The following is a 57671-nucleotide window of genomic DNA, read 5'->3' as shown; positions in this document are numbered from 1 at the left end:
CGATCACGATGGTCGTTTCTATCATATCCGTCAGGCGCAGAGTTCCATTCATCCGCAAAACCTGCCGGTTTTCTTTGGAGGAACGTCTGCGGAAGCGCTCGACGTCGCAGGGAAGCACGCAGATGTTTATGCGACGTGGGGGGAGACGCTGGACGCAACCCGCGAAATCGTCAGTCGGGTGAGATCCTCCGCAGCACGTCATGGCCGGAAGATCGGTTTTTCCCTGTCTCTGCGGCCGGTTATTGCGGATACTGAAGAGGCGGCCTGGCAGCGGGCTGAGGAAATTGAAAACCTTGTTCGTGCGGCTCGTGAGCAGGCGGGATTGCCTGTGACAGGGCACCAGCCGCCGAATGATGGGTCTCGCCGTCTGCTTGAGACCGCAACGTCCCGCAGGCAGGATGAACGTCTCTGGACGGGTGTGGCCAGTCTAACCGGGGCTGCCGGAAATTCAACAGGGCTGGTTGGGACGCCGGAACAGGTCGCAGATGCTCTGGTGGAATATTACAAACTGGGCATCGACAATTTCCTGATCCGTGGATTTGAGCCACTGGAAGATGCCCGCGTTTATGGCCGGGACCTTATTCCGCTGGTTCGGGAAAAAGTTGCAGCCCTTGAGGCGCAGTCGTCACGCATTGCTGGATAAAAACAAAAAGGGGAGAGATACGAAGATCTCTTCCCTTGTCCAGTTTTCAGGACGATCTGGCGCGTCTAAAAACATCTTCCATACGCCAATGCTGGTTTTGCAGGTCTTTATGCTCTGCCCACTCGTCCCAGCCGGAATTTCGACGGTATTCTCCGAGCAGACCTGAGGCTTCTAGGGTAGCCTTGTCCTGAGGGTGGGTGTGGCCAGCGTCTGGATGAACGTAAATGGCATCTGCCCTGCAATACAGTTCGCACAGGAAGCAGGTCTGACAGTCTGATTGATAGGCAATAATCGGAACGCCACCTTCGTCGGGGATTAAAACATCTCTCGGGCAAACCTCCACGCAGGTATTGCAGGCCGTGCAACGGCTCTCAACGATCAGCTCAATCATGAAAATGCTTTCACTGGCACTGAGCGCGCCCACGGGTTTGCAATGCCGCCGCTCAGGATATGAGTGGGTGTCTCAACGGTCTCAGAGTCAGTCCGATAATGAATGCCACGGCTTTCCTTGCGGGCAAGAGCGCTGACGGTACACCAGCGGGAAGCAGCCGCAAGGGCTTTCAGCTCGTGCTGCCGAAGCTGTGCGCGTGCATTTGTATTCTGTACGGTGTCACCAGATAGCTGTTGCCATGCTGCTTCCAGAGCCTGGGAAGATTTTTCTAAAGAAAAAGCCGTTCGAAAATACTGCTTATGAGGGGAGAGCATCTCATCCTGAACAGCCCGTTCGACAGCCTTGTGGTCTCGGGTGACAGTTTCATACTCGGGGGATGGAATAATAGGTTCCTTCAGGGAACGTCGTTGTTTGCGTGTGTAGGCGACGGCGGATTCTGCTGCGATGCATCCAGAGGATAGTGCCCAGGCAGCATTAACCGCCCCACCGCCAGATATTGCGCCTGTTACGGGCTCCCGCGAAGCAACATCGCCAGCCACATAAAGCCCAGGAACATCACAGCCTGCGTGCCTGTTTGTGACCCGGATACCACCGACGCCGCGAATTGTTCCTTCGCCGACAAGAGAAATGGGAAATCGTTGTGTAAAAGGATCAATCCCGAGGCGCTGAAACGTCAGAGGGACGTTAGGGGAAATTTGCGGCAGTTGGCTACGGATGTCATCAGGAACACGTGACAGGTCACAGAAAACAGGCCCCGTCCTGAGCACTTCTGCAAGAAAGTGGTTATTGTGTGGGCTTGCCGGGCGCTCAAGTTCATGGCCAGCCACGTCATAATATCTGGCGAAACTGTAGATCATGGTCCGTGCCATTGTCGTTGTGGCCGGGACAATTGTGAAAAACGCCGAGAATTCCATTCCGGAAAAGCAGGCTCCCGCCTCGGCAGCCATCAGAAGTCCGTCGCCAGTGTTGTTTGAACTCCCCAGCAAGTGAGAGCGGAATGCACATCCGCCTGTTGCCAGAATAGTTGCGCCTGCGCGGATACTCCATCGATCCAGCTCTGATTTCAGGGACACGCCTGTTGCACCGGCTACACTGCCATCGTCATGACGGAGAAGTTTCAGGGCAGGGCTATGATCCAGAATAATAACACCGCTATCCAGTGCTTTCTGGCGAAGGGCGCGGAGGTATTCTGGTCCACGCAAAGCGTGGTATCTGATTTTCCCATTATCATCCTGAGTGTAGCGATAATGGCTGGCAATTGTGGGCAGCGTCCGGAATGTCCGGTCTATAATGGTTTCCATCCAGTCTGCATCCCCAAGTCCTTCTGCCATTTCCAACCGACGTGCAATGGCGTCACGCCGGAGTGTGCCTTCGGGGGGAATGAACCAGTGTCCTGGCCCTGCAGACGCGGCTACGCCAGATGTGCCGCAATATCCTTTTTCCACAATCACGACTTTCGCGCCCGCCTGAGCAGCTGTGATTGCGGCCCAGCACCCTGCCAGCCCTCCGCCGATAATCAAAACATCCGTTTCCAGACGGCGAGATGGGGCGTGTCTCACAGACCAGATCTCTGATGGTCCAATGCATCTGAAAGAGCCGGCGAAAAAATGGGCTCCAGTTCTGTTCCTTCTGGAAGAAAGCCGTTTTGGGTAAACGTATTTGCGATGTCCTGTGCAGAGGTAATGTCGGCTTTACGCCATGCGCGCAGGTGATAGGAGCGGTTCTGGTTCTGAAGGTAATTCAGCACCAGAGGTTCGGGTACCTGAATGACGGGGGAAACGGCATGTGCCCAGCGCGGTTTGTCGTTGCTGAGGATGGAATAGGCTTTGTTGACCCGCCTGAGATAATCCGCAGCAACGGCGCAAAACGATGGGTCCGTCAGACGGAGAGGGTTAGCGCCGATAAAATAATGGCCGGAAAGAATATGTTCTGCGCTTTGGAGGATGCGAGCCGTTTTATCGGCTTCCAGCATCTGGATGGCATATCCATACGTTGCCCATCCATCGAGGCTCCCTGATTTCATGGCGGTCAGTCCTTCGCTCATCCCAAGCGCGACAGGGGTGATGTCGTGCCAGGAGAGACCTTGCTGCTCCAGCATTTTGATCAGGAAATAATGCGCCGTCGTAGCCTTGATATAGCCTATTCTTTTTCCTTTGAGATCTTTGACGGATGTTGCTGTTGAGTGCTCTGGCACCAGAAGAACCTGATCTGTGGTCGGTCCTTCCAGCGTTGCGACAATGGAGATGCGGGCACCGGATGTTGCCGCAAAGACCATTGGAATTTCGCTCCAGCCGCCAATGTCCACAGCATCCGCATTGATGGCCTGAGCGATGATGTTTCCTGAGTTGAACTCACTGAAGCTGACTTTATAGGGGAAATCGTCCAGCCCGGTTTCTTTAAGAAGGGTTTGATCTGCGCCTCTAAAAGTGGCTGCTCTGAGTGTGATCTGGGAAAAATCTTTTGTCTGTGCTGCCAGTGGGCGTGGCAGAAAGGAGGCTCCTGCAACGGCGGATGTCAGACCCAGAAAGTGGCGCCGTTTGAGGGGAGGCGAAGACAGAAGCATGAAATTGCTCCTCATGCTTATAAAGTGAATGTTTATTCAATCATCAGAAGGTCATTTTTCGAAAAATTCTAATGATTAAGACTAATGGGTTTATTTTGTTATTATGGATAATCAGTTCCCTTGTTATTTTGAAGACACAAGGGAACTGGCTGGTCTCAGAGTGTAAATTTCAACGTCACGAAAATTGTTCGCGGGTCCGCAAACTGTGCGGACTCATAAACCGGGACGCCCCCGCCCTGCACAAAGGTTGTGCTTTGCAGATAGCGCCGATCCAGAAGATTTCGGGCAGTTGCCTGTAGGAACCAGCGGCTGTCGGGGCTGGTCCAGCTTGCCATGGCGTTAATATAGGTTTGTGGAGGCAACCGGTTTTGCGGATTGGTTTGTGAACTGGTGTAAAGCGCGGATTGAAAAGACACATCCGCTCCCACGCGAAAGGTTCCAGGCAGCCGGATGGGGAGCGTGTAGGTGAGAGATCCCATGGTTTGGAAACGTGGCGAGTAGGGGAGGGGCGCCCCTGCATAGGGTGTATTGTTATAGACTTGGCCACTGGCAAGTGTGGTTCGGCTCACGCGGCCGCGGAAATTATCCAGGACAGAGTAGAGATAAGAGGCTGTATAATGCAGATCCAGATCGCGAGTAATTTTCACGAAAGTTTCGATTTCAGCGCCGGCAGAGTGCCCTTTTCCTGCGTTGAAACGTCGTGAGAGTCCGTTTGAAGGGTCTGTTGTCGTGAGCTGAATATCGTCGAACTGGTTCCAGAAAAGTGCGCCATTAAAGTGAATGCGGCCAGGTACGGGATCACTTTTGAGGCCGACTTCATAGGTCGTGACGATTTCCGGATTATAGGGGGTTGAAGCCTGAAGACTGCCGGAAGCAGACGGGTTTTGGGCTCTGAAGTCATATCCTGCCGATTTTCCTCCTTGGGAAATGGACGCATATGTCATCAAATTCGGACGAATTTGATAGGTCAGCGTGCCTTTCGGAAGAAGCTGAACCCAGCTTTTGCGTTCTGAGACCTGCCATGCCTGATCCCCCGGCGCGCCCCAGAGAATATAGGACAGCTGGTTGGCTGGAGTGGACTGATGCGATGGGCCGGGTGCCAGATAATTCAGAGTTTCAGAATTGGAGTGGTTCTCCCAGTTGAAACGAAGTCCGCCTGTGAAGGTCAGCGCGCGCGTGATGTGATAACTGGCCTCTCCATAAAGAGCCCAGTTGCGAGTGACCTGATCAATGACAGCATAAACCGGGGTATACCGGATTTTTGCTGGGTCATTCGTTGCGGTTCCTGAAGAGTTATTCGCCCACCTTTGTGTGAACCAGTCCTCATACATGAAGTATGCGCCGACATTGAAGTCGAGCTTCCCGTAGTCCCCATGGAGTTTAAATTCCTGAGAATACATCCTCTCTTTATAGTAAAGAGGCTGGGAGGTTCGGGAATAATAATCACCGGTGTTGTCATAAACGCCTTTGTCATCGTAGCCTCGGATGCCAGTGACGGAATAAAGCTTCAGATGAGGGGAAAGCGTGTATCGCACGTTTCCGATGAAACCCGTTTCACTATAATTATTTTTTGGGAAAAGCTGGTTGTAATTTCCATAGATATACGGGTTCAGAAGGTTGCCTGAGCCCTTGTTCGTACTTCCGTCTATTGTGCCGTCAAAGGCAAGGGTAATATCCCAGTTTTCATTGGGAGTGAAACGCAGTTTGCCGCGTGCCTGCGTATAGTCGATGTTGTTCGTGTCTTTCCCAACAGTATAGTTATGATCAATTCCACCACGGGCATGGCGACCAAAGGCGATGCTGCCGTAAACCTTGTTTTTGATGAGAGCGCCGCTCGCTACAACACCAATCTGATATTCGTTATAGGTTCCGTAGCCTGTCTGCGCGACAAAGCGTCTCTGATTGGTGGGGGAAAGCGTGTTGATCCTGACTGCACCACCTTCGGATTGATGCCCGGAGAAGACGACGGGACCGCGGTCTACTTCGATGTCTGCTACATCAAGGAGTTCCTGCATGTTTCCCATGTTTCTGGGAAGATAAACTCCATCGAGATAGGTGCCGACTGAAGGTTCGCCTTGTGGATCAATTTCTCCAATCCCACGAATGAAATAATTCAGAACCGAATATCCCGGCATGTTGTTCGGAATATAAAGATTAGGCGTTAGCCTTGCGAGTTGCTTGGTATTCTGAACACCAAGCCGTTCAAGTTGTGAGGCGGTCAGCAGGCTGGCGGACTGTGGTGTTTTCTGGAGCGCCGCCGCTCGGCGCGCAGCATGGGATTGCCCGTGGATAGAAAAGGATTCCCCTGTTCCCTTGGCCTGAACTGCATTCGGAAGACTGGGCGCATGTCCTGGATTTTTTTGAGGAAACAGCGGGCGTGTTGCCGGGTGTGGTGTAGATTTGGGTGAGGAATAGTGTAGCGGAGCGCCATCAACCGGATCGAGCATTGCGCCCATGATGGCTGCAATGCTGCATGTCGTCCCCAAGAGCGAACGGAATAGAGGTCTGTTTTCCATAAAAAGAGAATGTCTTTTGGGGAAGGAAGGCATGATGTCAGGCATCCTTGGATGGGCGTCGTGTTTTTTGATTCCAAGGTTGTTTTCTCTGGAAAACTGTTTCCAGGATATGGAGTTATTCAAAAGTATTCCTTTTGATTGATTAATAATTTTTGTTTCAATTCCTTAATTGTATCCTTTGAGAAACTTCAATTTACCAAAGAAATTCAATAAAAAATTCCTGAAGGATGAAACATTTCATATCTTCAGGAGTAAGGTTGTCATTTTTAAAATGTATAAGAAAATAAAGTAATTAAAATAAAGCCACTGGAAAATGGAGTGGTTTATGCCTGTTGAATTCATCGGTTATGTCAGCGCGTGTGAACAGACAGAAATTCTTGATCCTTCAGGCCTCGCAGTTGATCCGGAGTATATTTCTGCAACCGCGTTGATCCATGAGCGCGGCGGTTTTGACAGGGCGCTTGTTGCGTTCCATTCCTCCTCTCCAGAGAGTATTCTGATCGCACAGCATGCTGCTTTCGTTACATCCAGGATGGGTTTGCTGATTGCGCACCGTCCGGGCTTCACTGCGCCTACGCTTGCGGCAAGACAGTTTGCCACCCTGGACCAGATCAGTCGTGGGCGAGTAGCCGTACATATTATTACGGGTGGAAATGACCGCGAACTTGAGGCTGATGGCGATCATCTGTCAAAAGTGAAGCGGTATCGGCGTACAGCGGAATATCTGAAAATTCTTCGCCGGGAATGGGCGGGCGGCGCTCCTTTTGATCATGATGGTGAGTTCTATCGCTTGCGCAGAGCTTCTTCCACTGTGCTGCCATATAATCCGAATGGTATTCCGCTTTATTTTGGTGGAGCTTCGGAAGACGCCATAAATGTCGCAGGTGAACTGGCGGATGGATATGCCCTGTGGGGCGAGCCATTGGCAAATGCTGCGGAACTGGTTGGAAAGGTGCGGGCTTCTAGCCAAAAGCATAACCGTGCTTTGAAATTTTCCATCTCCTTTCGTCCAATTATTGCGGATACGGAGGAAGAGGCGTGGGAGCGTGCGGCAAGTATTCAGGCTCAGATTGAAGAAAGACAGTCTGTCATTTTGCCGACAAAAAATGGAATAGCTCTTGATCATGCGGGCGCGCCTCCAGTCGCGGAAAATCTTCCAACCAATGAAGGTTCGAGAAGGCTTCAGGCCATCGCTGCAAAATCTGCGCGACATGATGAACGTCTCTGGACAGGCGTTGCGCAGGCTACAGGAGGGCGCTGGAATTCCACGTCTCTGGTGGGAACGGCAGAACAGGTCGCACAGAGTCTGCTTGAATATTACCGTCTCGGGATCAGCACGTTTCTGATCCGGGGTTTTGATCCGCTTACGGATGCAACGCGATATGGGCGAGATCTTATTCCCCGTGTTCGCGCTTTGGTGGAGCGGGAAGACCGGCTTCAGCGGCTTGCAAGCTGACCCCATCCCATGTTTCTCAAGGATATATTTATTATGAGGCGTCTCAGCCTGCGCGCTCTTCTGCTTGTTACGTTACCGGGTGTTTCTTCAGCAGCGTCTCTTCATCACGGCGCATTAAAATCGAGTCTGGCGCATACTCATTCGACTACCCCGAAAGTCGTTGATGCGCCGCTCAGGCGAGCTATCCCTCATGATATTCGAAGCCAGACGGCAGAATCCGTGACAGTGCATGTGGCAAGACATGCACCTCGTTTGGCCCGTAAAGTGCCTTTGGGGGCTTTTGGAACACGGTCGGAATTCGATACGCCGTTTTCTGTCAGTACGATTTCGGCTGATCGGATTGAACAGATGCAGGCGAGTGATATCAATGATGTCATGCGCTATGAGCCGGGAGTTCAGGCGAACTCGAACGGGTCTTCCACAGCATCTGGATCAAGCGTCAGGGTACGTGGTCTGAATCTGGATTGGACGAACGGGTACAAGATTGACGGTCTGGCCATTCCGTACTGGTACATTGATTTGCCATTAGCCAATTTTGATCACGTGCAGGTGGTCAAAGGCGCATCTGCTTTCATGTATGGGTTTGGCTCACCGGGAGGGGTGCTGGATTACCAGCTAAAAGCACCTGTTGAAGAAAGAAAACTGACGTTGGAAGCTGGATATCGTTCCGATGCGGTCTTTAGGCAAATGCTGGATGTGGGAGGTTCACTGGATAAAGCCCATCGGGTGCAGACGCGTTTTGTCTTTGCCAGTGAGGTGGGCAATCAGGTGAACGAGAGTTTCCTGCGTAATCTTTCTCTGTCGTTCACAACGAATGTTCGGATCACAAATAATCTGCATTGGCATTTCAACACATTTTATCTGAACACGCTTCAAAAAGGCATGGTCAACACGATTGCTTCTGCCAATGGAGTGGGAGCAGTACAAACCATGAGCGGTCGTGAGGCTTTTGGTGCCAAGGGGTCTTGGAAAACCAATGATATGAAGCGTTTCAGTACAGGTTTTGACTGGGATTTTTCAAAAAACTGGAGTGCCCATCTGACATATGGCTACACACATCTTGATGAAAAATTTCCGTCTAACCAGCTGACTTTTACCAGCACGAATGGCGATTATATGAGCCGTCCGTTCGAGATGGTGCGTGTTCTGACGTATCATCAGGTTGATGCGACGACACAGGGACATTTTGAGACTGGTCCATTGCATCATGATGTTATTATCGGCGTGACATGGCTGCGACAGATGTTTGATGCGGATGCAAATTCCGGTGCCAAAAACCCTGTTGAATACGGAAATATTTTCCGGGATCGTCCAACATTAACAAGCGCAAGCAGCTTTAATCCCCGGATGTATCGCTATATTGATTACCAACAGGTGGCCCCGTTCTGGAGTGACACAGTCACTTATCACCGTTGGTCTCTTATGGCGGGCGCCCGTTATACTGATTATCTGGAAAATGACTTCTCAACGTCCGGGAAGCAGACGGCCGCGCATAGGAATAATCCTGTGACACCGCTTGTATCCCTGAGCTATAAAATTACACCGGAAATTAATACCTATTTCAGTTGGGTCCAGGCGATGCAGTCTGGAGGGCAGGCTGGTTCATCCAACGTGAATTACATGCAGGTCTTCGGACCTATCCGGAGCGATGAATACGAATTGGGAATGAAAATCCAGAAGAAAACATGGAACGGAACTCTTGCCGTTTTCCGTATGGACACCGGGTCTGCTTATACCAATGCCCAGAATGTCTATGTGCAGGACGGCCTTTCCCGGTATCAGGGCGTTGAGGCGGCAGGAGCGTGGATGGTTACGCGAAACTTGAATATCAACGGCAGTTTGGCTTACCTGGATGCACGATATGTTCAGGCCGCAGCCGGGTATCAGAATCATAAGCTGGAAGCGGTTGCTCCTTTCCAGGCAGCCTTCAATGCAGACTACCGGCTGGAGTCCGTGCGGGGTTTGAGTGTCAACGCCGGATTTAATTATGTTTCACGCAGTTGGCTGGATGCAAGCAATACGGTGCGGTTGCCATCTTATATCGTGGGCAATGTAGGGGCAGCCTATAGTACCAAAATTGCTAGCCACCATGTTGTATTGCGGGCTGCTGTCGAAAATATTGGTAATGTTCGTTATTGGATGAGTCGCGGAAATAGAAACCTGTTTCCAGGCGCTCCTCGTACAGTTTCCCTTAATGCCCGGTTTGATCTTTAGACTGAGAAGTCATCGGCATAATGTGATGATTGCAGCGCAGCAGGTGGCCGATCCACTGCATTTCGGATATCTGCCACAGTGTGCTGCAATCCGCTTTCAGTTCTTAAGCTGACTTGTACGTTTTTCGTTGGAAAAAGGGACGTAAAATAATCCGTCTTCTCTTTCGTCAGGCCATTAAAGACCTTCTGTCTTCAGTCTCCCTCTGGGTGCTGATTTAATGGCACCCACCAGATTTTCCGCTACAGGCAGAGCAATTGTCACAGCCTTTGGCTGGTGAGGGGGACGGAACACTGGTTGCAAGACCCATGGACATTTTGAGCCTTCTCCATCCTGTAGGAAAGAGGCGTGTGTACCAGTAAAGCGCTGCAAGGGAGACAAGCAGCACGGCAATGATCGTTTCAATCATCATGCTTCTCCTGTGATGGCCTTGGTCAGGTGGTAAACGATAAACGCAGCCAGATATGCCAGCCCGAAAAGGTAGGTGGTTGCACCTATAACGACCTTCATGGATCGGGTTTCCCTGCGCATCACAGCTAATGTGGAAATGCACTGGGGCGCATAAACATACCATGCCAGCAGAGATAAAGCAGTTGCAATGCTCCATTGGCTCGACAGGAGGGGGAGCAGTTTTTCTGGGGCTGCTTCTTCGCTGACGCCGAGCGCATATACTGTCGCCAGTGCACTGACTGCGACTTCGCGCGCGGCGAGACCAGGAATAAGCGAGACACAGATCTGCCAGTTGAACCCGATCGGGGCGAAAACTGGCAACATGAGATGGCCAATGCGTCCTGCCAGGCTGTAATCAATGGCTGCGCCTGTGGCTCCCTGCGGAGGAAGCGGGAAGCTTGAGAGACCCCAAAGCAGGACGTTCAGAGACACGATGATCGTCCCGACACGCGACAGGAACATGACCGCACGTTGCCAAAGCCCTAGTGCGAGGCTTTTGAGGTTGGGACGGCGATAGGGGGGCAGTTCCAGAAGCAGTGGATGCTCTTCGGACTTTACGCCACGCGTCATGATGCGTGCGGCGACAACGCCACTGACAATGGCGACCGCATACAGTGCGAACAGGACGAGGCCCTGAAGCCCGAAAATCCCCAGAACTGTTTTGTGCGGAATGAACGCGCCAATCAGAAGCGTGTAGACCGGAAGACGTGCTGAACACGTCATCAGCGGAGCAATCAGGATTGTGACCAGCCGGTCCCGGGGATTCTGAATGGTCCGTGCGGCCATGATGCCGGGAATCGCGCAGGCGAAACTCGATAGCAGGGGAATGAAAGACCGGCCGCTCAGTCCGGCAAGAGCCATCAAACGGTCCAGCAGGAATGCGGCGCGGGGCAGATAGCCGGATTCCTCCAGAGCAAGAATCCAGAGGAAAAGAATCAGGATTTGCGGGAGGAAGACGATGACCGTGCCAGCACCGGCAATGACGCCATCAGCCAGAAGGCTTTTCAGAACGCCATCAGGCAATGGCCTGAGGATCAGTTCGCCAAGCAGGGTAATGCCACTTTCCAGAGCGTCCATGAGGGGCTGAGCCCACGCAAAGACGGTCTGGAACATGACGAACAGAACAATGAGCAGGATGACCGGTCCCCAGACAGGGTGCAGGAACCAGCGGTCAAGACGATCGACTAGTCTTTCCTGCCCTGCGGAGCGGTCTGTGACATAGGTCTGAATCAGCCTGCGTACTTCTGCGTGAATATCCAAGCCGTTCTGCAAGGGGACGGGAGGGGCCGGGACCGGATGATCCAGAACTTCCAGAAGAGGCTGTACACCCTGCCGGTGCAGGCTGATGACCGGGACAATGGTCAGCCCCAGATCGCGCTCAAGCCCCGCAATATCGATGGTCATGCCATTGCGTTTGGCCTCGTCCATCATGCTGAGGGCGACAATGATCGGCACGCCAAGCTCACGGAGTTCCAGCAGGAAGCGGAGATGCAGGCGGAGATTTGTTGCGGACACCACGCCGATCAGGAGTTGCGGGCGAGGCTCCGTACGATGTCGTCCAAGGCAGACATCGCGTGTGACATCTTCGTCTGGGCTGGTTGAGGAAAGGCTGTAAGCACCGGGAAGGTCCAGGACCCGGATGGATTTGCCTTGCGGTGTAGAAAAGAAGCCTTCTTTCCGCTCAACCGTGACGCCTGCGTAGTTCGCGACTTTCTGGCGGCTTCCGGTCAACTGGTTGAAGAGAGAAGTCTTGCCGCAGTTGGGATTTCCGACCAGTGCAATATGTAGTGTGGAATCTGCGCGTAACGCTTGTGCTGGAGAGGCCATGGAACGTGTCAGACGGCACGTCGAAGCATGATTCGGGCAGCTTCCCCTTTCCGAAGAGCAAAACGGGAGGTCCCGAGGGAGACAGCAATGGGATCTGCGCCAACCGGTCCAGTTGCAACGATTTTAACGCTTTCCCCGGGAACAAAACCGAGCTCACACAGGCGCGCACTGATCGGATCGGCAGCGGTCCGCTCTTCAACACGATCAATAATGGCGTAATTCCCTTTGGGAAGCGTATCCAGAGACCACATCAACTTCATATCCTAATGCGTCCCAGCGTTCTTTTCGAAAGGCTGGCTGAACACTAGATAAGCCCATCTGGCAGAAGCGGAAAGGGAGAGATGAGAATTAATTGCATCCACATCTTTCTTTTTAAGATCCGGGTTCTTTTTCTTGTGTCTTTTCAAAAGGGAGGGAGCCAGCCGGATTTGAGATTACGGCATGTCGCTTTTCCGGCATGGCCGGAAGGAGCAAGGGAGTGCTATGCACCTTCTGGCCCGAGTGTATAGGAAATGTGCCCCATGAGTGCTTTGACAGCAAACGAAGACGAATTTCCGGCAGAAGGGTGCATCCACTGTGCCACTTCTGAGACATCCGGCGAAAAGCGCGTTGAGCAGCCTCAGAAAAAAGCACTCCTGAACCGTATTCGTCGGATTGAGGGGCAGGTTGGTGGTGTTCTGAATATGATACAGGAAGACCGTTATTGCGTTGATATTCTGACGCAGATCTCGGCCATCAAGTCTGCGCTGGACGGCGTATCCATTCAGATTTTGTCCACTCACGCCAATGGGTGCGTCAGGAAGGCCGTACAGGCGGATGGGGGCGAAGAGGCCATCGACGAACTGTTGCAGGTCGTGCGCCGGATGATGCGATGACGCCTCTTCGGGTCTGGAGGGCTTAGCGGTCCTGTGTGGCGTCTGGCGCCGTGTCGGGTACGGACTCCATGGTCATGGCCTGACATGCTTTGAGCTGTTGCTGCATCTTCGGCGAAAGCGGTTTGTTCTGCTTTTTCAGCGTCTCAAGATGATCACAGAGTTCCATCTGTTGATCCATGTTCATGCCTGCCAGTGGGTCAACTGACGGTGTGGAAGGCTGCTTGGGCGTCGGCGCTGTTGTTGCATGGGCGGCAGTTGCAAAGAGTAGGGTTGCCAGAACAGATAGGGTTTTTGTCATGATGAAAACTCCACAAAAATATGAAAATCAAAACCAGCTTCGGATGCCGAGGCTGAAGCGGAGCGAACCGGGTTTTTCGCCCTGATCCCGCACAATTCTGCGGGCCTGCGTCAGGTGGCCGGAATAAGTGACGCCCACATAGGGGGCGAATTTGCGCCAGAGTTCGTACCGAAGCCGCAGACCGGCATCCACGTCCGACAGGCCAGCGCCTGCCTGTCGGGACGGGTCTGACTTCGTGTAAAGATTGAACTCGGCCTGAGGCTGGAGGATGAGGCGGTTGGTCAGCAGAAAGTCATAAGACCCCTCGACGCGTGCGCCAAACCGTCCCCGATCGCTGACATAGCCTGTGGCCTGAAACTCGAACTGATACAGGGCCAGCCCCTGAATACCGAAGGCGCCCCAGGTCCGTGTCGGGCCATCATCCAGATCGACGCGTACGCCGCCCTGAAGGTTCCAGTATGTCGAAATGGCACGGCTATAGAGAACGTCCTGCTGGCCGTCGCTCAGGCGTCCTTTTTCGAGGGTGCCTTCGGACTTGATCCAGAGCCTGTCATAATCCGTGCCGTACCAGACTTCACCATCCCATCGGAAATTGGTTCCGGATGGTGCGTAACGTCCCTCCGCCTGCTCCAGAATACCGTGGAACCAACTGCTTTGATCCATCATGACGGGTATGATGTTGCCAAGATGCGTGACGGAGCCTGGAACGGGAGCGTCTGCGGCGTGATACTGCATGGTGTCTTCCGCGCCTGCTGTCCCCGCAGCCATCAGGAACAGTGCGGTTGTCAACGCGGCCTTCATGACACCACCACAGTGCGGAACATCCCAAGATCCATGTGGTACAGTAGGTGGCAGTGATAGGCCCACATGCCGGGGACATCTGCCGTCACGAGATAGCTCATGCGAGAGCCGGGCTGAGAAATGATGGTGTGTTTGTAGGGACGATAGTCTCCCTGACCATTCTCCAGCTCGCTCCACAGACCATGCAGATGGATCGGGTGCTCCATCATCGTGTCATTGATGAGCGTGAAACGGACGCGCTCGCCTTTCTTCAGCTTGATCGGGCCAGATTCTGAGAACTTTCGTCCGTTGAAGCCCCAGATATAGCGCTCCATATTCCCCGTCAGATGCAGGATGATTTCCCGTGAGGGTGGGCGCGGGTCTGCGCCGGGCCGTGTGGCACGAAGCTGTTTATAGTTCAGGACACGACGGCCGTTATCTTCCAACCCGTCCCCGGGGTTACCCGTCCGATCCATGGGCATCATGGCGACGTTCTGGTTTTCCACGTTGATGGGAGGCGGGCCGGGATCGTCCACTTCCATTTTCGGCATGGCCATGTGCCCCATATGGCTCATGTCCATGCCGGACATGGACATATGATCCATGCTTTCCCCGGGCTTCATGTTTCCCATGCCCATATCCACCATGGTGCGGACAGGGCGGGGGTCCATGGGCGGGATCAGACCACTCATGCCGGCACGAGGGGCCAGCGTTCCGCGGGCAAAGCCTGTCCGATCCTCGCTCTGGGCAAAAATTGTGTAAGCGCGATCTTCCTTTGGCTGCACAATGACGTCGTAGGTTTCGGCTACCCCGATCCGGAACTCATCGACCGGAACCGGCTCGACGTCATTTCCATCAGCCTGAACAACCAGCATTTCAAGACCCGGAATACGGACGTCAAACAGCGTCATGGTGGCGCCATTGATGAACCGCAGACGCACCCGCTCGCCGGGCCGGAACAAACCGTTCCAGTTCATGTCCGGGGCATGGCCGTTGAGCGTGTAGGTGTAGATGATGCCGGACACGTCCGCGATATCGGTTGCGGCCATGTTCATCCGGGACCAGGCGAGCCGGTCTTTCAGCGCAGCCATGACACTTCCGGCTTCACGGGCTTCCTTGGGGAAGGACGCAGCCGTACGCTGACGAAAGACGTAATAGTCATCCTGCATTTTCAGATTGTTCACGATGTCATGGGGCATGACATCGGTCCATTCACCTAGGAAGATGACGTAATCTCGATCAGAGGCATTTGGATCAGGCCGGATCGGGTCAATGACGATTGCGCCATACAGGCCCAGCGCTTCCTGCATGTTGGAATGGCTGTGATACCAGTATGTGCCACTCTGATGCAGGCGAAAGCGATATGTGAAGGTTTCGCCGGGCGGGATTCCTGCAAAGCTGAGACCGGGTACGCCGTCCATATCCGCTGGGACACGAATGCCGTGCCAGTGGATGGATGTTGTTTCATCCAGCGTATTCCGGACGTTCAGAGTGACCGTCTCGCCCTGTTTCCAGCGCAGGATGGGGCCGGGGACACTGCCTCCTATGCTGGGCGCATGCATGGACTTTCCATCCAGAGAGACATGCGTTCGGCTGACCTTCAGGTCCCATGTATTGGACGGCATTGCGGGCAGGCAGCCGGAAGAGGGGCGACCTTCTGCTTTGGCCTGTTGAGGCAGGGTGCTCAGGCAGACCCCGGCACCAAGACTTGTGACGAAGCGACGACGCGTTAGGCCGCGTGCGAGGCTGGAAAAACTGTGCATATGCTGAAAACCGGGAAACGGTGCAGGAAAACCGTGGCGTCTTCAGACCTATGACAGATCAGAACGCTTACGGATCGGGACGTTTCAGGACAGCAGGAGTTTGGGAGGCGGGGGTGTCGGAATCCAGTCTGTACCAGACAGGGATGGATGCCCGATCTGGACGAAATGTCCGGAAATGGCGATCTGAGCGGGAAGCGGTGTCAGATGCGCGAGCGTCAGAGCAGGCTCTGCCGACGCCGCATGGATATGGCAGCAGCCTTGCCCGTGACTGTCATTATGATGGGACGGCGCTTCTGACATCATGGCCTGCATATCATGCTGGTCACAATGTACAGTGGCGTGCTGTGTCATGGATGCGCAGTGCGTCATGGTCATGACGTGGGCTCTGGTTGCGGCATGTGCCGGGAATGCGCCCGCCATCAGCCCGAGCTGCATCAGCAGACAGGCGATCAGGCCAAGCCATTTCCGGGTATGCGTTCCGAGCATTTCAGATCCCTGCTCCAGACAGACAGGAGAACTTGTCTGTCTTCTTTATGGCCTGATCCTATACCGGGGCGGGGAATAAATGAAAGAGAGATTTCGGGTGAGGGGTGTTTTTGATGGATACCCACCCAGAGTATAGAAATTTTAATCCGTCCTATTAACGATTTTAATTTCAAAACTTTCTCTGAAATCCCTAATGGAAAAAATATACCCAAAGGGGGTATGATGGAATTGAGGAATTCCAGGAATATTTAAATCCGGGAGAACAAGGTCATGACGCAGACGGCACATCTGACAGTTGATGGAATGTCCTGTGAAGGATGTGCAAAGCGTCTGCGCGAGGCGCTGGAAAGTGTCGAGGGAGTTTCTGCTGTGACTGTCGTTCTGGACGGTGGGCAGGTGACGATCGCTTATGATCCAGCCGCTACAACCGTGGCAGATTTGCGGGAAGCTGTTGAAGCGACGGGCTTTGACGCAATTCCATAGTGTGCGTCTGCCTTCTCATTTCTGAGGGCGAGCGATAAACAGGCATACGGTTCAACAGGTGAAACCAGTACCAGATGTCATGTCGCAAAATAATATTCTTAAAGTGAAACAGAACATGTGGCAGTCTTATAATTTCTGGGCGGGTTTCCTCGGATATCATAATGTAAATACGCTGCGGCGGTCCGCTCTTTTCTCGGTCTCCAGCTCGGCTCTGATTTGCGGAACCCTGGTGATGGGAGCTGTTCCCGATGCGCGGGCATCAGAGATCGGTGAAAAAAGCCATCAGAAAGTATCTCGCTGCCATGATGCTCAAAGAATAGATTCCAAAATTGCGCAGACATGCCTGAAAGACACGTCTTCCAAGTCGTTGGGGGCGAGTGCGTCAGTGAACAACGGCGAGACGTCCGCTGTGGACGGCGGCACAGAAAATCTGCGTGTTTATGGCACATCTCATTCCTATACAGCTCCGGCTGTAGAAGCCTGGGGAAAAACACCTGTTGCCCTGAAGGATATTCCACACTCGATTTCCGCAATCACACAGCAGCGTATGGAAGATTCCAACATGCTGACGATGACGGACGCCATGCGCCAGATCAACGGGATCCGTGTGCTGCCGGGATCAACGGCCAATAGTAATTTTTATTCGCGAGGCTATCAGCTCACAACGTCGGTTGATGGAACGCCCAATGCGGCGGGAACGCTGAACAATGCGAGTTTTGACCTCTCTATGTATGACAGGATTGAAGTCATGCGTGGGTCTGCCGGTCTGCTGCAAGGCGCGGGTGGCGCTGGCGGCGTGGTCAATCAGGTTACAAAGAAGCCCGGAAAGGATTTCGCCGCGAGTGGAAATGCTACTGTGGGCAGCTTCAATAACTACCGTGCGGATATGGACCTGACCGTTCCGCTCAACCGCTCCAAAACACTACGGTTCCGAACGGCTGATCTCTTTCAGGATAATGATTACTTCTACAAATATGCCCATAACCGAAGCTGGCAGGCTTATGGCGTGCTGGAATGGGATATCACGCCGTCCACTACGTTTCTGGTGTCTCATGCGGCGCAGAAGCAGAATATTGATGCGCCTTATTACGGATTGCCTGTCACAACCACTCGGACGCTCTGGTATGGCGGGCGTGATGCGAACCCGACCCAGCCGTGGGGATACAGCAATTACATGACTCAGCAGACCATTGCGTCTCTGACGCAGAAACTCTGGGGGGATTGGACGGTCACTGCCCGTGGGACTTTTTACGACCAGAGTTACAACACGCTCTATAATGAGCCATGGACCCCGATCAATGCGCAGACGGGTAAACTGACCTACGAGGATATCGGAAACTTTCCATCGCGCGGAACGAATACGTCCCGCTCGGCTGATATTTACACAACAGGCAGCTTCCGGCTTCTACACCGGACGCATCATGTACTTCTGGGCTTTAACTACAATTCGTATGATACGCATGTTGCCTATGGCGCAGTTACGTCCGACGCGGTGTATTCCGATGTTAGCATCAACAACACGGCAGTGGTGAAGAAGCCAGCTGCTGGCAGCATTACCTACAATGCGGCCGATGGTGCAGAAGGGACAGACGACAATGCCTATCAGTGGGGTTTTTACGGACAGCTCCGGCTTGAAGTGATCCGCCACCTGTCCTTGATCCTTGGCGGGCGTGTGTCGCGGTTTTCCGAAAAGACGCGGGACGCCAGTCCTTCCCCGGAAGGGCCATGGAAGACGACGGCCAATATTCACGGTCAGCTCACGCCCTATCTGGGAACGGTCTATCAGATCACGCCCAACCTTTCCTGGTATGCCAGCTACGCCAGTATTTTTACGCCTTCTGTCGGACGGCTGACTTACAATAGAGAGGGTCTGACGCCTCAGCAGGGCAATCAGGTCGAGACAGGTTTCAAGGGCGAGTATTTCCACGGTCGTCTGAATTTTTCGACAGCGCTTTTCCGTATGGAAAGTGTCAACCAACCCGTTCAGGACCCCGATCACACAAGCTTTTACATCACGACAGGGCCCATCCGTCGACAGGGCTGGGAAGCGCAGGTTGACGGACAGATCATGCCTGGGCTCGATGTGTCTATTGGATACACATATCTTGATACCAAGGTTTCCAATCCGAAAGTGTCTGATTTCGGAGGGGTTTTCTCACCGCGTCACATGTTCAAATCCTGGGTGCATTACAATGCGCAGCAAGGGCGCTTGAAAGGACTGAGCTTTGGTGTCGGGCTGGATGCTTACAGCAATCTTCGTGGCAGTTATGCAACGACGGTTCAGGGGGGGTATATGACGCTCGACAGCGTGATCGGATATCGCTTCAACAAACATCTGAAACTCCAGCTCAACACCTATAACCTGACCAACCGCTATTATTACGAGCGTGCCAGCGGCGTCTGGCAGTTCAATTTCCCAGCCGCCCCCCGCAGTTTCATGGCAACGCTTCGTGGCACATACTGAAGACCTTACACCCGCGCATTCTCTTTCAGACTGGAAAGTTCTCCTGCCTTACTGGCGGTCGGAAGATCGCTGGAAGGCTTTGGGCCTTCTGATCGGAATTATTGGCCTGTCGTTTCTGGATGTGCAGGTCGCGGTCTGGTTCGGAAAATGGGACCAGACATTTTTCGATACGATGTTCGCGTACAAAGTTGCAGCCTGTATTGCGCTTATCCCGATCTATGTCGTCATGATGGGCTTGAGTGCAGGAATGCGCGTCATCCAGCAGTACATGACGCAGGTGCTTTCCATGCGCTGGCGTTTGTGGAACACGCGGGTTTATTTGCGAAAATACCTGTCCGAGAATGCGTATTATCATCTGGAGCATGGAGAAAACCGGGCCGACAACCCCGACCAACGTATCGCGGATGATCTGGCGCAGATGTCGGTTTGGACGCTGCGACTGGGTCTGGACGCCATTCAGGCTGTGACGACTTTCCTGTCCTTTGCGATCGTTCTCTGGACCATCGGTGGCACGTTATCCTTTGTCTGGCAGGGCTGGCATATCGTCATTCCGGGCTACATGTTTTTCGGGACGACGATTTCCATTCTTCTCATTTCTCTGGTTCTGGAAAAAGCGGGTGGCCCGCTCGTCAGCGCCAATTATCGCCAGCAGCATTATGATGCTGATCTGCGTGCGGCTCTGCTGGATGTGCGGCGTAATTCGGAACAGATTGCTTTTTATGGGGGTGAAGGCGCGGAGCACTTCCGACTTTCGGAATGTTTGCACCGCATTGCCACCAACTGGCGCAGCGTGATGGCCTATACATGGCGTGCCAATACCGTGGTCGAGCTTTATACGGGCGGGATCAATATCGTCCTTTGGGCTTTGCTCATTCCGAAACTGTTGGCCCATACGCTGACGTTTGGTCTATATTCCCGGATCAATTCGGCGTTCATGAATGTGCGTCGAAGCCTGCAATGGTTCATAGAGAACTATACGGACCTCGCGACGCTCCGTTCTATTTTGCAACGTCTCAGTGAGTTCGAGCGCGTTGTAACGGATCGTCCTGAAGATAGCATTGTTCGCGTGCCGACAGAGCAGGGACAGATCGAAATCCGGGATCTGGTGCTTGATCGGGCCGATGGATCGCGACTTGCCAGCATTGGGGATCTGACAATTCCAGCGGGAAGTCGCTGGGTCATTGGCGGGGCGTCCGGAGTGGGGAAAAGTACGCTTCTGCGGGCGTTGGCAGGACTTTGGGCTTATGGAACAGGAAGTGTCTCGTTCAACATGCGGGACGCCATGTTCCTGCCACAGCAAAGCTATGTTCCCACGGGTACGCTTCGACAGGCCCTCAGTTATCCGGCGACACCAGATCGGTATGACCGGGCTGCATGCGAGGTTGCTCTCGAAGCCGCTAATTTGGATGGGCTCGTGTCAAAGCTGGATCAGAATACCGTCTGGGGGGATGTGCTTTCCCCCGGAGAGCAGCAGCGCCTGGCCTTTGCCCGCGTTTTTCTGGCAAGGCCCACGGTGATTTTTCTGGATGAAGCGACATCGGCTTTAGATACAGAGAATGAGACGCTTCTTTATACCCGCCTCCTTGCGTTTCTGCCGGAGGTGACCCTCATAAGTGTGGCGCATCATTCAGATCTGAAGCGATTTCATGATCGGGAAGCTGTTCTTTCCCAACAGGGCATGACGATTCAGCTTCTTTCATAATACCATATGGGGGTATACTCCTCTTTCGTTTTCCGGAGCCGCCAGTGTCGCGACTCTCGCCCGCTCAGGAGATGTTCAGATGGCCCAGACAATCAGTTTTCCAGTTGGTGGAATGACTTGCGCAGCCTGTGCGGCCCGGATCGAAAAAGTGCTGAACCGGCAGAGCGGCGTGCATGCAACCGTCAATTTCGCGTCCGAACGGGCTCAGGTTGATCTGGACGGACCGGAGGCCAGCGTTGGGACTGTTGTCGCTGCTGTCCGTAAAGCCGGGTTCTCGGTTGATGAACAGAGCGTGGATTTCGCGATTACCGGCATGACCTGTGCGGCGTGTGCCGCCCGGATTGAAAAAGTGCTGAACCGCATGCCCTCCGTTCAGGGGAGCGTGAATTATGCGGCGGAACGCGCCCACGTCACCTATATTCCTGGCATTGTGACACCAGAAGATCTGGCGTCCAAAATTACGAAAGCGGGTTTCGGTGCGACCCGCCTTGATGAAGGTCAGCGCGAAGATCCGAAAGCAAAACGTGCGGCCGTCTGGCGGAAAGAGCGTAACCGCTTCCTGCTGACGTTCGTGCTGGCTCTGCCGCTCTTCGTTGAAATGTTCGGGATGCTGCTGGGGCGGATGGAAACCGTGCCGGTGGCCGTGCAGTTTGTCAGTGCCACACTGGTGCAGTTCGTCTGCGGTGCGCATCTGTATCGCCGGGCTTGGAACGCTGTGCGGGGCGGGTCGGCCAATATGGACGTGCTGGTCGTTTTGGGAACAAGCATTGCGTATCTGTTCAGCGCGATCGTTGTTCTGTTCCGTCTGGATCAGCCGGTTTATTTTGAAGCGAGTGGCGCGATCATTACCCTGATTTCTCTGGGTAAGCTGATGGAAACACGCGCCAAGGTGCGCACGAGTGCTGGAATTGAAAGCTTGCTGCAGCTTCAGCCGCAGACTGCTCATGTGGAGCGTGATGGCGTTCTGGTTGATCGGGCGGTCGCGGACATGCATGTCGGAGATATCTTTGTCGTCCGGCCCGGTGAGAGCATTCCGGTGGATGGAACCGTTCTGGACGGCTCTTCGGACGTTAACGAAGCCATGCTGACTGGTGAAAGCGTGCCAGTTCTGAAGCAGACCGGAAGTGACGTCTTTGGTGGCACAATCAACGCGAATGGTGTGCTGAAGGTTAAAGCGACAGGTGTTGGGTCTGATACGGCACTCGCGCGTATTGTCTGCATGGTGGAGCAGGCGCAGGGGTCGAAAGCTAATGTGCAGCGGCTTGCGGATCGGGTGTCCGGTATCTTTGTTCCGGCCGTCGTGGCGTTTGCTGTTGTGACATTCCTGATCGGCTGGGCTGTGACGGGGTCTGCGACGTGGAGTCTGGTTTCAGCAGTGTCCGTGTTGGTCATTGCCTGTCCTTGCTCTTTGGGGCTTGCGACCCCGACCGCCATTATGGTGGGCACTGGTCGTGGGGCACAGAACGGGATTTTGTTCCGGAATGCTGATGCACTCGAGCGTGCGGAAAAACTGTCGACGATCATTCTCGATAAGACAGGGACCCTGACGCAGGGACGGCCCAGCGTGACATGCCTGCATCCGGTCGCGGGCGTTTCCATGGATCGACTTCTTGCCGTGGCAACGTCCCTGGAGCAGAACTCGGAACATCCGCTTGCCCGCGCGATTGTTGATTATGGAATAGTACATCATGCGACCGTTCTGAGCGTGGATGAGTTCAAGGCTATCCCGGGGCTTGGCGTCGAAGCCCAGCTTGAAGGCGAGCCTGCGCTTCTTGGATCGCCTCGCTATCTCACTGATGCCGGATATGACCTGACGATGCTGCCAGTGAATGATCTGGAAAGCGAAGGACAGACAGTCATTGCAGTTGCGACGGGTGGTCAGCTTCTGGGGATTATTGCTCTGGGCGACACTCTCCGCCCCGACGCTGTTTCGACGGTTGCGGCTCTCAAGGCGCGTGGCATCAAGGTTGTCATGCTGACGGGCGATAATGAGCGGGCTGCCGCAGTTGTGGCGCGGCAGGTCGGTGTGGATGATTATCTGGCTGGTGTCCTGCCGCAGCATAAAGCGGAAGGCGTAGCGCGCTACCGCGCTGAGGGGCGAATTGTCGGGATGGTGGGGGATGGCGTTAATGACGCGCCCGCGCTGGCTGCTGCGGATGTTGGTTTTGCCATTGGTGCCGGATCAGCCGTCGCGCTGGACACAGCGGATGTCGTGCTGATGAAGAGCGAACTGACGAGCGTTCTGGATGCGATTTCCCTGTCTCGGGCGACCCTTTCCAAGATCCGTCAGAACCTCTTCTTCGCGTTCATCTATAATCTTCTCGGTCTGCCTCTGGCGGCTTTGGGGATGTTGAACCCGATAGTCGCAGGAGCCGCCATGGCGATGAGCTCGGTTTCGGTTGTGAGTAATTCGCTTCTCCTCAACCGATGGAAACCGGAAGAAAAGCGCTCTTAAAACGTCTGAAGGCGGCCGTGAACGAAGGAGACAAGGGTCTTCGCGCCGTGGCTCCAGAGACCCAGAAAATCGTCGCTACCGACATGTCCGGTGAGGCCGGCATCCGTGAACTCTGCATGCCAGTGTTTGGCAAGGATCCGGGCACGTTCGCTTGAGAGCCACGGATCATTCCGGCTCGCCATTAAGGCCGTGGGAACAGGCGAAGGCATTTCAGGTAAAGGCGCAAAAGCGCGGATGCGGGCGGCTTCCGGGTGTGTCGTGTGTTCGATATCCGCTGGCGCGACAAGAAAGGCGCCCGCGACTTGGGATGTCTCATGGCACGCAAGCCAACGGGTCGTCAGAACGGCTCCCAGGCTGTGTGCAATCAGAAGGACGGGTTTCTCGGCCTGCTGAATTGCGTTCGTCAGGGATGCGTCCCAATCTTCGGGTGTCGGGTTTTCCCAATCCGTCTGGTACAGGCGTGTGAGGCCAAAGGCGCTTTCCCACCGGGTCTGCCAGTGATGTGGGCCGGAATTGAAAAGTCCGGGCACGAGAAGCGGCGTGAAATGTTCTTTGATGCGGTGAAATTCAGCGGCCAGAACTGTTTCTTCGGAAGAACGCTGGAAAGAGAGCGCGCGAGCACTTGCCGTAAGGTCCAGAGCGGTAGCGCGGCCGGAAAAAAGATTCATGCCCGTGATCTCCAGAAACCTGACCGGGGACGATTCCCGATCAGGATTGAATGTCTGGATTAATAACGAACATAGATCAGTATTAAATAAAACAACTATATAATAATGTGATTATGCAAGGCCGTCAAAAAGCTGTGTGGAGAGATATCGCTCCGCAAAGGATGGCGCGATCACGACAATGGTTTTGCCACGACTGGACGCCTTCTTGGCCAGAGACATGCCCGCATAAAGGGCTGCACCGGATGAAATCCCGATGGGAATGCCTTCTACGGCAGCGCAGAGCCGGGCTGTTGTCAGAGCCTCCTGCTCAGAAACTTCAATGACGCTATCAAGTGCACGCAGATCCAGTGTGTCGGGCTGGAACCCGGGGCCGATGCCCTGAATGCCATGTGGGCCCGGTTCGTCGCCATGTAGAACCGCACTTTCCCGCGGCTCCACACCAATGACCTTGATGGCCTTGCTGAATTTCTTCAGCCCGTGCGCAATCCCGGACGCCGTGCCCCCTGTGCCAAGACCGGCAACAACCATGTCCACCTGTCCGGCGGTATCATTCCAGATTTCGAGCGCTGTGGTCTGCTCATGAACGGCCGGGTTGGCGTCATTCTCAAACTGGCTCGGCATCCAGGCGTCTGGAAGCGTTTCCATCAACTCTTCCGCGCGGCGGATGGCGCCAGCCATGCCATCATTGGCGGGAGTGAGTTCGGTGGTCGCGCCCATCAGACGCAGCATTTTCCGACGCTCGGTGGAAGCGCTCTCTGGCATGGTGACGATCAGGCGGTAGCCCAGCGCCACGGCTGCAAAAGCTAGAGAAATGCCTGTGTTGCCGGAGGTCGGTTCAATAAGAACGGTCCGACCCGGTGTAATAAGGCCGCGTGTTTCCGCGTCCCGGAGCATAGCAACGCCGATACGGTCTTTGACAGAACCGAGCGGGTTGAAAAATTCCAGTTTGAGGAGAAGACGCCCATGCAGTTTTTCCTGCTCTGTCAGGCGGGGGAGGGCGACGAGTGGCGTGCCCCCGACAGTTTCCAGAAAGGAGTTGTAAACTCTGCCACGTGGCGCGGCATAACCTTCAAACGGAGCGGGGGAAGACACGACCTTTTTGTTCATACTGTTTTTGTATCACAGGAGTTGGAAAAGGGCAGATGGGAATTTCCCGACAAAACAACGATAACAATTTGTTGTATAAAACATTTCTGGCGCAAATATTCATTATTAAAAGTTGTATATTGACGCTCAGAGACTTTCCCGCCTAAGAGGGATCGTCATCGACCTCCATAAGAAGGGCATCTCCATGATGTGTCGAATGTGTAGCTGGCAGCCGTCGTGCTGCCATGGTTCCGCCGCCCGGAAACCTCTTTCCCTTTTTCCGTAATTTCCCGACAGCACAGACATGTCGGGCACCTGAAGGTTCGACATCATGCTTGGTTCTACGGTTATCGAAATCAACGGTATTTTTCTTGGCGTTGCTATCCTCGTCAGCACGACGGGCGCACGTCGGTTCTATGCAGCCCATGAAAGCGTTCGTGCGCTGCATAACGAAACAGTGGCGGATCTTTCTGCCCTGCGGCGGCGTGTGGCCCAGCACGCCCGGACTGTTTTGAAGCCGATCTGAAATACAGACATCACGTTTCTTTCCTCACGGCTCTTCTCTTCCCTGAACTGTCAGCTAGAACGGAATGCTGAACAGTTCATGGGGTGAGAGTGCGCGTGGGAGAAAGCGGTTTTTTGCGAATGGTCCGCGCCCTTGTGGTGAAGAGGGACGTTCTCTTTGCCATAGCGGCACTGGGGTTCGTTGTTCTGGCCAGCCTGAGCGCGCCACTTTATGCGCGCATGGTGGGTGTGGACCCGTTTTCTTCCAATGTCGCCGGGACGACCATGCGTCACGGGCAGACGCTTGACCTCATGCAGCCTAATGACAATCCGCTTCATCTTGGTCTGACTCCACTGGGGCCGGACTTGTCTGCGGGTGCCTATAGTCTTGGTGCGGATTCTCAAGGACGGGATGTGGCGTCCCGTCTTCTTTATGGAGGGCGAAGTTCGCTTCTGATCGCGTCCGCGGCGGCATTTTTGTGCCTGTGTATGTCGAGCAGTATCGGGATCTGTGCAGGATATTTTGGGGGGTGGGTAGATATTCTGCTGTCTCGCCTTTTGGATATTCTTTGGGCGATCCCGGTTTACCTGTTTGCCATTTCTCTTTCTGTCGTCACGGTCGGGCATGGACTTCATCTTGGGTTCGTGACGCTTGGGGCTGACAGCTTCCTGATTCCTATCGGCATTATTGCGTTGGTCTATGTGCCTTATGCCGCCCGCCCGCTGCGGGCTCGTGTCCTAAGCCTGTCACAGGCGGAGTTCGTGATGGCAGCGCGGGGTATGGGCGCCTCTGATTTTCGCATTCTCCGACGTGAAATCCTACCCAATTTGGCACCGTCCATGGTTGTTCTGGCGCCTCTGGTCATGGCGCTCTGTCTGCTGGCGGAATCGGCGTTGTCGTTTCTGTCTCTTGGCGTGCAGGCTCCTGCTGCCTCCTGGGGAACGCTGATTCAGGATGGCGAAGGGTTGCTCTATACGCGCCCGATTGTGGCGATTGCGCCGGGCGTTGCCATTGTCATTACCGTGCTGGCTCTGAACGTTCTGGGAAATACCCTGCGCGATTACCTGGACCCGAAGGGAGCCGGCCGATGATCGCAGCGCTCCTGTCCCGTATCGGCCAGATGGCTCTCGTTATTTTCGGTATTTCTGTTCTGGTATTCTGCATCTTCTTCGCCACGCCGGGGGCAGATCCGACGGCGCGGATCGCCGGGCGTGGCGCCAGCCCGCAGGTCATGGAACGCGTGCGGGCGGAATACGGGTTCGATCGACCGTTGCCCGTTCAGTATGGACGCATGATGGAGAAGTTGTTCGTCAGCCGGGATCTGACGTCTTTCGTCAACCATGGTCAGAAAGTCGTGCCGGAAGTGGCCTCTGCGGCTCCCGTGACCTTATCGCTCGTGCTTTGGGCCGCGTTCTTCTGGGTCGCAGGGTCGCTGGGGATTGGAATTGTCTCCGCCGTATTGCGTGATAGCTGGGTGGATCGGTTTCTGATGGTGCTGGGGCTGATTGGCTTGTCCATGCCGGTCTTCTGGCTTGGCGAAGTCGTGAACCTGTTTACGCAGAGCCGCTGGCATGACACCTGGATGTTCCGCTGGGTGCCGCCATTGGGATATATGCCGCTTACGGAAAATCCGCTCGGCTGGGCGCGCTCCCTGTTGCTGCCGTCACTGACGCTTGCTGTGTCTTTTATGGGATTATACGCGCGCATCCTTCGTTCGGAACTACTGTCCGCCATGGGGGAGGACTCCATTCGTACCGCCCGTGCCAAGGGCGCAGGACCCGTGCGTGTCTGGCTCTGGCACGGTCTGCGCTTGTCATGGCTAAGCTATGTGTCGCTCTTCGGGCTGGATTTCGCACAGCTTCTTGGCGGTGGCGCATTGCTGACCGAAGTTGTGTTTGCCCTGCCGGGCGTGGGGCGGCTGACCTATCAGGCCCTTGCTACACTCGATCTGCCGCTCATCATGGCAACGGTCATGTACGCCGCGATCTTTGTTGTGATTGCGAACGCGCTGGTGGACGGGATTTATGCGTTGCTGGATCCCCGTATTCGGGAGGGGCAACATGGGGGCTGATTCCTTGCTCGATATTCAGAACCTGAAGCTGGATCTGCCAGATGGCCGACGTCTTCTGGAAGGCGTGTCCTTTCAGGTGCAGGCCGGAGAAGCGCTGGGTGTGGTCGGGGAATCCGGTTCCGGGAAAAGCCTGACGGCAATGAGTGTCATGGGGCTTTTGCGTGGCCTGCGAGCATCTGGTCAGATCGTGTTTGCCGGACAGGATCTCGTCGGTCTGCCGGACAAATCCATGCGCAAGCTGCGTGGCGCCCGGATTGCCATGATCTTTCAGGACCCCATGACGGCTTTTCTGCCTGTTCGTTCCATCGGGGCGCAGATTGATGAGCAGATCCGATTGCATCAGCCTCTGAGTCGACGGGAAGCACGCGCCCGGACAGTGCAGCTTCTGGGACGGATGGGCGTGCCCGACCCGGCTATGGCGGCAAAGCGCTATCCCCATCAGCTTTCAGGCGGTCTGCGGCAACGTGCGATGATTGCCATGGCGTTGTCCTGCTCGCCCGATCTGCTGATTGCGGACGAGCCGACGACGGCGCTCGATGTGACGGTGCAGGCTCAGATTTTGACGCTGCTGCGGGAAATTCGGGATGAGGGCGCGGGCGTGATGCTGATTACCCATGACATGGGCGTGGTCGCGCAGGCCTGCACGCATGTGGCGGTGATGTATTCCGGATTGGTGGTGGAGCGTGGTCCGGTGCGGGATGTTCTCGACCGTCCGCTACACCCTTATACTCAGGCCCTTCTGGCTGCCATTCCCCCCCTGGAAGGGCCACGACCCGAGCAGCTTCCAACTATCCCCGGACAGCCACCTACCCCGGAAAACCGACCCTCCGGCTGTGTGTTTGCCCCGCGATGTGGCTTTGTGCGGCCGGATTGTGCAGTCCGGCCGGCTTTGATCGAAACAGAGGAAGGGCGGCGCGTGGCGTGTGTCCTGTACGCAGCATGAATGTTTTTCTTGAAGCCCGGAGGCTGGAGAAACAGTACAGGCTGGGCAGTGGCCGTGTGCTGCACGCTGTTTCGGATGTGTCGCTTCAGGTGCACCGGGGAGAGGCTCTGGCGCTGGTTGGGGAATCTGGCTGTGGCAAGTCGTCTTTGGGACGTACGCTGATTGGTCTGACCCAGCCGACATCGGGTGAGGTGCTGTTTGAAGGACACCGGATTTCCGGCCTGTCAGACCATGCGCTGCGGCCGTGGCGTGCACGGATGCAGATGGTCTTTCAGGACTCCTCTGCGGCCTTTAATCCGCGCAGAACGGTAGGGGAGTCTCTCGCCGAACCTCTGCGGATTCATGGTCGCAAGAACATTCGCGCCCGCGTTGACGACTTGCTGGATCAGGTGGGTCTGGCCCGTTCGGTGGCTGATCGATACCCGCATGAATTTTCCGGTGGCCAACGCCAGCGGTTGAACATCGCCCGTGCGCTCGTACTGGGGCCGGATCTTCTGGTGGCGGACGAGCCTGTCTCCGCGCTTGATGTGTCCGTTCAGGCGCAGATCGTGAATCTGTTCCGGGATCTGCGTGTATCGCTGGGCGTAGCGTGCGTGTTTATTTCCCATGACCTCTCTGTCGTCCGACAGATGGCAGACCGGATTGCGGTCATGTACTTGGGCAGTATCGTGGAGGAAGGGGACGGCCTGGAGGTCCTGGATCGTCCGGCGCACCCTTATACAAAGGCTCTTCTGGATGCCGTTCCGCGCCCGGACCGTCCGTTGCCGCCACCGTTAAAAGGCGATGTTCCCAGCCCGGTCAATCCGCCGTCAGGGTGTCGCTTCCATACACGATGCCCCATTGCGCAGCCGAAATGTGCGACGGACCGCCCCAGTCTCCAGCCTTGTGGAGAGGGGCGGCGCGTAGCGTGCCATTATCCGTTGGTGGCCTGAGTGTCAGTGTGACGCTGTTTCGAACGCCAGCGGATAGAGGGACGCGACCAGAAGCAGGGCCATCGTATAGTTGAAGCTTTTCAGCAGCAGGGGACGATGCAGCCAGCGTCTCATGCCTGCGCCAAACCCGGCCCAGAGCGCCACGGATGGAAAGTTCACGATGCCGCAGATTAGGCTCGCGATGGCAAGGTTGAAGAAGAATCCCTCTTTGGGAACGTAAGCTGCAATGATCCCTACCGCCATGACCCACGCCTTTGGATTAATCCACTGAAAGCCGGCCGCCTGTAGAAAGGTGATCGGCTGACCCTTGCTCTTGGCTTCTGGTGCGGAAGATGACGTGGCAATCTTCCAGGCCAGCCAGAGCAGGTAGGCTGCGCTGGCATATTTCAAAGCCACATAAAACCATGGTGCATGTTCAAACAGGCTTCCCAGACCCAGCCCGAGCAGAACCACCATCACGACGAAGCCGAGTGCCACGCCGAGCATGTGCGGAATGGTTTTCCGAAAGCCATGTGTCAGCCCTGATGAGGCCAGCATCATGTTGTTCGGTCCGGGCGTTACGGAGGCGACAAACGTGAAGAGAACGAGCGGCGCGAAAGCCTGCCAGTAAGTCGGCATGACGGAATTTCCTGTTGCAGACGGGAGCGTCCTGCAGACTATGACAGTTGCTACCGGAACAGTACCGGTACAATCTGGCAATATTCTTTCAGACTGTACCGGAGGTTTAACCATGCCAGTTTCCATCGCTTCATCCGGAATGCTGCCTGTGTGGCAGCCTGTTCGTGGGGCGGACAGAACTCTGGTTGAACAGCTTGAAACCGAATTGGTCGGGCGGATCGAAGCGCATATGCTCAGGCCGGGCAGTCGTCTGCCGTCTGTCCGTAAAATGGCAGAAAGCGCAGGGCTGAGCCGTTATACGGTGATGGAAGCTTATGAACGTCTTCAGGCACGGGGGCTGATCCTGTCCCGGCCGGGAGCAGGATATTTCGTCCGGCCACCCGTGGACCTGCCCGTGGTGGCGGAAGCCGTCATGCAGGAACACTCCGAACCTTCCCGGCTGGATGTGGCATGGCTCCTGCGTGAAATGTTCGGGACCGGAACGTCCGTAAGGTTGACGGCGGCGTCAGGCGTTTTGCCGCCGCACTGGCTGGATGCTGATCTTGTGGCGGGTGCCATCCGGGCCAGTGCCCGTTCGGATGTTGAGGGGCTTTTGCATTACGGTCATCCGCAGGGAAGCCCGCACTTGCGTAAACACATCGCTGCGATGTTGGGTGCACAAGGCATAGCGGCACATCCGGATCATCATCTGATGACAACTTCGGGTGTGACCCATGCGATAGATCTTGTGCTTCGGTTGATGGTTCAGCCCGGCGATACGGTTCTGGTCGAAGACCCCGGATGGCCTCTGATTTTTGGACGTCTTGCAGCTTATGGCGCCCGGATCATCAGTGTTCCGAGACGGCGGGAAGGGCCAGATCTGGAGGTGCTGGAGCGACTGGCTGCGGAGCATCGTCCCAAGCTCTTTCTCATCAACAGTGTGGTCCATAACCCGACGGGTTACACGCTCGGAGCCGCCGCTGCGCATGACGTGCTTCGTCTCGCTGAGAAGCATGATTTCATGATTCTGGAAGACGACACTTATGCGGATTTCCATGATGGCACAGCCATCCGTCTTGCCTCCATGGACCGTCTGCAACGCGTCATTCTCGTTACGGGGTATGCCAAGACACTGGCCGCCGGGTTGAGGGTGGGCGTTCTGGCCGCGAGGCCGGATCTGGTGGTCCGTCTGATTGATCTCAAGCTTCTGGCGGGCCTCTCTACGCCACAACTTGGGGAAAATGTCATGACGCGACTACTGAGAGAGGGGCATTACGGACGGCATCTGCTGAGGCTGCGACAAAAGGTCAATCAGGCTCGGCAGCAATGCGTTGATGTCCTGACGACTTGTGGTTTGAACGTGCCATACCTGCCGCCGGCTGGCATTTTTGTCTGGGCGGATTGTGGGCAGGATTCAGAAACCGTTGCGCGGGCAGCATCTGAAGCAGGGATGCTACTGGCTCCTGGAACGCTTTTCTCATCTACGCAGGCACCGTCTACCATGCTGCGCTTTACAGTGAGCGCTGTGGAGCAAGCAGAACTCTGGCCAGCTTTGGCATCGCTGCTTGGACGGCCATGATCCTTTATGTTGCGAAATTGCAACGGGTGATAGTTTAGAGTCAGAAATTATATGATATGAAATTGACACACTAAGAATAAAAACTTTCCAATGTGGGGTCTGATATCCAATGAAACGGACTCCTAATGCCCCGAGCATCTCGGCTTCTTCTTTCTGGCGTTGCGCTGGCTGGTCTGATTGCTGGCTCTGCCAGCGCAGCGTCCCATAAAACCCGGCATCATCACGCGCCGTCTGCTCCCAAAACTGTTGCTCCTGTGAGAGCGGCTGGGGTTCGGTCTAAGCTTTCTGTCAAATCCGGCTCGGAAGCTATGACTGTTCATGCGCATCGGAGTGGTCCTCATAGTGCCGTGGAAGTTGTCAGCCGTCAGACGCTTGATCATTTCGTGGCCGGGACAAGCCCGATGCAGGTTCTGGCCCTGACGACGCCGGGCGCGAATTTTGCATCGGATGATGCGTTTGGTCTCGATACTGTAGCGAATACACTCTATGTGCGTGGTTTCAATCAGACCCAGCTTGGTGTCTCTCTGGATGGTATTCCAATGGGCGGGCAAGGTTTCCATAACTGGAATGGCCTTGGCGTTGACCAGATGGAAATCCAGGAAAATATTGAGAGCCTGACCATGTCTCAGGGAGCCGGGGCCTTGGATACCCCATCCGCACAGACCCTGGGTGGGGCCATTACGTTCACGTCTAGTGATCCGGAAAACAAAGCTGGCGGGCGTATCAGCCAGCTTTTTGGCAGTAATCACGGCTTCAGAACATTCGCCAGAGCTGATAGTGGCGTTCTGAACGCAAGCGGGACGAAATTTTACGCTGCTTATGCCCGGACAGCACAGGATCTATGGAAGGGCTATGGAGACCAGCAGGAACAGCAGGCCAATTTCAAGCTGGTGCAGCCTGTGGGAGATCGCGGTAAGATTACGGCCATTTTCGATTATTCAAATTTCGAGCAGTACAATTATCTCAGCGTGACAAAAAACATGTGGCAGAAGATGGGGCGCAAAACGACCTATCTGAAACCAAATTACGAACTGGCCAAAGAATACGCGATGTACGCCCAGAATGGGGGGGTGCCGAGTAATCTGGAAGGCGTATTGTCCAACGATGAAATTGGCGATTACGCTTATGACGGAACCCAGACGCAGCGCAATTACATGTCTGCCATTACCGGGGATTTTAAGCTTTTCCCGAATGTGGATTCCAAGACGATTGCGTACGCACATGTTTCAAATGGCGATTACAGCGCAACCAATCCCTTCCTGACCTCTCCGACCTCACAGGTTCCAATGGCCATGGAAACGGGTCATCCGGATGTACGACGTCTTGGGTTTGTGCAGAGTTTCGATATTCATGCCGGACATCATAACGATATCAAGACGGGTATCTGGTATGAGAACAACCGGTTTAATTACCCGATGGAGATGTATGAAGATGGAGTGGACAAACCACATTCTTCCATTTCCAATTTCAAGAACGGGACGAAATGGTGGGAAGACTCTTTCAACACCAATACCTTTCAGTTCTACTTACAGGATACCTACCATATTCTGCCGGAAATGACGGTGACGGCCGGGTTCAAATCCCTGCTGCAAACGACGCATGGTGGTACCAGCGTTGATAATACAGACACGCTGTCACAATGGGGCGTTTATTACAGCCATCCGGCGTCTGGTAGTCTGACGGCAGCGAATGCTTTCCTACCGCATTTCAACTTCGATTATCATTTCCTGAACCAGCATGAAGTCTATTTCGACATTGCTGAAAACATGCGTGCCTATGATTACGGGGCCCAGAGTGGCAGTGGAAACCCATGGGGTGGCCTGGGGAGTTCTGCAAACCCGGCCCAGTCGGTATTCAATGCGAACAAGCAGACCTTACGGCCGGAACGGACATGGAATTATGTCGTCGGCTATCGCTTCAATTCGCATTTCTTTTCCGGCAGCGCCGACTTCTACCACACGGACTACTATAACCGCCTTGCCGCCATCACGAGTGGATCGACGGGTAATACCTACAGCGCTTTCATGAATGTTGGTCGTGAAACGATGAATGGTGCGGATGTGGCTGGAACGATCCGTCCTCTGCCGGGGCTGGCGATCACCAACAGTTTTAGCTGGAATGATGCGACCTATCAGGACTCACATCTGCCTTATAATGGTGCTTACATCAGCATCAAAGGTAAGCAGCAGGTCTACTATCCGAAGTTTATGTACAAGGCGAATGTGACCTATACATGGAAGCGCGCGACCTTCAACTTCAACACGACCTATACCAGTGCGCGTTACATGACATATACGAACGACGAAAAGATCCCCGCATACTGGACCTCCAACCTCAACGCGACATACGATTTCGGCAAGATTGGATTTGTTCAGAACTTCCAGACGTCGTTTGGTGTCACGAACCTGTTCAATCAGGTTTATATCGGGGGTGTTTACGGCGCTGCCTCTGTTTCGGGGGATGATAACGCCAATCTGTTCATCGCTGCCCCCCGACAGTTTTTTGGAACGGTTTCCGCGAAATTCTGATATCGGGTTCCAGAACCTCTCCATGCACCCGGCCTTCGTGCCGGGTGTTTTTGTATGAGAGGTTTTGAGGAAATGTGCTCTCGAAAAAGCAACGCGCTATGCGTATCTTGGTACTGGACGGCAACACCCCAGATAGTGCAGGAGTCTGCTAATCTTCCCCTTTCCGTGTGCGGGGTTTCTCGCTTTTTCAGGGTCGCATTTTGCCAGTCCAGCCAGAATTTCTTCTTTTTTCAGTACAGACTTCTTGTTCAGGGGGGCAGGTGTGATGAGACAGGCCGTTCAGTTTTATCTCGGCGATGACCGCATCGTACTTGGGGATGTCTCTCCGACACTGACCCTGCTGGACTGGCTGCGTGAGCGTGGCCGGACTGGAACGAAAGAGGGCTGTAATGAAGGGGATTGTGGTGCCTGCACGGTTCTGGTCGTTCGGCTGGAACAGGACCGGCTTGTCTGGCGCGCGGTCAATGCGTGCATCCAGTTTGTAAGTATGCTGGACGGGGCGCAGGTTTATACGATTGAAGACCTTGGCACACCGGACGCTCCGCACCCGGTTCAGGCGGCAATGGTTGAGCAGCATGGTTCCCAGTGCGGCTTCTGTACGCCGGGCTTTGTCATGTCCATGGCCGCCTATCGCAAAACACCGGGTGCTACGGATGACGATGCGAAGATTGATGACGCGCTGGCGGGAAACCTCTGCCGTTGTACGGGGTACGCACCCATCGTTCGGGCGATGAAACAGTCCATGACCGCGGGGCCTGATCGTTTTGATGCACAGGTTCAGACCATTACAGAGCGTCTGGTGGCTCTGAATGATGGTGAAACCGTGCAGCTTTCCGGCCCGGAAGGGACGCTGACAGTTCCGGGGAATGTGGATGTCCTGGCGGAAGTGCTGGAACAGAACCCCGATGCGACCATTGTGGCAGGGGCTACGGATGTTGGCCTGTGGGTCACGAAAGGGATGCGGCAGCTTCGGCATGTTGTCGCCATCGGCCGCGTGCCAGAACTTCGCCGGATGGAACGAACAGCGGAAGGCCTCACAATCGGGGCTGCCGTGACCTATCAGGAAGCCCAGTCCCGCATTGCAGAACTATTGCCGGATGCAGGGGAGATGATCCGTCGTCTGGGTTCAACGCAAGTCCGCAATAGCGCGACGGTGTGTGGGAATATCGCGAACGGCTCTCCGATCGGGGACGGGCCGCCGATGTTCATTGCGGCTGGAGCCACGCTTCATCTGCGTTTGGGCAATGAGCGTCGCTCTTTGCCGCTGGAAGCCTATTTCATTGCCTATGGAAAGCAGGATCGTAGTCCTGGCGAGTTCGTGGAAGGTGTAACTATTCCGGTTCCCCCGCAGAGTGCACAGTTTCGGGCGTACAAGATTTCCAAACGCTTCGATCAGGATATTTCCGCCGTTCTGGGGGCTTTCATGATGGAGCGGAATGCTGAGAGCGTGATTACGTCCGTGCGTCTGGCTTATGGCGGTATGGCTGCAACCCCGAAGAGGGCTGAGCAGGCGGAAGCTGCGCTACTGGGACGTGTTTGGGATGAAGAGGCACTTGAAGCGGCACGTGCTGCCATCGCACAGGACTTCACACCGCTGACCGACATGCGGGCTACAGACTGGTACCGTCGCACAGTGGCCGCCAATCTGCTGACGCGTTTCTTTGAGGAAACGACGGGCGGCCCACAGGCGCGTCTGGCCCGCACCGGAGGGTTGGCGCATGTCTGAGGCTCGCAAGATGCTGGTTCAGGGCGCTGCCTCGACCAGTATGAAGCATGAAAGCGCGATCCTGCATGTGACAGGGCGCGCAAACTACATTGACGATATGCCTGAACCGAAAGGCATGTTGCATGTCGTTCCGGGGCTGAGCACCAAGGCTCATGCGCGGATCGTTTCCATGGATCTGAGTGCGGTGCGGTCTGCGCCCGGTGTGGTGCGGGTTTTGACGGCCGAAGATGTTCCGGGCGAGAACGAGATCAGCCCGGTGCATGCGCATGATGAGCCGCTACTGGCCACGGATCATGTCTATTACTGGGGCCAGCCGATGTTTGCCGTGGTGGCGACGTCCCGTCAGGCTGCCCGTCAGGCCGTCCGGCTTGCGAAGATCGAGTATGAAGAGAAGCCCGCTATCCTGAACGTCGCTCAGGCGCGGGAAGCTGGCGGCGATCTGGTCTGGCGTCCGCTCGTCATGAAGCGCGGTGATGTGGAGGCCGGACTGGCTGCCGCACCGCGTCGTTTGTCTGGCAGTATCACGATGGGCGGGCAGGAGCATTTCTACCTTGAAGGGCAGGCCGCTCTGGCTCAGCCAGGTGAGGCCGGGGAAATGCGTGTCTGGTCTTCCACGCAGCATCCGTCTGAAACGCAGCATCTGGTGGCGTGTGTTCTGGGCCGGCCGCATCATCTGGTCACGACGGAAGTGCGCCGGATGGGTGGGGGGTTTGGTGGCAAAGAAACGCAGGCCAATGCTGCGGCCTGTCTGGCGGCCATTGCGGCTGATCTGACCGGCCAAGCTGCCAAGATGCGTCTGGACCGTGACGACGACATGATGATGACCGGCAAGCGGCATGATTTCGTCGTAGATTATGATGTCGGCTTCACGGATGACGGGGACATTCTGGCGGTTGATATGGTTCTGGCTGCCCGTTGTGGCTGGTCTGCCGATCTGTCCGGCCCTGTCGTAGATCGTGCGCTGTTTCATGCTGACAACGCGTATTTCTATCCGGACGTACGGTTTCGTTCTGAACCATTGAGGACCAATACGCAGTCCAACACGGCCTATCGAGGGTTTGGTGGCCCGCAGGGTATTGTCGCGGCGGAGCGGGTGATTGAGGAAGTTGCGTTTGCGACGGGACTTGATCCGGTCACGGTGCGGTTGCGCAATTTTTATGGAACGACAGACCGGAACGTCACGCCGTATCATATGACGGTGGAAGATTCGATCAGTCGGGAAATCGTTACGGAATTGGTACGGCGCTGTGATTATGCAAAGCGCAAGGAAGAGATCCGCGCTTTCAATAAAACCAGTCGATACATCAAGCGCGGGATTGCCCTGACGCCGGTAAAATTCGGCATTTCTTTCACGGCGACACATTACAATCAGGCTGGTGCGCTAGTTCATGTCTACACGGATGGCTCCGTGCAGGTGAACCATGGCGGGACAGAAATGGGGCAGGGTCTGCACACGAAAATGGTGCAGATTGCCATGCGTGAGTTCGGGCTGACGTCCGATCGGGTGCGTATTACGGCTACCACAACGGGCAAAGTTCCCAACACGTCTGCAACGGCTGCGTCTTCCGGGGCAGATCTGAACGGCATGGCAGTTCTGGATGCCATTACGAAGATCAAGCGCCGCATGATCGCGTTTGCCGCTGAAAAGTGGAATGTCGCGGAAGAAGACGTGCAGTTCCTGCCAGATGGCGTGCATGTCGGGTCAGATGTCATGACTTTCCAGCAACTGGCCTGGCAGGTTTATTTTGCACGTATTTCCCTCTCGTCCAATGGGTTTTACAAAACGCCCAAGATTTCCTGGGACCCTGCAACAGGGCGGGGACGTCCATTCTTTTATTTCGCCTATGGTGCAGCCTGTGCGGAAGTATCCGTTGATCTGCTGACGGGTGAAAACACCATGGACCGCGTGGATATTCTCCATGACGCCGGGCAGTCTCTGAATCCGGATATTGATGTCGGGCAGATCGAAGGTGGCTTCGTGCAGGGCGCAGGCTGGCTGACGATGGAAGAGCTGGTCTGGGATCCTGCGGGTCGTCTGCGGACACATGCCCCCAGCACCTACAAGATCCCGGCCTGTTCCGATCGGCCACGGATTTTCAATGTGGCACTGCTGGAAAATGCTCCGAACCAGGAGGAGACGATTTTCCGGTCCAAGGCCGTTGGGGAGCCTCCTTTTGTGCACGGTGTGGCCGTCCTTCAGGCCATTTCGGACGCTCTCGCCAGCCTGAATGACTACAAGACCTGCCCTCAGCTTGATGCGCCCGCCACGCCGGAACGGGTTCTGCGTACTGCCATGAGCCTGCGTGGCGAGATCGACTGATCATGCTGGAAGCCATCCGTCGCTGGCGTGATGCGGGGGAGGCAGTCTCCAGGATTACGGTTCTGGTCGCTAAAGGGTCTACTCCGCGTGAAGCCGGGGCCTACATGCTGGTGACGTCGCGCGAGCAGGTTGGGACGATTGGCGGCGGCCGTCTGGAGTGGGACTGCATGGCAGAGGCCCGTACTCTTTTGATAGAGGGCGGGGAGCGTCTTGAGCGACATATTCCGTTGGGCCCGGCTATCAATCAGTGTTGTGGGGGCGCAGTCACCGTCAGTATCGAGCGCGTCGTAGATATGGAGGCGCTTGAACGTGAGGCGTGGAAAGAGCGGGAGGGGCTGCCTCAGCTGATCCTGTTCGGGGCAGGACATGTTGGCAGGGCTCTGGCCAAATCGCTCGCACTACTGCCTTTGCAACTCATCTGGGTGGATGCCCGGGAGGATGAATTCGGACCGGTTCCGCCAGCCGTTGACGCGCAGGTGACGTCTGACTGGGAGAGCGTTCTTGATGCCGTGCCAGCTGGATCTGGCGTTCTGGTTCTGACGCAGAGCCATACGCTGGATGCTCTGATCACGGGTGCTGCGCTGGCCCGGAACGATCTGAGATATGTTGGCATGATTGGCTCCCGGACGAAGCGCAAGCGTTTTGAAAGTGCATTCCGAGCGATCGATATTCCGCAGGAGCAGATCGATAAACTGGTCTGCCCGATCGGGGATTTTGGCGTTCGGGACAAAAGACCTGAAATGATTGCTGCTTTTGTTACGGCAGAAATTGCGGCCCGGTTTCTGGGAGAGGGAGTTTCCCCCGTCGAGCGGGAATCGGGCGTGTAACGGAAGCTTGCAAAATAGTATTGGTTCTTGAATTTTGGAGCCAATCGTATTCGTTAATATCGGCAGTTTTCTGCGGGTAAAAATCATCACGATGTTGTGATGTAACTCCACGTTCAAGTGATGCATTGTCTACGCTTATGCTGAGCGCATGAGCACTGACTTTCGAATGCAGCCTGCGCCGGGCAACAGGTTTCTCTCGACAGCACGACGTGCAGGACAAAAGTTCTGTGCCTCCTCTTCCCGTCTTCTCAGAACCGGGGCGGCGGCAGGGGTTGTGTATCTGGCACTCTCTTCAGGAGCAGCTCTCGCAGCGAACACGGTGGTGGCGCAGCTTAATAAGCCAGCGTCACTGACGAAGGCCGATCAGGCCTTCGTGGAAGATCTGGAGCACCGGACATTTCGGTGGTTCTGGGATACAGCCAACCCGAAAAACGGGCTGGTGCCGGATCGTTCGCCGCTTCCCAATGGTGCAGCCAGTATCGCCAGTGTCGGGTTCGGGCTGACGGCCTACGGGATCGGTGCGGAGCGCGGTTATGTTACCCGCGATCAGGCGGTGGACCGCACGCTGACGACGCTACGGTTTCTCATCAGTCTGCCACAGAATGACAGGGTGTCCGGCGCATCCGGGTACAAGGGTTTTTTCTACCATTTCCTCGATCCGAACACGGGTTTGCGCGTCGCGGACTGGTCCGAACTTTCAAGCGTAGACACAACACTTCTGATGGGCGGCGTTCTGTTTGCACAGTCCTACTATGATCAGGACAATGCGAAGGAAAAGGAAATCCGCGACATTGCGGATCGTCTGTATCGCCGGATTGACTGGACATGGATGAAAGCCCATGGCCCTTGGCTCAGCATGGGTTGGTCTCCGCCTAACAACTTCATCACGACGGACTGGAAGGGCTATAACGAAGGTCTGATCATCTACCTTCTGGCCATCGCTTCCCCGACGCATCCATTGCCTGCCGACACATGGAAGACGTGGACTGCGACTTATGATGGGCAGTGGGGGGATTTTCAGGGGCATCAGCTTCTGAATTTCGCGCCGATGTTTGGTCATCAGTACAGTGAATCCTGGATTGACTTCCGTGGCATTCAGGATGACTTCAATCGCAAGCATAATGATGATTATTTCCAGAACGGACGTGAAGCCGTGTATGCGCAACGCGCCTATGCACAGGCCAATCCAGGCGACTGGAAAGATTATGGCGCGAATATCTGGGGCCTGACGGCGTGCGATGGACCGGGTGACGCGCATCAGGATTATGACGGTAAGCCGCGTCATTATCTGGCGTACAGTGCGCGTGGGGCCGGACGCGATTACATTCTGGATGATGGAACGATTGCGCCGACTGCGGCCGGCGGATCCATTGCTTTTGCACCGGAAATTGCACTTCCTGCTCTTGAAGAAATGCAAAAGCGCTATGGAAACCGGATCTATAACCAGTATGGCTTCCTGGATTCCTTCAATCCGTCCTTCAAGGACAAGAACGATTATTGGGTAGATGGGCAGCAGCTTGGCATTGATCAGGGGCCAATCCTGCTGATGCTCGAAAACTGGCGCAGCGGTTTCGTATGGGACGTGATGAAGAAGAACCCTTACCTGCGTGATGGTTTGCAACGCGCAGGCTTTCAGGGAGGCTGGTTGAGTGAGAAGACTGCGTCCAGCAGGAGCGATCGTCCCCTTTAAAGAGGACGATCCAGTCCTGCGACTAAACTTTCAGCAGGAAGCGTGCCGGGACGGCGATCGGAAGCGGTGTCGTAGAAAACCGTTTCCGGGTCTGTGAAAGAGGCATTCTCTTTTCCAAGATTAACGGCAATCGTCAGCAGACTGCCATTTGCCAGCGTCCAGCGCGCCACGACAGCCTTATCTCCCAGAATGTCGGCGCCTGCACTATAAGCGCCTTTCAGATAGGGCGTAATTTTCGAGTGTCGGAGCGACAGGAGTTCCCTTGTCATGGCCAGCCAGGCCTGTCCCGCTGGGGAATCTCGCTGGCTTCTGTCCGGTTTGGAAAGCCTGAAGGTTTTCGGGTCTATGGGATTGGGAAGTGTCTTGAGGATCTCCGGATCCGTCAGGTTACAGTATTCCGCAAACTGTTCCTCACGACCGAGAATGACTTTTTTGCCAATTTCTCCATGGAAATCCGAGAAAAAGTAGAAGGGTGTTGTGGAACCCCATTCCTCGCCCAGAAACAGCATGGGTGTCATGGGGCATAACAGCAACAGAGCGTAAGCGGCCTGAAAGGCATCAGGGTTTGAGAGAGTAATCAGGCGCTCCCCAAGCGGACGATTGCCGATCTGATCGTGGTTCTGGAGAAACGTGACGAACTTGGTGGGAGGAAGGTCACTGCTGGGTGTGCCGCGTGCCTTTTTCCGGGGTGGAAAATATTCTCCCTGCCAGGCAAAGCCTTCCGTCAGGACGCGTTTGAGAAGAGCGGTTGTCTCTGTATGGAAAGGCTGGAAAAAACCTTTGTCCTCGCCGCTCAACATGACGGTCAGGGTATGGTGCCAGTCTTCGCACCACTGCCCGGAATAGCCATCCCTCAACAGGCCTGAATCATTGTTCTCGTTTTCAAGAATGAGATGGACGTGGCGTCCTTTTTCGACGGTCTTATGAATTCTGCTCTGGAGCTTATAGAACCATTTTCGATCCGTAATGGCCCATGCAGCATCAATGCGCAGACCATCAAAACGATACTCCATCAGCCAGTACAGCGCATTGTCGATGAAGAAATCCGCCACGATGGGATTGTGGAAATCAATGCCGTCGCCCCATGGTGTATCATACCGGGGGTCGAAGAAGCCTTTGGCATATTCCAGAAGGTAATTTCCGTCCGGCCCGAAGTGATTATAAACGACATCCAGAAAGACCATCAGTCCCAGTGAATGGGCATGATCGATCAGGTCTTTGAGATCATCCGGGCGTCCGTAGGCCGGAGTGGGTGCGTAGACAAGCACGCCATCATAACCCCAGTTCCAATGCCCGCTGAAACTGTTGACAGGCATGAACTGAACAGTCGTGATGCCAAGATCGGCCAGTTCCTGAAGGCGCGCTTTCATGCCTTCGTAATTGCCTTCAAGGCCCAGATGCGTCTCGTAAATGATCGTTTCTTCCCACGGACGTCCCTTCCAGTCCGGATGCTTCCAGTCGTAAGTGTCCGGGTCCAGAACTTCGCTGCGGCCATGCACACCATCGGGTTGAAAGCGGCTTGCAGGATCTGGAACCGTTATTTCGTCCCGAACCCTGTAGAAATAGCGTGCTCCGGCTCCACAGGGCGCCTCGGCAGTGAACGTTCCGTCTGAATGGCGGCGCATGGTGATGGGAGCAAGGTCTTCCACCTCGACTACGACCCTATCACAGGAGGGTGCCCAGAGTGTGAAACGCGTCTTGTCCGGAGCAATAAGTTCTGCACCAAAGCAGTTCCTGAACCTGAATGAAGACATGGAATGACCCCTTGTTTTTCAGGAGGCGGGAGAAAGATAGAGAACAGACAGAGGAGGGAGCGTCAGGCTGACAGAATGGTCCAGTCCATGAGAAGGAATATCCTGCGCATAAACCTGACCCTGATTGCCCAGATGGCTACCGCCAAAAATATCAGCGTCCGTATTCAGCAGTTCCTGCCATGGGCCACCCCATGGAACGCCAATGCGATAATCCCAACGTGGAACGGGCGTCATGTTTCCTACAATGAGCACTGGAGGGGCATTGGGGGTGTATCGGACCCAGGCAAACACACTGTTCTGTGTATCGTCCGCGATCAGCCACTGGAAACCCTCGGGGCGATCATCAAGCGTATGAAGTGCTGGAAGATGCCGATAGAGCCAGTTGAGGGAACGGATCAAGGCATGAACACCGCGTCCGAGCGGGTCTGAAAGACGATGCCAGGCGAGTTCCCCGTCGTGATTCCATTCCTGTGGTTGGGCCATTTCTCCGCCCATAAACAGGAGTTTGCGACCTGGATAAGCCCACATCAAGGCATAAAGTACGCGAAGATTGGCATGTTTCTGCCAGTCGTCTCCCGGCATTTTGCCCAGCAGAGAGCCTTTTCCGTGAACGACTTCATCATGCGACAGTGGCAGGATAAAACGCTCAGAATAGGCATAGATCATCCCGAAGGTGAGGTCCGACGGGTGGTAGCCGCGCCAGAGTGGATCGCGCTGCATGTAGCGCAGCGTGTCATGCATCCAGCCCATGTTCCATTTATAATCGAAACCGAGACCACCAGTTCGGGCTGGTGCAGTCACTCCAGGCCATGATGTTGACTCCTCTGCAATCAGGAGTGTGCCTGGATGCAGCTCATGGAGTGTTTCCGAAAGATGATGCAGGAAATTGACGGCCTCAAGATTTTCGCGGCCGCCATGAATGTTGGGGCGCCATTCCCCATCTTTGCGGCTGTAGTCCCGGTAGAGCATGGATGCGACGGCATCTACACGCAGACCGTCAATGTGGAACTGTTCCAGCCAGTGCAAAGCGCTTCCTGCCAGAAAGCCACAGACCTCGTTGCGTCCGTAATTGTAAATGAGCGTATGCCAGTCCTGATGGTAGCCTTCCTGCGGGTCAGCATGCTCGTAGAGATGCGTTCCATCAAACTGGGTGAGACCGTGCTGATCGGCTGGGAAATGCGCGGGAACCCAGTCCAGAATAATCCCCAGGCCTGCCTGGTGGCAGCGGTCAACGAACCTGGCAAACTGTGCACGGGATCCATGACGGACTGTTGGGGCATACAGGCTGAGAGGTTGGTATCCCCAGGAGCCGGAAAATGGATATTCCGCAATAGGCAGGAGTTCCAGGTGGGTAAAGCCGAGATCCTGAAGATACGGAATGAGGGTATCCCCCAGTTCGTCCCAACTGATGATCTCACGACCATGCTGAGGGTGCCGCCAGGAGGGCGCATGAATTTCATAGATTGAAAGGGGGGCAGTATTGGATTGTCGAGAAGGGCGAGCAGCCATCCATTCCTCATCGTGCCACTCAAATGCATCTGGAGGAGCAATAACGGAGGCATTGGCCGGCGGGAGTTCCGCCGCCTTGGCATATGGGTCCGCCTTTGCAGGAAGTACTTTTCCGCTATGGGATACTATTTCGTATTTGTATCGTTCTCCGGCCTGGACGCCAGGAATGAACAGTTCCCAGATGCCTGATCCATGGCGAAGGCGCATGCAGTGTCTGCGGCCATCCCAGATATTGAAATCACCGACAACCGAGACGCGCCGGGCATTGGGTGCCCAGACGGCAAAACGCACGCCTTCTATACCGTTCACCGTCATGGGAATGGCGCCCATCATACGATCGATCTGCTGATGCTTTCCTTCCGAGAACAGGTAAAGATCAATATCCCCTAACAGCAGACCGAAACTGTAAGGATCATGTGTTTCCTGCCAGGCATCGGCCCAGCGGATACGCAGGAAATAGTGTGCCGAGCGTGGTAATGTCGCTGAATAAAGTCCCCGATCATCAATTCGGCGCATGATTTTTTCAACAGTTTGGCCAGAAGCTTGCTGGATCATCAAATGCACTTCTACGGCATCAGGGTAGAAGACTCTGACGATATCCTGTCGATGATCCCGATGACGCCCCAGCACTGCGAAAGGATCGCCGCACTGACCCGTCATCAGGGTGTCAATCATGTTTTGCAGTGCTGGATCGACCGTACGAGCGTGCATAGGGGAAAACTTTCAGGGGCCGGTGCCCGTACGGGGTGAAAAGGGAATAAGAGAAGATATGGTCGTTCCACCGGATGTTCGGGGCATGCGGGCGACCTGGCGAGACAGACGGGGGCGTGCTGAAGCAGGATCTGCGCGCCGGGGGGCGATATCGGTACCCGTATCAGTGGTTTTTGTTTCGTATCCGGACATTTCGTGTAGTACCTGAGCGTACTGAGCAGCCTTCCCATTCCACGAGACATCATGGAGGGCTCCATTGCGCTGCATCCGTGCCCAAACGGCTTTCTGGCGGAACAGGGTTTGAGCCCGACGGATAGCCAGATACAGCATGTCTTCCGTGGTGGGAGAGAACAGGATGCCGTTTGCGACGCCTTCCGAAACCGCAGCGGAGTTGGCGTCAATGATCGTATCGCTTAGTCCCCCAACACGTGCGGCAATGGGAATTGATCCGTAGCGGAGTGCATGAAACTGGGTCAGGCCACAGGGTTCAAACCGCGATGGAATCAGGGAAGCATCTACGGCAGAATGCAGTCTGTGTCCCAGCACTTCGCTGTACCGAAGGTGGCAGACGAAATTGTCAGGGTAGCGGCTCCGAAGTGCTGCAAATTCCTGCATGATGGCCTCGTCACCTGTGCCAACCACAGCAAGCTGGATATTCTCCTGAAACAGACGCGGAGCCAGCCGGGCCAGAAGATCAGCACCTTTCTGTGTAGTCAGGCGGCTGACCATTCCGAGCAGGAGGGCGTCCGCTTTCTGCGGGAGACCAAATTCTGCCTGGAAGACACGTTTGTTGGCGCGGCGCGCGATAATGTCGCCTACGGCATACGGGAAGAATACAGACGGGTCCGTCATGGGGTTCCATTCCCGAAGGTCCACACCATTCAGGATGCCTGTCAGAACATTTGAACGCGCCCGTAGAACGCCATCCAGCCCCATGCCTTCTTCCGGTGTCTGGATTTCTTCGACATAGGTTGGAGAGACGCTGATCAGTCGGTCGGAGAGCTGAAGCGCTCCTTTCATGAAGCTGATCTGCCCGTAATATTCAAGTTTGTCAGGCATGAAGGCATCGTCAGGCAGGCCAAAGGTCTGGAGCATGTCATAAGGATAGAGCCCCTGAAACGCGAGATTATGAATGACATGCGCGACCGGGGGTGTCGTGTGTTCCATGTAATGGAGGTAGGGAGCCACAAGACCGGCGTGCCAGTCATGTGTCAGAACCACATCAGGTTTCCAGTCTGGGAGCAGTCCCGCGGCGATCAAAGCTCCAACGCGGCTCAGAACGGCATAGCGGATGCCATTGTCGCTCCAGGGTTGTCCGGAAGGTTCAAGGTAGGGATTGCCCGGCCGATCATAGAGTGCAGGGACATCCAGAGTATAAACGGTATTGCCCTCTGTTCTTCCGCACAGGATCGTCACTGTATGTCCAAGAACATTATCAATCCGGATTATTTCTTCTCTGTTGGAGAGAGCGCGAAGAACAGCCGGATAACCTGGTAACAGGGTTCGTGTGCTGACGCCCTGCTTCTCAAGAGCATCGGGCAAAGAGCCAACAACGTCTCCCAGTCCGCCCGTTTTGATGAAAGGATACATCTCGGCAGCGACCGATAGGAGCTGTAACTCCCGTTTTGTCGAGGTGGGCGTATTCTGGAGCATGGCACACACCCTTTTTGCTGTCGGCCCAGTTATTCAGGGACGTTTGTTGATTTTTGGCTTTCTGATGGCACAACGCCTGACAGGGGGTGTTGGAAACGGTATCACGGATAAGTTATCGCCTCTTTCAGAGGCTCTTGCCGCGTTACGGATCTGAAGGCTGCGCGGCTCTGCCATGGGGCAGGAAAACCGGCGCGCGTCTTTTCTGGAACAATGACTATGAGCAGTTCGCGCCAGAAGGGATTACAGGAAGGTTCTCCCAATCGTCTGGGAGCCATGTTTGAAAATGACGGGGTCAATTTCGCAGTTTTTTCGGCCCACGCGAAATCGGTCGAAGTGTGTCTCTTTGATGACGATGGCAAGCGGGAAACAGACCGGATCAAGCTTCCGGAATATACGGATCACGTCTTTCATGGTTGGGTTCCTGATCTGAAGCCAGGGCAGCTTTATGGCTATCGTGTTCATGGACCGTATGAGCCGGATGAAGGGCACAGATTTAATCCGAATAAATTACTGTTTGATCCGTATGCCCGTGCATTTCATGGAGATCTCACATGGGATCCGGCACTTTTCGGTTATGTGCTTGACCATGCTGACAAGGATCTGAGCTTCAATTCAGAAGACAGTGCGCCTTTCGTCCCTAAAAGCATTATTATTGATCCGACGCCGCAGCATTTTGAGAGGCCGCAAACGTCCTGGACGGATACGGTCATCTACGAAATGCATGTGAAGGGTTATACGAAACTTCATCCGCAGGTTCCTGAAAAAATTCGCGGAACTTATGCAGGTTTGTCTGATCCGACATTGCTGAAAAATATTCGAGATCTGGGCGTGACGGCAGTTGAATTCCTGCCAGTTCAGAGTTTTGTGAACAGCAAATTTCTCGCGGACAAGGGACTGAGCAATTATTGGGGCTATAATACGATCGGATTCTTTTCTCCCGAAAGTCATTATGCATCCGAACCAGACAATGCGGCTCAGGAATTCAGAGCGCTTGTTCGGGCCTGTCACGAGGCAGGTCTCGAGGTTATTCTGGATGTTGTTTATAACCACACGGCAGAAGGCAATGAACTGGGGCCAACGCTCTCTTTCCGTGGTCTGGACAATGCGTCCTATTACCGTCTTATGCCGGATAGTAAAAGACATTACATTAACGAAACGGGTACGGGAAATACGTTCAGTCTGACGCATCTGAACTGCATCCGGTTTGTTGCAGATAGTCTGCGGTATTGGGTGGAGGAAATGGGTGTTGATGGATTTCGGTTTGACCTTGCAACGATACTTGCGCGTGAAGATGATGGTTTCCATAAGGACTCGAGTTTCCTGCGTGTTTGCCAGCAGGACCCGATCCTCTCTCATGTCAAACTGATTGCAGAACCCTGGGATGTGGGACCAGGGGGATATCAGGTTGGGAATTTTCCCCCGGGTTGGGCTGAGTGGAATGATGTTTTCCGTGACACAACACGTGATTTCTGGCGAGGCGAGGCAAAATCCGGTGCGTTAGCCCCTCGGCTGCTAGCCAGTCCAGACCGTTTCAATCATAGCGGCCGTCGGACATGGGCCTGCGTGAATTTCGTCACGGCGCATGATGGTTTTACGCTGATGGACTGCATGTCCTATAATGAACGCCACAACGAAGTGAATGGCGAAGACGGGAAGGACGGCTCACCGGACAACCGCTCTTACAATTATGGGGTTGAGGGTCCGACAGACGATCCGGACATCAATGCCGTTCGCTGGCGTCAATGCCGGAATATGCTGTCTACCCTGCTTTTGTCTCAGGGAACGCCAATGATTGTCGCGGGAGACGAGTTTGGCCGGACACAGCAGGGTAACAACAACGCGTATTGCCAGGATAATGAAATTTCCTGGCTGCACTGGGACATTAGCGATGAAGGCAAGAGGCTTCAGTCTTTTGTGCAGCGTCTGACAGAACTGCGTCATCGGTATCCGATCCTGCATCGCAGCCGGTTTCTGACGGAAGCCTACAACAAGGAACTGGATGTTCAGGAACTGAGTTGGGTTACGGCAACGGGAGGGCTGATGATGCCGGAAGACTGGCAGCATGATCAGTGTTTCGGGCTTATGATCGACGGTCGGAGCCAACGCAGTGGTATCATGCGGCGCGGTTCTGATGCGACGGTTCTGGTCGTGCTCAATGGATGGAAAGACTCTGTTTCTTTCATTCTGCCGGAAACAGGTGAGGGGCGCTGGAAGCTTCTGCTGGATACCAATCAACCAGATGCAGGCGCTGCTGTGGAACAGGAAGTTTTTGAACAGAAGTTTGAATATGTCGTCACGGGGCGTTCCGTGCTTCTGCTGGAACTGATCTGCCGGGACGGGGGAGACTGCAAAGAGGGGAAGACCAGTTGAGCCAGTGTTGCATCTGAGGCGTTCCTCGCGAACAATGGTTCACCCCGTCAAAAGGAAAGGAACATTTCATGCGTCTTATTCTGGCACTTCTTCTGCCCTGGCTTCAGTTTTTTACCATTGGTCGCCCCTTTGCGGGAATCATCTGCCTGTTCCTTCAGGTAACGGTTATTGGCTGGATTCCGGCAGCCATCTGGTCTGTCTATGCACTCAGTCAGTATCGCACTGATCAGAAAATTGCCGCTGCCCGACGCGGTTGAAGCCAAAAAAAAACCGGGTCCTGAAAGGCCCGGTTTTTTTATGCGCTGTTTGAGAACGTCAGATCGTATCGATTGTACCACCATCTACGCGCAAGGCGGCTCCCGTTGTTGCTGATGCAAGAGGCGAGGCTGCATAAACGACCATATTGGCCACTTCATCCACAGTAGCCATCCGCTGAAGGATGTTGCTGGGGCGATGTTTTTTGACAAAGTCGGCACCCAGTTCAGCAACAGGCTGGCTGCTCTCCGGATTTTGAGCTTTCAGCATGGCTTCAACGCCTTCTGACAGTGTCGGGCCGGGCAGGATCGAATTCACCGTTACATTTGTGCCTGCCATGTCCTTGGCCAGTCCACGCGCCAATCCCACCATGGCTGTTTTGCTGACGCCATAGTCAATCATTTCAACGGGGATATTGAACGCGGATTCAGAGGCAATGAATAGAACGCGTCCCCAGTTCCGCTCTTTCATTCCTGGCATGTACGCACGGGCGAGGCGTACTCCAGAAAAGAGATTGACCTCAAACAGCTTCTGCCAGCTTTCGTCGGTCGTTTTGAAAAAGTCGCTCGGGTCGAAAATGCCCGCATTGTTGATAAGAATATCCACCTGGCTTTCTGCTGCGATCAGGGCATCACAGCCTTCCGCCGTACCAACATCCGCAACCACACTGCGAAAGTTCCCGCCGGGAACATGCGTGCGCAGGGTCTCGAGAGCGCCGTCGAGCGTATCCTGTTTGCGGCCATTGAGAATAACTGTGGCATCGGCTTCTGCCAGTCGACGGGCAATGGCCAGACCAATCCCGCCGGTAGAGCCGGTCACAAGGGCTGTTCTGCCGCTCAGATCAAGACCCAGCATGATGAAATCTCCTGTTAATGAAATGTTCGTGACGGCAGAAACGTCTTACCCCCGGCAAAGTCGCATGGGATTTGTGCCAAAGGACGCATACGGTCACAGGACGTCCCGACCTAGATCTGTTAGACTGAAGGGCAGTACTGTCTTGTCCATGGACAGGACTTGACTGAGGAAATGCATGATGAGCAGCGAAGAGGGACAACTGGCCAACGAAGAAAGACTTCTGTCTTCGGAAATGCGTCAGACCCGCGCGGCTTTTCAGACGTCCTCTATCAATCATTGCCTCGCGCTCGCCGCCACTCTTGGGGGTGGTGCGGCTCTTCTTCTGGCGCAGGCCCGTGGGCAGGAATGGCTTCTGGCTTCTGCGGGGGATGAGACCCGTCTGGAAGTTCTGAAATCTTCTCTAAAATCCTCCTCGACCTGTCGTTTGTCTGTTCATACGGGCTCTCCGGAAGTGTGGCTGTGTGTCAGCCAGGCCGGTTCAGGTCTGGAGAATGTTCGTGCCTTGTGTGAGCAGTATGCGCAGGACATTTTCAGACCTGAACCGGACCGGACCCCGGTCGTCATGGCGGATCAGCTCAGAAGGCTGGAGCGTCGCGTCAAACGCATGGCCGAAGCCGCAGAAATGGGCTTTTTCCGGGCCAATCTTGTGAAGCGTACCGTTTCCGGGGATGAGCGTTTTGCAATGATCTGGGGTGTGCCTTCCGCGCAGATGGCGCATGGTTTGTCTCTGGAGACTTTCTACAGTTGCCTTCATCCCGAGGACCGGAAAGCCTACGAAACCGTCGCGGAGGAAGAGCTCCTTCAGGAAGGAAGCTGCGAACTCCGTTTTCGGATCATTGTTTCACATGAGCATGGCCCGACCATGGTTCGGCATCTGCTCATGCGTGCCTGGATGGATGATGAGAAGACAGCCGGAGAGGAGCTGTCCTGCGTCGGTGTCATTGTCGACCTGTCGAATGCCACCATGACTGCTGAAGCCTTGCGATCCAGCGAGGCATTTACCCGGCTGCTTCTGTCCAGCTCTCCAGACTGCATTCATATTCTTGATCGTGAAGGCTGTATTCGTTTTGTCAACGAAGGCGGGATACGCGCCATGGAACTGGACAGTCCGATTATCCTGCACGGTATTCCATGGGTTGATCTTTGGCGGGCACAGGCACGGGCGCGGGCGGTGCAGGCCGTCAATGCTGCGATTGCGGGTGAGACCGGCCGTTTCCAGGGGTATGCAACCACGATGCGGGGCAATCGCCGCTTCTGGGATGTGGCTATCACGCCGGTCTTTGATGAAGACGGAGCTGTCCAGAAACTGCTGGCGATCGGGCGCGACCTGACGGAAGTGAACCAGTCCGCAGTGCGACTCAAGCTTGCGCTTGATGCTGGAGCCATCGCTGGGACCTGGGTCTGGGACGATAACTCGGGTCTGGTGATTGGGGATGCCCGACTGGCAGAAACCCTGGGTCTGGATACTCAGGCCCTTCAGCAGGGTGTACCGGTTACCGCGTTCTATGATGCGATCGATCAGGATGATCGCGCCTCTGTTGCCGAGGCCATAACACAAGCCGTGCGGATGGGAGGGAAATGTGATTTTGAATTCCGAGTTCAGACGCCGAGCGGTCTTCGCTGGTTTGAGGGTAACGGGCGTTGTGATCTGAATGATGAGCGGCGAGCGATCCGGTTTACGGGTATCGTTTTCGATATTGATCAGAGCAAACGGCAGTCGCTTCGACAGATCGCGCTTGTGGAGCTTGGTGATCGTCTGCGTGCGCTGGAAACTGCAGATGAAATGGAAGGCGTTGCCGCACAAATTCTGTGTCGGGAGCTTGCTGTGTCCTGTGCGGCTTATGGCGCTGTTGATGAAGCGGGCACCGGTCTGCTGATCGGTCCTGCTGGAACAGCGGGTCTGGGCAAAGGCATCAATCTCCAGCAGCGTGTGTCTGTTCGGGGTTTCCATAGTTTTCGGGATTATGGAGATTATGGGCCGTTATTGGCCCAGGGCCGGACAATTGCCATTGCCGACGTGCAGCAGGACCCGATGACGGCAGGGCGGTCGGAGCGGTTCGGGCCTTTGGGTATTCGTGCCATCCTGAATGTCCCGCTTTTCAAATTCGGACGTCTTGTTGGTGTGATGTGCGTTTATGCGTCCGTTCCCCATGTCTGGACTGAAGAGGAAATTGTTTTCACCCGCGCTGTTGCGGACCGCACCCATGCTGCCATGCGTCAGGCTAAGACGCAGCAGCAGCTTCGGGAAATGAATGTGATGCTGGAGGAACGTATCCGCCAGCGCACGCGGGAACGTGATCGCCTCTGGACGATCGCCAAGGATCTGTTTGTTATCATCAGCCGGAGTGGGCACTACCTTGCTGTCAGTCCATCCTGGTTGCGGGCCTTGGGTTATGCGCAGGAAGGGCTGATTGGTCTGCGGATTGATGCGTTGTGTCATCCCGACGATCAGGCTGCGGTTTGTGAGGCTTTTGACCGGTCGCATCAAAGTTCATCCTGGTCTGATCTTGGGCTGGATGTCCGGATGCTGCATCGCAACGGGACGTGGCGGATCTACAACTGGAACTTCAATAATGAAGGCGACAGTATCTATGGTGTAGGGCGCGACATTACCGAGCGTAATGATCTGGAGGAACAACTGCGCCAGTCCCAGAAAATGGAAGCTGTTGGTCAGCTGACAGGCGGTCTGGCGCATGATTTCAACAATCTTCTGGCCGGGATCGGCGGGAGTCTTGAACTTCTGGAGATGCGCCTGTCGCAGGGTCGGACAGGCGGTCTGGAACGTTATCTCACGGCTTCGCAGGACGCCGTTCGTCGCGCTTCATCCCTGACGCATCGCCTGTTGGCATTTTCGCGCCGTCAGCCACTTGATCCAGTGCCGACAGATGTCAATGAACTGGTCAGTGGTCTGGAAACCCTGTTGCAGGGCAGTGTCGGGCCAGCCATTTCGCTCGGTTTTACGTTGGCTCCGCAAATCTGGACAACACGGATTGACGCTAATCAGCTTGAAAATGCCATTCTGAATATCTGCATTAATGCGCGCGACGCCATGCAGGAGAAAGGTAATCTGCTTCGAATTTCAACCAGCAATGCCTCTTTGGGAAGTATGGCTGCGTATGAAGTCGGTGTGTCACCCGGAGATTACGTCCGTCTTCGGGTGGAAGACGATGGCTGTGGCATGACTGAAGAAACAGCGAAACGGGCTTTCGATCCTTTTTTTACCACCAAGCCGCAGGGTAAGGGGACAGGATTGGGATTGAGTATGATTTATGGGTTTGTCCGCCAGTCTGGCGGCGGTGTGTCTCTATTGTCCCGGCTTGGTGAGGGGACGTCCGTCAGTCTCTTTCTGCCACGATATGATGGCCCGGTTGGACGGGTTTCTGCTGTGGAGGCCGCTTCCGCGTTGTCACTGGACAGCCCATCGTGGATGTCCGGGAAGCTGGTCATGATCGTGGATGACGAAGAAGCTGTCCGGCTGATTGTCAGTGATGTCGTCGGAGATCTGGGGGCGAGGATTCTGACCGCAGAGGATGCAATTTCTGCTATGGAACTGGCGGATCGTCTTCCTGCGCTTCAGCCGGATGTGTTGATTACGGATATTGGTATGCCTGGCGGATTGAATGGTCGACAGCTTGCAGTCCGGATGAGAGAAAAATTTCCTGGTCTGAAAGTTCTGTTCATTACTGGATACGCCGAGCAGAACATCCTTGATGAAGGGCTGCTGGAGCCTGGATGTGCGTTGTTGGTCAAACCTTTCAGTACGGATGCGCTTCTTCGCAAGCTCCATCATCTGCTCGAACAGGTCTGAACCGGGATCGACAAAAAGGCGTTCGATAAAAAGCATTGATACTCGGCAGGGAGTTTTTTTCATGACTGATGCGGTTTCTTACATGGACAACCAGACACGCATTACCCTCAACGACGGGTGCGTGATTCCGCAGCTTGGTCTTGGTGTCTGGAAGACACCTCCCGAAGAAACTGCTCATATTGTTCGTGAGGCGATAAAGCTTGGATATCGTTCTGTTGATACGGCCCGGCTTTATCGGAATGAAGCCGGTGTTGGCGAAGGTCTGGCTGGTTCTCCGGACGTTTTTGTCACGACGAAAGTCTGGAATGACGAGCAGGGATATGACAGGACGATCCGTGCCTACGAGGAAAGTTGCCGCCTGCTGGGTCGTCCGGTTCTCGACCTCTATCTGATCCACTGGCCCATGCCTGAGCAGGGACAGTATGTTGAGACCTGGAAGGCGCTTGTGGCCTTGCAGAAAGACGGACGCGTCAAATCCATTGGCGTATCAAATTTCGAGCCTGAGCATCTGGAGCGGATTATGGATGCTACGGGAGTGGTGCCAGCCGTCAATCAGATTGAACTTCATCCGTTCTTTCAACAGAAGGCGGTTCGCGCCTTTAATGAACAGCATAACATTCGCACAGAGGCGTGGCGTCCGCTGGGGCAGGGGCAGTTTCTGGAGAATGCGACCATTGGTGCAGTTGCCCGTCACGTTGGACGAACACCGGCGCAGGTTATCATTCGCTGGCACCTGCAAAGCGGATTTATCGTGATTCCGAAATCAGCAAATCTGAAGCGTCTGGCTGAAAATCTGGATGTTTTCGATTTCTCGCTTGATGATGCCGATATGGCAGCTATTACGGCGCTTGACCGGGAAGACGGACGTATGGGCGCACATCCCATGACCGCGCGCTTCTGAGGCCGGGTGTTTCCGTTAGGGTTCTGGTGAGGACTGCAGTTCTCCTGTAAGGGTGCGGAGGTCAAAGATTTCGACGATGGCAGGAGAGTTGTCATGACGACACTGAATGAGCAGGACTTTCGCCGGGCCATGTCCCATTTCGCAACAGGTGTCGCTGTTGTGACGGCCAAAGGAAGCGAAGGAGAACAGGGGGCGACCATCAGCGCTCTGACGTCAGTTTCCCTTGACCCGCTGTTGCTCCTGATCTGCCTCCATCGTGGCAGTTCGACCTACAAAGCGATTGCCGAGGCTGGCCGTTTCGGGCTGAGTATCCTGAACAACAGCCACAAAGACGTGGCCATGCTCTTTGCCAGCCGCACCGCCGACAAGTTCGGTTCGGACGTCGTGGTGCGGTCGGAAGACGGAACGGCCTTCATTGATGGCGCATTGGTGCAGATGCATTGTGAGCTTGTCGAGACGTTTCAGGGGGGCACTCATGCGCTCTTTATGGCGCGTCCCACCAGCATCGAGGTTCGGGATGAGGCTCCGTTGCTGTATTTCCAAGGCCAGCTGGGGATCGAGACGTAATCGAGCGTCTCGTTCGATAGCTTCTGGGACGTATGATGGAAATTGTGGAAACGTTAGGGGTTTCCTTCCTTTTTGTTGTTGAGAATAATTATCATTAGTGTTATCTCACCGCTCGCCTTTTCGGAGATTGTGCGGTGCGGGTACGGTCGTGTCTTATTCCCTGTGCAACGATATTGCTTGGTGTGCCTTCAGGTCTGGCCTGTGCGCAGGAGGTTGAACAGGATCGTGCAAAGCATCCTCATGTTCAGGAAAACCATCAAAATTCTACCGTTCCACTTGAACAGACGGGTCCGTCTTCCATTGCAATCCGCGAAGAGCGCCTGAAGGTGCGGGCAGCCCATACGGGGTTGCTCGCAGGAAGTGGGGCAGCAGCGACGAAAACCTCTACGCCTTTGGAAGATGTTCCCCAGAACCTGACGGTTATTACGCAGGCTCGTATGGCTATGCTCAATTCGCGGAGTATTTCCGACGCCGTACGTTACGCAGCCGGGGTTTCTGACTATGGGTCCAAAGACGATCCACGAGGGTATTTCGGGACTATTCGTGGCTTTTCACCAGATATTTACCTGGATGGAACGCGTACGCCAGATGCTGCGTCTTCCCAGTCCTTCAGTATAGAGCCTTGGGGGCTTGAAGAGTTGGACGTGCTGCGCGGTGCGTCCTCGGCATTATATGGCTCAGGTCAGCTTGGCGGCATTATAAATGCCGTGAGCAAGCGACCGCGTGAAGATCAGCAGAGTCAGGTGGCGTTCCAGACGGGCTCTTATAGTCGTGTACAGGGCGCGGCAGACGTGGGTGGGGCGATAAATTCCGGAAAGACGCTTTTGTGGCGGTTTAACGGGCTTTTGCGCAAGTCGGATACATACGCAAAAAACATCAAGAACAATGAAGTGTATGTAGCGCCATCGCTGCGATGGCATCCGGATAACAAGACGGATTTCACAATTCTGGCAAGCTATGAACAGCTTGATGCAGGTTCAACAGCACAGTTTTTGCCCGCGAACGGTACGGTTTCTGCGAGCCGATATGGATATATTGCCCGTAGTTTTCTGAGCAGTGACGCAGATTATGATGTGTATTCAAAGCGCCAGGTTGCGATTGGTTATAGCGTCACCCGCAAGTTAACCCCCAACTGGACTGTTAGTCAGAATATGCGTTACGCGCATTTGGATCTGGATTATCGGTTCGTGACGTCTGTCGCTCTGTCTTCCGATCAGCGTACGCTGACCAGGCAGGCACTCCGACAATCTGCAAACTATAATAATGTAACACTTGATACGCGCTCAAATCTGAAATTTGGCACTGGTCCCATAAAGCATGAGGTACTGGCGGGTGTGGATTTCCGAAGTGATTTTCTGGCAAACCGGCGTGGGCAGAAAGCAGCTCCGTCTATAGATCTGTACACTCCTGTTTACCGTGCGATTAGCTGGCCAACTTATGGGACCAGGACCAATACCAATGAGACGGAAACCCAGACAGGAATTTATGTTCAGGAGCAGGCAGATTGGCATCACTTTTACCTGACGCTTTCCGGTCGTGAAGACTTTACGCAGAGTTTGACTGTAAACAATCTGACCGGTGGTGAAACACCACAGCAAAACAATGCTTTCACCGGGCGGGTCGGCCTGCTCTATAAATCCAGTATCGGGCTGGCGCCTTATGTGTCGTATGCGACGTCTTTTCAGCCTCAGGTTGGAACAACGCGTGAGAATACGGCATTCGTTCCCACACGCGGACGGCAGATTGAGGCTGGCTTGAAGTACAGGCCACCACACGGCGTGGGGGAGGACTTCATGCTGACGGCGGATTTCTTTAATCTTGTGGAAACCAATGTTTTGACGACAGACCCCGCGGATTCAACGTATGACATTCAGACGGGTGAGCAGAGAACGCGGGGCTTTGAAGCGGAAGGAATAGGGCGACTGCCATACAGGATCGACTTTATGGCGTCATTCACTTACCAGGACCCGAGGATTACCAAAACGACCGTCGAGGCGCAGAAAAACCAGCGTCCGGTTGCGATCCCGTCTCATATGGCTTCCCTGTTTCTAAAGCGTGACTTTCGTCTGAACAGAAACTGGGTAACGGGCGTGGGAGGCGGCGTTCGTTATACTGGTAACACGGCTGGAGCCCTTCCCGAGACTTTTACGGTCCCAAGCCAGCTTGTCTGGGATTTACAGGCTCATCTGGATTACCAGCGTTTTGGCGTCCAGTTTAACGGTACGAATATTGCAAACCGGCATTACGTCGCCGTTTGTACCCGCTCGGTTGCCTGTGCATGGGCGCCCGGACGGGCGGTTTTCGTCACTTTGTCTTATCGCTGGTAACGGGCTGGTCATGTTTGAGTTTGCTTCTGTTGTCCTGACGATTCTGGCGTCCGGGCTATTTTATTTTTCTGCGCCCTCTCAATGTCTGCTGCGCCGACCTCTTACGGTCATTCAGGGCCTACTGCC

Annotated in this window: 45 protein-coding genes (2 of these 45 cut by a window edge); 27 read left to right on the top strand and 18 right to left on the bottom strand. The window is 54.8% G+C overall.

Translation table 11 applies throughout. The features are described from left to right. On the top strand, positions 1-643 hold the 3' portion of the coding sequence (locus AC3B6F_RS05060; protein WP_489823592.1) for an LLM class flavin-dependent oxidoreductase. 443 nt of this gene lie to the left of the window's left edge; only the last 643 of its 1086 coding nucleotides appear in the window; its start codon lies beyond the left edge, outside the window; its stop codon occupies positions 641-643. A gap of 46 nt (positions 644-689) precedes the next feature. On the opposite strand, the gene AC3B6F_RS05055 is transcribed toward AC3B6F_RS05060, so the two are convergent. The 4 genes from AC3B6F_RS05055 to AC3B6F_RS05040 all read right to left on the bottom strand — a co-directional run bounded on the left by AC3B6F_RS05055 (position 690) and on the right by AC3B6F_RS05040 (position 6113). Beyond that, the gene (locus AC3B6F_RS05055; protein WP_489823591.1) at positions 690-1034 is read right to left on the bottom strand and encodes a 4Fe-4S dicluster domain-containing protein; all 345 of its coding nucleotides are present in this window, start codon (positions 1032-1034) and stop codon (positions 690-692) included. Then, the gene (locus AC3B6F_RS05050; protein ID WP_489823590.1) at positions 1031-2593 is read right to left on the bottom strand and encodes an FAD-dependent oxidoreductase; all 1563 of its coding nucleotides are present in this window, start codon (positions 2591-2593) and stop codon (positions 1031-1033) included. Before AC3B6F_RS05050 ends, AC3B6F_RS05055 begins: the two co-directional genes overlap by 4 nt. Continuing rightward, positions 2590-3597 carry an ABC transporter substrate-binding protein gene (locus tag AC3B6F_RS05045; protein ID WP_234930836.1) on the bottom strand — a complete coding sequence of 336 codons (1008 nt, stop codon included), beginning with the start codon at positions 3595-3597 and terminating at the stop codon, positions 2590-2592. Before AC3B6F_RS05045 ends, AC3B6F_RS05050 begins: the two co-directional genes overlap by 4 nt. 155 nt (positions 3598-3752) lie before the next feature. Further along, positions 3753-6113 (bottom strand): TonB-dependent receptor, encoded by a 2361-nt coding sequence (locus AC3B6F_RS05040; protein WP_489823589.1) that lies wholly within the window; start codon positions 6111-6113, stop codon positions 3753-3755. Between the two features lie 325 nt (positions 6114-6438). On the opposite strand from AC3B6F_RS05040, the gene AC3B6F_RS05035 reads away from it, so the two are divergent. Both AC3B6F_RS05035 and AC3B6F_RS05030 read left to right on the top strand, forming a co-directional pair. Further along, positions 6439-7569, top strand: a complete 1131-nt coding sequence (locus AC3B6F_RS05035) for an LLM class flavin-dependent oxidoreductase (RefSeq protein ID WP_489823588.1) — start codon at positions 6439-6441, stop codon at positions 7567-7569. 33 nt (positions 7570-7602) lie between these two features. Continuing rightward, the gene (locus AC3B6F_RS05030; RefSeq protein ID WP_489823587.1) at positions 7603-9783 is read left to right on the top strand and encodes a TonB-dependent siderophore receptor; all 2181 of its coding nucleotides are present in this window, start codon (positions 7603-7605) and stop codon (positions 9781-9783) included. Between the two features lie 214 nt (positions 9784-9997). On the opposite strand, the gene AC3B6F_RS05025 is transcribed toward AC3B6F_RS05030, so the two are convergent. The 3 genes from AC3B6F_RS05025 to AC3B6F_RS05015 are packed head-to-tail and all read right to left on the bottom strand — an operon-like array spanning position 9998 to position 12317. Continuing rightward, a complete protein-coding gene (locus AC3B6F_RS05025) occupies positions 9998-10192 on the bottom strand; it encodes a hypothetical protein (protein ID WP_228118670.1) in 195 nt (64 codons plus the stop codon). After that, a complete protein-coding gene (feoB, locus tag AC3B6F_RS05020; protein ID WP_211567813.1) occupies positions 10189-12057 on the bottom strand; it encodes a ferrous iron transporter B in 1869 nt (622 codons plus the stop codon). Before feoB ends, AC3B6F_RS05025 begins: the two co-directional genes overlap by 4 nt. A gap of 8 nt (positions 12058-12065) precedes the next feature. Continuing rightward, positions 12066-12317 carry a FeoA family protein gene (locus AC3B6F_RS05015; RefSeq protein ID WP_034880933.1) on the bottom strand — a complete coding sequence of 84 codons (252 nt, stop codon included), beginning with the start codon at positions 12315-12317 and terminating at the stop codon, positions 12066-12068. A gap of 261 nt (positions 12318-12578) precedes the next feature. Between AC3B6F_RS05015 and AC3B6F_RS05010 the strand changes: the two genes are divergently transcribed. Beyond that, a complete protein-coding gene (locus AC3B6F_RS05010) occupies positions 12579-12932 on the top strand; it encodes a metal-sensitive transcriptional regulator (RefSeq protein ID WP_010503891.1) in 354 nt (117 codons plus the stop codon). A 22-nt stretch (positions 12933-12954) separates the two neighbouring features. Here AC3B6F_RS05010 and AC3B6F_RS05005 read toward each other — a convergent pair whose 3' ends face one another. From AC3B6F_RS05005 to AC3B6F_RS04990, 4 genes are all read right to left on the bottom strand, one after another. Continuing rightward, a complete protein-coding gene (locus AC3B6F_RS05005; protein ID WP_489823586.1) occupies positions 12955-13230 on the bottom strand; it encodes a hypothetical protein in 276 nt (91 codons plus the stop codon). Positions 13231-13257: 27 nt separating this feature from the next. Continuing rightward, positions 13258-14031, bottom strand: a complete 774-nt coding sequence (locus AC3B6F_RS05000) for a copper resistance protein B (RefSeq protein ID WP_489823585.1) — start codon at positions 14029-14031, stop codon at positions 13258-13260. Next, on the bottom strand, positions 14028-15773 hold the full coding sequence (locus tag AC3B6F_RS04995) for a copper resistance system multicopper oxidase (RefSeq protein WP_489823584.1): 1746 nt from the start codon (positions 15771-15773) through the stop codon (positions 14028-14030). Before AC3B6F_RS04995 ends, AC3B6F_RS05000 begins: the two co-directional genes overlap by 4 nt. An 84-nt stretch (positions 15774-15857) precedes the next feature. After that, complete coding sequence (locus tag AC3B6F_RS04990; RefSeq protein WP_489823583.1) at positions 15858-16259, bottom strand: hypothetical protein; 402 nt, start codon at positions 16257-16259, stop codon at positions 15858-15860. 270 nt (positions 16260-16529) lie between these two features. On the opposite strand from AC3B6F_RS04990, the gene AC3B6F_RS04985 reads away from it, so the two are divergent. The 4 genes from AC3B6F_RS04985 (at position 16530) to AC3B6F_RS04970 (ending at position 23363) form a co-directional block, all read left to right on the top strand. Then, positions 16530-16742 (top strand): heavy-metal-associated domain-containing protein, encoded by a 213-nt coding sequence (locus AC3B6F_RS04985; protein WP_211567808.1) that lies wholly within the window; start codon positions 16530-16532, stop codon positions 16740-16742. Positions 16743-16821: 79 nt separating this feature from the next. Continuing rightward, positions 16822-19206 carry a TonB-dependent siderophore receptor gene (locus AC3B6F_RS04980; RefSeq protein WP_489823582.1) on the top strand — a complete coding sequence of 795 codons (2385 nt, stop codon included), beginning with the start codon at positions 16822-16824 and terminating at the stop codon, positions 19204-19206. Continuing rightward, positions 19193-20908 carry an ABC transporter ATP-binding protein/permease gene (locus AC3B6F_RS04975; protein WP_489823581.1) on the top strand — a complete coding sequence of 572 codons (1716 nt, stop codon included), beginning with the start codon at positions 19193-19195 and terminating at the stop codon, positions 20906-20908. Before AC3B6F_RS04980 ends, AC3B6F_RS04975 begins: the two co-directional genes overlap by 14 nt. Before the next feature lie 79 nt (positions 20909-20987). After that, positions 20988-23363, top strand: coding sequence for a heavy metal translocating P-type ATPase (locus tag AC3B6F_RS04970; protein ID WP_489823580.1), 2376 nt, complete (start codon positions 20988-20990; stop codon positions 23361-23363). Here the strand turns inward: AC3B6F_RS04970 and AC3B6F_RS04965 are convergent. Together AC3B6F_RS04965 and cysK are read right to left on the bottom strand one after the other, a co-directional pair. Then, positions 23360-24031: an RBBP9/YdeN family alpha/beta hydrolase gene (locus AC3B6F_RS04965; RefSeq protein WP_489823579.1), complete on the bottom strand. Its 672-nt coding sequence runs from the start codon at positions 24029-24031 to the stop codon at positions 23360-23362. The genes AC3B6F_RS04970 and AC3B6F_RS04965 overlap by 4 nt on opposite strands. A gap of 111 nt (positions 24032-24142) precedes the next feature. After that, the gene (gene cysK / locus AC3B6F_RS04960) at positions 24143-25138 is read right to left on the bottom strand and encodes a cysteine synthase A (protein WP_426067344.1); all 996 of its coding nucleotides are present in this window, start codon (positions 25136-25138) and stop codon (positions 24143-24145) included. 310 nt (positions 25139-25448) lie between these two features. Here cysK and AC3B6F_RS04955 point away from each other — a divergent pair, with 310 nt between their 5' ends. The 5 genes from AC3B6F_RS04955 (at position 25449) to AC3B6F_RS04935 (ending at position 29568) form a co-directional block, all read left to right on the top strand. Then, positions 25449-25643 carry a hypothetical protein gene (locus tag AC3B6F_RS04955; protein WP_007283459.1) on the top strand — a complete coding sequence of 65 codons (195 nt, stop codon included), beginning with the start codon at positions 25449-25451 and terminating at the stop codon, positions 25641-25643. 119 nt (positions 25644-25762) lie between these two features. Next, positions 25763-26713, top strand: a complete 951-nt coding sequence (locus tag AC3B6F_RS04950) for an ABC transporter permease (protein WP_489823578.1) — start codon at positions 25763-25765, stop codon at positions 26711-26713. Then, positions 26710-27693, top strand: coding sequence for an ABC transporter permease (locus AC3B6F_RS04945; RefSeq protein WP_489823577.1), 984 nt, complete (start codon positions 26710-26712; stop codon positions 27691-27693). Before AC3B6F_RS04950 ends, AC3B6F_RS04945 begins: the two co-directional genes overlap by 4 nt. Beyond that, positions 27683-28636, top strand: a complete 954-nt coding sequence (locus tag AC3B6F_RS04940; RefSeq protein ID WP_489823576.1) for an ABC transporter ATP-binding protein — start codon at positions 27683-27685, stop codon at positions 28634-28636. The genes AC3B6F_RS04945 and AC3B6F_RS04940 overlap by 11 nt, the downstream gene beginning before the upstream one ends. Beyond that, positions 28633-29568 carry an ABC transporter ATP-binding protein gene (locus tag AC3B6F_RS04935; RefSeq protein ID WP_489823575.1) on the top strand — a complete coding sequence of 312 codons (936 nt, stop codon included), beginning with the start codon at positions 28633-28635 and terminating at the stop codon, positions 29566-29568. The genes AC3B6F_RS04940 and AC3B6F_RS04935 overlap by 4 nt, the downstream gene beginning before the upstream one ends. 3 nt (positions 29569-29571) lie before the next feature. On the opposite strand, the gene AC3B6F_RS04930 is transcribed toward AC3B6F_RS04935, so the two are convergent. Continuing rightward, a complete protein-coding gene (locus tag AC3B6F_RS04930) occupies positions 29572-30186 on the bottom strand; it encodes a LysE family translocator (protein WP_489823574.1) in 615 nt (204 codons plus the stop codon). Between the two features lie 112 nt (positions 30187-30298). Between AC3B6F_RS04930 and AC3B6F_RS04925 the strand changes: the two genes are divergently transcribed. From AC3B6F_RS04925 to AC3B6F_RS04900, 6 genes are all read left to right on the top strand, one after another. Further along, positions 30299-31744: an aminotransferase-like domain-containing protein gene (locus tag AC3B6F_RS04925; RefSeq protein WP_489823573.1), complete on the top strand. Its 1446-nt coding sequence runs from the start codon at positions 30299-30301 to the stop codon at positions 31742-31744. 125 nt (positions 31745-31869) lie between these two features. Continuing rightward, positions 31870-34272, top strand: a complete 2403-nt coding sequence (locus AC3B6F_RS04920; RefSeq protein ID WP_489823572.1) for a TonB-dependent receptor family protein — start codon at positions 31870-31872, stop codon at positions 34270-34272. Positions 34273-34537: 265 nt separating this feature from the next. Then, on the top strand, positions 34538-35998 hold the full coding sequence (xdhA, locus tag AC3B6F_RS04915; protein WP_489823571.1) for a xanthine dehydrogenase small subunit: 1461 nt from the start codon (positions 34538-34540) through the stop codon (positions 35996-35998). Then, a complete protein-coding gene (xdhB, locus tag AC3B6F_RS04910) occupies positions 35991-38318 on the top strand; it encodes a xanthine dehydrogenase molybdopterin binding subunit (RefSeq protein WP_489823570.1) in 2328 nt (775 codons plus the stop codon). Before xdhA ends, xdhB begins: the two co-directional genes overlap by 8 nt. A gap of 2 nt (positions 38319-38320) precedes the next feature. Then, entirely contained in the window at positions 38321-39145 is an 825-nt protein-coding gene (xdhC, locus tag AC3B6F_RS04905; protein WP_489823569.1) for a xanthine dehydrogenase accessory protein XdhC, read from the top strand. A 148-nt stretch (positions 39146-39293) separates the two neighbouring features. After that, on the top strand, positions 39294-40835 hold the full coding sequence (locus tag AC3B6F_RS04900) for a glucoamylase family protein (protein WP_489823568.1): 1542 nt from the start codon (positions 39294-39296) through the stop codon (positions 40833-40835). Here the strand turns inward: AC3B6F_RS04900 and treZ are convergent. From treZ to glgA, 3 genes are read right to left on the bottom strand one after another with little or no spacing between them, the layout of a single operon-like run. Further along, positions 40832-42589, bottom strand: coding sequence for a malto-oligosyltrehalose trehalohydrolase (treZ, locus tag AC3B6F_RS04895; protein ID WP_489823567.1), 1758 nt, complete (start codon positions 42587-42589; stop codon positions 40832-40834). The genes AC3B6F_RS04900 and treZ overlap by 4 nt on opposite strands. 18 nt (positions 42590-42607) lie before the next feature. After that, a complete protein-coding gene (glgB, locus tag AC3B6F_RS04890; protein WP_489823566.1) occupies positions 42608-44809 on the bottom strand; it encodes a 1,4-alpha-glucan branching protein GlgB in 2202 nt (733 codons plus the stop codon). 12 nt (positions 44810-44821) lie between these two features. Next, entirely contained in the window at positions 44822-46462 is a 1641-nt protein-coding gene (gene glgA, locus AC3B6F_RS04885) for a glycogen synthase GlgA (RefSeq protein ID WP_489823565.1), read from the bottom strand. Between glgA and AC3B6F_RS04880 the strand changes: the two genes are divergently transcribed. The 3 genes from AC3B6F_RS04880 (at position 46461) to AC3B6F_RS04870 (ending at position 49089) form a co-directional block, all read left to right on the top strand. After that, positions 46461-46616: a hypothetical protein gene (locus AC3B6F_RS04880; RefSeq protein ID WP_489823564.1), complete on the top strand. Its 156-nt coding sequence runs from the start codon at positions 46461-46463 to the stop codon at positions 46614-46616. The genes glgA and AC3B6F_RS04880 overlap by 2 nt on opposite strands. A 62-nt stretch (positions 46617-46678) precedes the next feature. Beyond that, positions 46679-48832, top strand: a complete 2154-nt coding sequence (gene glgX / locus AC3B6F_RS04875; RefSeq protein WP_489823563.1) for a glycogen debranching protein GlgX — start codon at positions 46679-46681, stop codon at positions 48830-48832. A 68-nt stretch (positions 48833-48900) separates the two neighbouring features. Further along, entirely contained in the window at positions 48901-49089 is a 189-nt protein-coding gene (locus tag AC3B6F_RS04870) for a YqaE/Pmp3 family membrane protein (protein ID WP_061930297.1), read from the top strand. 58 nt (positions 49090-49147) lie between these two features. Here AC3B6F_RS04870 and AC3B6F_RS04865 read toward each other — a convergent pair whose 3' ends face one another. After that, positions 49148-49942 carry an SDR family NAD(P)-dependent oxidoreductase gene (locus AC3B6F_RS04865; RefSeq protein ID WP_489823562.1) on the bottom strand — a complete coding sequence of 265 codons (795 nt, stop codon included), beginning with the start codon at positions 49940-49942 and terminating at the stop codon, positions 49148-49150. A 175-nt stretch (positions 49943-50117) separates the two neighbouring features. Between AC3B6F_RS04865 and AC3B6F_RS04860 the strand changes: the two genes are divergently transcribed. From AC3B6F_RS04860 to AC3B6F_RS04840, 5 genes are all read left to right on the top strand, one after another. Next, complete coding sequence (locus AC3B6F_RS04860) at positions 50118-53750, top strand: PAS domain-containing protein (RefSeq protein WP_489823561.1); 3633 nt, start codon at positions 50118-50120, stop codon at positions 53748-53750. A gap of 61 nt (positions 53751-53811) precedes the next feature. Next, positions 53812-54651 carry an aldo/keto reductase gene (locus AC3B6F_RS04855; RefSeq protein ID WP_489823560.1) on the top strand — a complete coding sequence of 280 codons (840 nt, stop codon included), beginning with the start codon at positions 53812-53814 and terminating at the stop codon, positions 54649-54651. A 93-nt stretch (positions 54652-54744) separates the two neighbouring features. Beyond that, entirely contained in the window at positions 54745-55218 is a 474-nt protein-coding gene (locus AC3B6F_RS04850; protein ID WP_211567787.1) for a flavin reductase family protein, read from the top strand. Positions 55219-55352: 134 nt separating this feature from the next. Continuing rightward, complete coding sequence (locus AC3B6F_RS04845) at positions 55353-57545, top strand: TonB-dependent siderophore receptor (RefSeq protein WP_489823559.1); 2193 nt, start codon at positions 55353-55355, stop codon at positions 57543-57545. Between the two features lie 10 nt (positions 57546-57555). Beyond that, positions 57556-57671: the 5' portion of a hypothetical protein gene (locus tag AC3B6F_RS04840; RefSeq protein WP_489823558.1), read on the top strand. 154 nt of this gene lie beyond the right edge of the window; only the first 116 of its 270 coding nucleotides appear in the window; its start codon is at positions 57556-57558; its stop codon lies beyond the right edge, outside the window.

It is taken from the genome of Gluconobacter sp. ESL1110, assembly GCF_058107395.1.
Note: the sequence above shows the minus strand (reverse complement) of the source record. Positions and strands in the feature narration are given on the sequence as shown.

What these genes read in the sequence shown, in the direction of transcription:
- AC3B6F_RS05055 (WP_489823591.1), bottom strand. Translation starts at nt 1,034, where the DNA reads ATGATTGAGCTGATCGTTGAGAGCCGTTGCACGGCCTGCAATACCTGC.
- AC3B6F_RS05045 (WP_234930836.1), bottom strand. Translation starts at nt 3,597, where the DNA reads ATGCTTCTGTCTTCGCCTCCCCTCAAACGGCGCCACTTTCTGGGTCTG.
- AC3B6F_RS05040 (WP_489823589.1), bottom strand. Translation starts at nt 6,113, where the DNA reads ATGGAAAACAGACCTCTATTCCGTTCGCTCTTGGGGACGACATGCAGC.
- AC3B6F_RS05035 (WP_489823588.1), top strand. Translation starts at nt 6,439, where the DNA reads ATGCCTGTTGAATTCATCGGTTATGTCAGCGCGTGTGAACAGACAGAA.
- AC3B6F_RS05030 (WP_489823587.1), top strand. Translation starts at nt 7,603, where the DNA reads ATGAGGCGTCTCAGCCTGCGCGCTCTTCTGCTTGTTACGTTACCGGGT.
- AC3B6F_RS05025 (WP_228118670.1), bottom strand. Translation starts at nt 10,192, where the DNA reads ATGATGATTGAAACGATCATTGCCGTGCTGCTTGTCTCCCTTGCAGCG.
- feoB (WP_211567813.1), bottom strand. Translation starts at nt 12,057, where the DNA reads ATGGCCTCTCCAGCACAAGCGTTACGCGCAGATTCCACACTACATATT.
- AC3B6F_RS05015 (WP_034880933.1), bottom strand. Translation starts at nt 12,317, where the DNA reads ATGAAGTTGATGTGGTCTCTGGATACGCTTCCCAAAGGGAATTACGCC.
- AC3B6F_RS05010 (WP_010503891.1), top strand. Translation starts at nt 12,579, where the DNA reads ATGAGTGCTTTGACAGCAAACGAAGACGAATTTCCGGCAGAAGGGTGC.
- AC3B6F_RS05005 (WP_489823586.1), bottom strand. Translation starts at nt 13,230, where the DNA reads ATGACAAAAACCCTATCTGTTCTGGCAACCCTACTCTTTGCAACTGCC.
- AC3B6F_RS05000 (WP_489823585.1), bottom strand. Translation starts at nt 14,031, where the DNA reads ATGAAGGCCGCGTTGACAACCGCACTGTTCCTGATGGCTGCGGGGACA.
- AC3B6F_RS04995 (WP_489823584.1), bottom strand. Translation starts at nt 15,773, where the DNA reads ATGCACAGTTTTTCCAGCCTCGCACGCGGCCTAACGCGTCGTCGCTTC.
- AC3B6F_RS04990 (WP_489823583.1), bottom strand. Translation starts at nt 16,259, where the DNA reads ATGCTCGGAACGCATACCCGGAAATGGCTTGGCCTGATCGCCTGTCTG.
- AC3B6F_RS04985 (WP_211567808.1), top strand. Translation starts at nt 16,530, where the DNA reads ATGACGCAGACGGCACATCTGACAGTTGATGGAATGTCCTGTGAAGGA.
- AC3B6F_RS04980 (WP_489823582.1), top strand. Translation starts at nt 16,822, where the DNA reads ATGTCGCAAAATAATATTCTTAAAGTGAAACAGAACATGTGGCAGTCT.
- AC3B6F_RS04970 (WP_489823580.1), top strand. Translation starts at nt 20,988, where the DNA reads ATGGCCCAGACAATCAGTTTTCCAGTTGGTGGAATGACTTGCGCAGCC.
- AC3B6F_RS04965 (WP_489823579.1), bottom strand. Translation starts at nt 24,031, where the DNA reads ATGAATCTTTTTTCCGGCCGCGCTACCGCTCTGGACCTTACGGCAAGT.
- cysK (WP_426067344.1), bottom strand. Translation starts at nt 25,138, where the DNA reads ATGAACAAAAAGGTCGTGTCTTCCCCCGCTCCGTTTGAAGGTTATGCC.
- AC3B6F_RS04955 (WP_007283459.1), top strand. Translation starts at nt 25,449, where the DNA reads ATGCTTGGTTCTACGGTTATCGAAATCAACGGTATTTTTCTTGGCGTT.
- AC3B6F_RS04950 (WP_489823578.1), top strand. Translation starts at nt 25,763, where the DNA reads ATGGTCCGCGCCCTTGTGGTGAAGAGGGACGTTCTCTTTGCCATAGCG.
- AC3B6F_RS04945 (WP_489823577.1), top strand. Translation starts at nt 26,710, where the DNA reads ATGATCGCAGCGCTCCTGTCCCGTATCGGCCAGATGGCTCTCGTTATT.
- AC3B6F_RS04940 (WP_489823576.1), top strand. Translation starts at nt 27,683, where the DNA reads ATGGGGGCTGATTCCTTGCTCGATATTCAGAACCTGAAGCTGGATCTG.
- AC3B6F_RS04935 (WP_489823575.1), top strand. Translation starts at nt 28,633, where the DNA reads ATGAATGTTTTTCTTGAAGCCCGGAGGCTGGAGAAACAGTACAGGCTG.
- AC3B6F_RS04930 (WP_489823574.1), bottom strand. Translation starts at nt 30,186, where the DNA reads ATGCCGACTTACTGGCAGGCTTTCGCGCCGCTCGTTCTCTTCACGTTT.
- AC3B6F_RS04925 (WP_489823573.1), top strand. Translation starts at nt 30,299, where the DNA reads ATGCCAGTTTCCATCGCTTCATCCGGAATGCTGCCTGTGTGGCAGCCT.
- AC3B6F_RS04920 (WP_489823572.1), top strand. Translation starts at nt 31,870, where the DNA reads ATGCCCCGAGCATCTCGGCTTCTTCTTTCTGGCGTTGCGCTGGCTGGT.
- xdhA (WP_489823571.1), top strand. Translation starts at nt 34,538, where the DNA reads ATGAGACAGGCCGTTCAGTTTTATCTCGGCGATGACCGCATCGTACTT.
- xdhB (WP_489823570.1), top strand. Translation starts at nt 35,991, where the DNA reads ATGTCTGAGGCTCGCAAGATGCTGGTTCAGGGCGCTGCCTCGACCAGT.
- xdhC (WP_489823569.1), top strand. Translation starts at nt 38,321, where the DNA reads ATGCTGGAAGCCATCCGTCGCTGGCGTGATGCGGGGGAGGCAGTCTCC.
- AC3B6F_RS04900 (WP_489823568.1), top strand. Translation starts at nt 39,294, where the DNA reads ATGAGCACTGACTTTCGAATGCAGCCTGCGCCGGGCAACAGGTTTCTC.
- treZ (WP_489823567.1), bottom strand. Translation starts at nt 42,589, where the DNA reads ATGTCTTCATTCAGGTTCAGGAACTGCTTTGGTGCAGAACTTATTGCT.
- glgB (WP_489823566.1), bottom strand. Translation starts at nt 44,809, where the DNA reads ATGCACGCTCGTACGGTCGATCCAGCACTGCAAAACATGATTGACACC.
- AC3B6F_RS04880 (WP_489823564.1), top strand. Translation starts at nt 46,461, where the DNA reads ATGGCACACACCCTTTTTGCTGTCGGCCCAGTTATTCAGGGACGTTTG.
- glgA (WP_489823565.1), bottom strand. Translation starts at nt 46,462, where the DNA reads ATGCTCCAGAATACGCCCACCTCGACAAAACGGGAGTTACAGCTCCTA.
- glgX (WP_489823563.1), top strand. Translation starts at nt 46,679, where the DNA reads ATGAGCAGTTCGCGCCAGAAGGGATTACAGGAAGGTTCTCCCAATCGT.
- AC3B6F_RS04870 (WP_061930297.1), top strand. Translation starts at nt 48,901, where the DNA reads ATGCGTCTTATTCTGGCACTTCTTCTGCCCTGGCTTCAGTTTTTTACC.
- AC3B6F_RS04865 (WP_489823562.1), bottom strand. Translation starts at nt 49,942, where the DNA reads ATGCTGGGTCTTGATCTGAGCGGCAGAACAGCCCTTGTGACCGGCTCT.
- AC3B6F_RS04860 (WP_489823561.1), top strand. Translation starts at nt 50,118, where the DNA reads ATGATGAGCAGCGAAGAGGGACAACTGGCCAACGAAGAAAGACTTCTG.
- AC3B6F_RS04855 (WP_489823560.1), top strand. Translation starts at nt 53,812, where the DNA reads ATGACTGATGCGGTTTCTTACATGGACAACCAGACACGCATTACCCTC.
- AC3B6F_RS04850 (WP_211567787.1), top strand. Translation starts at nt 54,745, where the DNA reads ATGACGACACTGAATGAGCAGGACTTTCGCCGGGCCATGTCCCATTTC.